The sequence below is a fragment of the Paenibacillus sp. FSL R5-0701 genome (assembly GCF_037973995.1).
Taxonomy (GTDB): Bacteria; Bacillota; Bacilli; order Paenibacillales; family Paenibacillaceae; genus Paenibacillus.
Map to the genome: position 1 here is coordinate 3,054,364 of NZ_CP150230.1, position 57,671 is coordinate 3,112,034.

At 45.0% G+C, this 57,671-nt stretch carries 41 protein-coding genes, 1 pseudogene and 1 other annotated feature (1 of these 43 running past the window's edge); of the genes and pseudogenes, 34 read left to right on the plus strand and 8 right to left on the minus strand.

Annotated elements, in window-relative coordinates:
- The 9 genes from MKZ13_RS13645 to MKZ13_RS13685 form a co-directional block, all read left to right on the plus strand.
- A protein-coding gene (locus MKZ13_RS13645; protein WP_339184672.1) for a DUF5107 domain-containing protein crosses the window boundary here: on the plus strand, window positions 1-297 show its end. It extends 3,042 nt beyond the left edge of the window; the window shows 297 of its 3,339 coding nt (coding positions 3,043-3,339); the start codon falls outside the window, past its left edge; it ends in the stop codon at window positions 295-297.
- A gap of 50 nt (window positions 298-347) precedes the next feature.
- On the plus strand, window positions 348-2,687 hold the full coding sequence (locus MKZ13_RS13650) for a beta-galactosidase (protein ID WP_339184674.1): 2,340 nt from the start codon (window positions 348-350) through the stop codon (window positions 2,685-2,687).
- Window positions 2,688-3,050: 363 nt separating this feature from the next.
- A complete protein-coding gene (locus tag MKZ13_RS13655; protein ID WP_339184677.1) occupies window positions 3,051-4,031 on the plus strand; it encodes a glycoside hydrolase family 5 protein in 981 nt (326 codons plus the stop codon).
- 179 nt (window positions 4,032-4,210) lie between these two features.
- Window positions 4,211-6,280 carry a bifunctional aldolase/short-chain dehydrogenase gene (locus MKZ13_RS13660; protein ID WP_339184679.1) on the plus strand — a complete coding sequence of 690 codons (2,070 nt, stop codon included), beginning with the start codon at window positions 4,211-4,213 and terminating at the stop codon, window positions 6,278-6,280.
- 19 nt (window positions 6,281-6,299) lie between these two features.
- The gene (rhaA, locus tag MKZ13_RS13665; RefSeq protein ID WP_339184681.1) at window positions 6,300-7,571 is read left to right on the plus strand and encodes an L-rhamnose isomerase; all 1,272 of its coding nucleotides are present in this window, start codon (window positions 6,300-6,302) and stop codon (window positions 7,569-7,571) included.
- A gap of 151 nt (window positions 7,572-7,722) precedes the next feature.
- Window positions 7,723-9,402, plus strand: coding sequence for a ribonuclease J (locus tag MKZ13_RS13670; protein WP_339184684.1), 1,680 nt, complete (start codon window positions 7,723-7,725; stop codon window positions 9,400-9,402).
- A gap of 243 nt (window positions 9,403-9,645) precedes the next feature.
- Complete coding sequence (locus MKZ13_RS13675; RefSeq protein ID WP_339184686.1) at window positions 9,646-10,629, plus strand: LacI family DNA-binding transcriptional regulator; 984 nt, start codon at window positions 9,646-9,648, stop codon at window positions 10,627-10,629.
- 347 nt (window positions 10,630-10,976) lie between these two features.
- Entirely contained in the window at window positions 10,977-12,452 is a 1,476-nt protein-coding gene (locus tag MKZ13_RS13680; RefSeq protein ID WP_339184688.1) for a sucrose-6-phosphate hydrolase, read from the plus strand.
- Between the two features lie 26 nt (window positions 12,453-12,478).
- Entirely contained in the window at window positions 12,479-14,461 is a 1,983-nt protein-coding gene (locus tag MKZ13_RS13685; RefSeq protein ID WP_339184690.1) for a sucrose-specific PTS transporter subunit IIBC, read from the plus strand.
- Between the two features lie 188 nt (window positions 14,462-14,649).
- Here MKZ13_RS13685 and MKZ13_RS13690 read toward each other — a convergent pair whose 3' ends face one another.
- The gene (locus MKZ13_RS13690) at window positions 14,650-15,549 is read right to left on the minus strand and encodes a manganese catalase family protein (RefSeq protein ID WP_307413163.1); all 900 of its coding nucleotides are present in this window, start codon (window positions 15,547-15,549) and stop codon (window positions 14,650-14,652) included.
- Window positions 15,550-15,680: 131 nt separating this feature from the next.
- Window positions 15,681-17,408 (minus strand): cellulase family glycosylhydrolase, encoded by a 1,728-nt coding sequence (locus MKZ13_RS13695; protein WP_339184694.1) that lies wholly within the window; start codon window positions 17,406-17,408, stop codon window positions 15,681-15,683.
- Window positions 17,409-17,730: 322 nt separating this feature from the next.
- Between MKZ13_RS13695 and MKZ13_RS13700 the strand changes: the two genes are divergently transcribed.
- The 5 genes from MKZ13_RS13700 to abc-f all read left to right on the plus strand — a co-directional run bounded on the left by MKZ13_RS13700 (window position 17,731) and on the right by abc-f (window position 25,745).
- Window positions 17,731-18,561 (plus strand): amidohydrolase family protein, encoded by an 831-nt coding sequence (locus tag MKZ13_RS13700; protein ID WP_339184696.1) that lies wholly within the window; start codon window positions 17,731-17,733, stop codon window positions 18,559-18,561.
- 428 nt (window positions 18,562-18,989) lie between these two features.
- The gene (locus tag MKZ13_RS13705; RefSeq protein WP_339184699.1) at window positions 18,990-20,432 is read left to right on the plus strand and encodes a 6-phospho-beta-glucosidase; all 1,443 of its coding nucleotides are present in this window, start codon (window positions 18,990-18,992) and stop codon (window positions 20,430-20,432) included.
- A gap of 424 nt (window positions 20,433-20,856) precedes the next feature.
- Window positions 20,857-21,687, plus strand: a complete 831-nt coding sequence (locus tag MKZ13_RS13710) for a PRD domain-containing protein (RefSeq protein ID WP_339184701.1) — start codon at window positions 20,857-20,859, stop codon at window positions 21,685-21,687.
- A gap of 211 nt (window positions 21,688-21,898) precedes the next feature.
- Window positions 21,899-23,788 carry a beta-glucoside-specific PTS transporter subunit IIABC gene (locus MKZ13_RS13715; RefSeq protein WP_339184703.1) on the plus strand — a complete coding sequence of 630 codons (1,890 nt, stop codon included), beginning with the start codon at window positions 21,899-21,901 and terminating at the stop codon, window positions 23,786-23,788.
- A 487-nt stretch (window positions 23,789-24,275) separates the two neighbouring features.
- The gene (gene abc-f, locus MKZ13_RS13720) at window positions 24,276-25,745 is read left to right on the plus strand and encodes an ABC-F type ribosomal protection protein (RefSeq protein ID WP_339184705.1); all 1,470 of its coding nucleotides are present in this window, start codon (window positions 24,276-24,278) and stop codon (window positions 25,743-25,745) included.
- A gap of 142 nt (window positions 25,746-25,887) precedes the next feature.
- Here abc-f and MKZ13_RS13725 read toward each other — a convergent pair whose 3' ends face one another.
- Window positions 25,888-26,478 carry a biotin transporter BioY gene (locus MKZ13_RS13725; protein ID WP_221819537.1) on the minus strand — a complete coding sequence of 197 codons (591 nt, stop codon included), beginning with the start codon at window positions 26,476-26,478 and terminating at the stop codon, window positions 25,888-25,890.
- A 112-nt stretch (window positions 26,479-26,590) separates the two neighbouring features.
- Here MKZ13_RS13725 and MKZ13_RS13730 point away from each other — a divergent pair, with 112 nt between their 5' ends.
- The 5 genes from MKZ13_RS13730 (at window position 26,591) to MKZ13_RS13750 (ending at window position 31,003) form a co-directional block, all read left to right on the plus strand.
- On the plus strand, window positions 26,591-27,445 hold the full coding sequence (locus tag MKZ13_RS13730; protein WP_339184707.1) for an ATP-binding cassette domain-containing protein: 855 nt from the start codon (window positions 26,591-26,593) through the stop codon (window positions 27,443-27,445).
- Entirely contained in the window at window positions 27,430-29,199 is a 1,770-nt protein-coding gene (locus MKZ13_RS13735) for an ATP-binding cassette domain-containing protein (protein WP_339184709.1), read from the plus strand. The genes MKZ13_RS13730 and MKZ13_RS13735 overlap by 16 nt, the downstream gene beginning before the upstream one ends.
- Before the next feature lie 140 nt (window positions 29,200-29,339).
- Window positions 29,340-29,639: a hypothetical protein gene (locus MKZ13_RS13740; protein ID WP_017688728.1), complete on the plus strand. Its 300-nt coding sequence runs from the start codon at window positions 29,340-29,342 to the stop codon at window positions 29,637-29,639.
- Between the two features lie 164 nt (window positions 29,640-29,803).
- Window positions 29,804-30,379 (plus strand): GNAT family protein, encoded by a 576-nt coding sequence (locus tag MKZ13_RS13745; RefSeq protein WP_237175580.1) that lies wholly within the window; start codon window positions 29,804-29,806, stop codon window positions 30,377-30,379.
- 45 nt (window positions 30,380-30,424) lie between these two features.
- Window positions 30,425-31,003: a GNAT family N-acetyltransferase gene (locus tag MKZ13_RS13750; RefSeq protein WP_339184713.1), complete on the plus strand. Its 579-nt coding sequence runs from the start codon at window positions 30,425-30,427 to the stop codon at window positions 31,001-31,003.
- 115 nt (window positions 31,004-31,118) lie between these two features.
- Here the strand turns inward: MKZ13_RS13750 and MKZ13_RS13755 are convergent, their stop codons facing one another.
- Entirely contained in the window at window positions 31,119-31,478 is a 360-nt protein-coding gene (locus MKZ13_RS13755) for a MerR family transcriptional regulator (RefSeq protein WP_076249478.1), read from the minus strand.
- Window positions 31,479-31,580: 102 nt separating this feature from the next.
- Here MKZ13_RS13755 and MKZ13_RS13760 point away from each other — a divergent pair, with 102 nt between their 5' ends.
- A complete protein-coding gene (locus MKZ13_RS13760) occupies window positions 31,581-32,291 on the plus strand; it encodes an SDR family NAD(P)-dependent oxidoreductase (RefSeq protein WP_339184716.1) in 711 nt (236 codons plus the stop codon).
- Between the two features lie 52 nt (window positions 32,292-32,343).
- Window positions 32,344-32,760, plus strand: coding sequence for a GNAT family N-acetyltransferase (locus tag MKZ13_RS13765; protein WP_339184718.1), 417 nt, complete (start codon window positions 32,344-32,346; stop codon window positions 32,758-32,760).
- Window positions 32,761-32,963: 203 nt separating this feature from the next.
- Here the strand turns inward: MKZ13_RS13765 and MKZ13_RS13770 are convergent, their stop codons facing one another.
- Both MKZ13_RS13770 and MKZ13_RS13775 read right to left on the minus strand, forming a co-directional pair.
- Window positions 32,964-34,481, minus strand: coding sequence for an ATP-binding protein (locus MKZ13_RS13770; protein WP_339184720.1), 1,518 nt, complete (start codon window positions 34,479-34,481; stop codon window positions 32,964-32,966).
- Window positions 34,481-35,164 carry a response regulator transcription factor gene (locus MKZ13_RS13775; protein ID WP_339184722.1) on the minus strand — a complete coding sequence of 228 codons (684 nt, stop codon included), beginning with the start codon at window positions 35,162-35,164 and terminating at the stop codon, window positions 34,481-34,483. Before MKZ13_RS13775 ends, MKZ13_RS13770 begins: the two co-directional genes overlap by 1 nt.
- Window positions 35,165-35,388: 224 nt before the next feature.
- Here MKZ13_RS13775 and MKZ13_RS13780 point away from each other — a divergent pair, with 224 nt between their 5' ends.
- The 7 genes and pseudogenes from MKZ13_RS13780 (at window position 35,389) to MKZ13_RS13810 (ending at window position 44,198) form a co-directional block, all read left to right on the plus strand.
- On the plus strand, window positions 35,389-37,542 hold the full coding sequence (locus MKZ13_RS13780; protein WP_339185391.1) for a glycosyltransferase family 39 protein: 2,154 nt from the start codon (window positions 35,389-35,391) through the stop codon (window positions 37,540-37,542).
- A 219-nt stretch (window positions 37,543-37,761) separates the two neighbouring features.
- Window positions 37,762-38,748, plus strand: a complete 987-nt coding sequence (locus MKZ13_RS13785; RefSeq protein ID WP_339184724.1) for a glycosyltransferase family 2 protein — start codon at window positions 37,762-37,764, stop codon at window positions 38,746-38,748.
- Complete coding sequence (locus MKZ13_RS13790) at window positions 38,741-39,136, plus strand: GtrA family protein (protein ID WP_339184727.1); 396 nt, start codon at window positions 38,741-38,743, stop codon at window positions 39,134-39,136. The genes MKZ13_RS13785 and MKZ13_RS13790 overlap by 8 nt, the downstream gene beginning before the upstream one ends.
- Before the next feature lie 17 nt (window positions 39,137-39,153).
- Entirely contained in the window at window positions 39,154-40,026 is an 873-nt protein-coding gene (gene galU, locus MKZ13_RS13795; protein ID WP_339184729.1) for a UTP--glucose-1-phosphate uridylyltransferase GalU, read from the plus strand.
- Between the two features lie 149 nt (window positions 40,027-40,175).
- Window positions 40,176-41,021, plus strand: a complete 846-nt coding sequence (locus MKZ13_RS13800) for a class I SAM-dependent methyltransferase (RefSeq protein WP_339184731.1) — start codon at window positions 40,176-40,178, stop codon at window positions 41,019-41,021.
- A gap of 190 nt (window positions 41,022-41,211) precedes the next feature.
- Window positions 41,212-41,489 (plus strand) — a binding site (T-box leader).
- Between the two features lie 173 nt (window positions 41,490-41,662).
- A complete protein-coding gene (asd, locus tag MKZ13_RS13805) occupies window positions 41,663-42,748 on the plus strand; it encodes an aspartate-semialdehyde dehydrogenase (RefSeq protein WP_307413134.1) in 1,086 nt (361 codons plus the stop codon).
- A gap of 233 nt (window positions 42,749-42,981) precedes the next feature.
- Window positions 42,982-44,198, plus strand: a pseudogene (locus tag MKZ13_RS13810) (IS3 family transposase).
- Window positions 44,199-44,268: 70 nt separating this feature from the next.
- Here MKZ13_RS13810 and MKZ13_RS13815 read toward each other — a convergent pair.
- A complete protein-coding gene (locus MKZ13_RS13815) occupies window positions 44,269-45,237 on the minus strand; it encodes a bile acid:sodium symporter family protein (protein WP_339184734.1) in 969 nt (322 codons plus the stop codon).
- Window positions 45,238-45,408: 171 nt separating this feature from the next.
- On the opposite strand from MKZ13_RS13815, the gene MKZ13_RS13820 reads away from it, so the two are divergent.
- The 5 genes from MKZ13_RS13820 to MKZ13_RS13840 all read left to right on the plus strand — a co-directional run bounded on the left by MKZ13_RS13820 (window position 45,409) and on the right by MKZ13_RS13840 (window position 53,654).
- The gene (locus tag MKZ13_RS13820; protein WP_339184736.1) at window positions 45,409-45,849 is read left to right on the plus strand and encodes a DUF6376 family protein; all 441 of its coding nucleotides are present in this window, start codon (window positions 45,409-45,411) and stop codon (window positions 45,847-45,849) included.
- A gap of 297 nt (window positions 45,850-46,146) precedes the next feature.
- The gene (locus MKZ13_RS13825; RefSeq protein WP_047842788.1) at window positions 46,147-46,902 is read left to right on the plus strand and encodes an SDR family NAD(P)-dependent oxidoreductase; all 756 of its coding nucleotides are present in this window, start codon (window positions 46,147-46,149) and stop codon (window positions 46,900-46,902) included.
- 487 nt (window positions 46,903-47,389) lie between these two features.
- Complete coding sequence (locus MKZ13_RS13830; protein WP_339184738.1) at window positions 47,390-48,187, plus strand: sulfite exporter TauE/SafE family protein; 798 nt, start codon at window positions 47,390-47,392, stop codon at window positions 48,185-48,187.
- Between the two features lie 187 nt (window positions 48,188-48,374).
- Complete coding sequence (locus MKZ13_RS13835) at window positions 48,375-50,756, plus strand: polyprenyl synthetase family protein (protein ID WP_339184740.1); 2,382 nt, start codon at window positions 48,375-48,377, stop codon at window positions 50,754-50,756.
- A 270-nt stretch (window positions 50,757-51,026) separates the two neighbouring features.
- Entirely contained in the window at window positions 51,027-53,654 is a 2,628-nt protein-coding gene (locus MKZ13_RS13840; RefSeq protein ID WP_221819521.1) for a PAS domain S-box protein, read from the plus strand.
- 77 nt (window positions 53,655-53,731) lie between these two features.
- Here the strand turns inward: MKZ13_RS13840 and MKZ13_RS13845 are convergent, their stop codons facing one another.
- Window positions 53,732-55,498 (minus strand): ABC transporter substrate-binding protein, encoded by a 1,767-nt coding sequence (locus MKZ13_RS13845; RefSeq protein WP_339184743.1) that lies wholly within the window; start codon window positions 55,496-55,498, stop codon window positions 53,732-53,734.
- 328 nt (window positions 55,499-55,826) lie between these two features.
- Here MKZ13_RS13845 and MKZ13_RS13850 point away from each other — a divergent pair, with 328 nt between their 5' ends.
- Window positions 55,827-57,062 (plus strand): MFS transporter, encoded by a 1,236-nt coding sequence (locus tag MKZ13_RS13850; protein ID WP_339184745.1) that lies wholly within the window; start codon window positions 55,827-55,829, stop codon window positions 57,060-57,062.
- The last annotated feature ends 609 nt before the right edge of the window (window positions 57,063-57,671 follow it).

Consider the following 57,671-nt stretch of genomic DNA (forward strand, 5'->3'; position numbering starts at 1 on the left):
CAGGGTCTGGCCTGGCAGAAACTTGGCAATGTGAAGGAAGCAAATCGACGCTTTAACAAACTCATTGACTATGCGGAAAGACATATGCATGATCACATCCGAATGGATTATTTTGCGGTATCTCTGCCCGATTTCCTAGTGTTTGACGACGATCTCAATCAGCGAAATGAAGAACATTGCCGATATATGCGGGCATTGGGTCTTCTGGGGCTGGGTCGGACGAGTGAAGCCAAACTTGAGTTGGAGCGGGTATTGGAGAAGAATCCCAATCATCAAGGGGCAATCATCCATCGATAATTGATAATCGTTCAACACATCCCATTTATAGCGAAGGAGTTATATAATCCATGAATGATAATATAGCAGGTAGCCAGATTCGCTTTATATTGGATGCGGAAGATAAAGAGATTCGTGCGGGTTGCATGACTGGCAGTGGCGGCAAAAGTCCACAAGGGGAATCGTATGATTTTACCAACTATTATATGACTCGTAATGCTAAACCCCATATTCCCGTGGTAGGTGAGTTTCATTTCTCCAGATTCGCTTACTTGCAGTGGGAAGAAGAATTACTGAAGATGAAGGCAGGCGGGGTGAACATTGTCGCTTCCTATGTTTTCTGGAATTTTCACGAGGAGCAGGAAGGCGAATTTAATTGGTCAGGAAATCTGAATTTACGGCACTTTGTGGATCTGTGTAGCAAACATGAGCTGCCGCTGATCGTGCGAATTGGTCCATTCTGTCATGGGGAAGTGCGTAATGGGGGGATGCCGGATTGGCTATTCAGTTATCCATTCGAAGTCAGGTCGAACGATGAAGGGTATCTGTATTACGCCAAGCGATTATATCGGGAGATTGCCCGTCAGCTCAACGGCTGTTTTTATCAGGAGGGTGGCCCTGTTATCGGGGTACAGTTGGAAAATGAGTACATGCACGCTGGCGCACCCATGGATGCATGGGGGTATACCCGCGAAAAATACATTACCTCCGGCCGGGATGGACGAGAACATCTGAAGATGCTTCGCCATATTGCCGAAGAAGTCGGTATGAAGCCGATGTTCTATACTGCCACGGCCTGGGGCAATGCTGCCGTGCCTGAAGAAGGAACGTTGCCGATGCTCGCGGGGTATGCGTACACACCATGGATTCCCAATCAGCCTCCAAGCCGGGAGTATTTGTTCCGGGATCTGCATATGAATCCTGTGGAAGAAGTGGATTATGACAGTCTGGAGTACCCTGCTGCGTATTGCGAGCTTGCTGGGGGCATGCAAGTCAGTTATCACGCTCGTCCGGTTGTTGATGCGGACAGTGTCGAGGCGATGACCATTGTGAAGCTTGCGAACGGCAGCAATCTGGTTGGGTATTATATGTATCACGGGGGGACCAATCCGATAGGCAAAAGTTCATATATGAACGAACAGGCATTGCCGAAAATGACGTATGACTATCAGGCCCCACTCGGGGAATTCGGACGTATTGGTGAATCGTATGACCGCATTCGTAGCTTGTCCATGTTCCTGGAAGCATACGGTGAGTTGCTTGCACCAATGGGCTGTGTTATACCGGATGGTCAACAATCTATAACCCCGGAGAACACGTTGGATCTGCGTTGGTCTGTTCGGCAACAAGATGGCTCGGGATTCCTGTTCATGAATAATTATCAGGATCATGTGGCGATGCCTGATCGTGATATCCAATTGGAGCTGCATACCAGCAAAGGGACTGCTTCTTATCCCAGAGAAGGAACGATGCGGCTGAAATCCGGCATGGCGGCCATTCTGCCTTTCCATATGAATCTGAATGGAATGAAGATCATTAGTGCTACCGTTCAGCCACTGACCCGATTTATGGTAAATCAGGAACTCACAGCTGTCTTTTATGCCCATGAAGGTATGGCGCCTGAGTATGTTATTGATACAGCATCTGTTACAAATGTGGATATGCCCGAAGGTACAGTATCAGAGCAGGGGAATGAAGTTGTGATACATCCGATTGCCGGCAAAGACCATCATCTGAGGATCACAACATCGGACGGTATGGCCATACGTATCATTACATTGACCCGTGAAGAGGCCTTGAATGCCTACCGTTTCCGTGTGGGCGGAGAAGAAAGGCTTGTAATTAGCAGCAGTCATCTGTATGTACAGAATGAGATGCTCCTATGTACATCCGTGGAGCAACCAGAGATGGAGGTATCCTTCTATCCGGCTCCAGAGCATGTTTCAGCTTCGAAATATGCTGTGTCATCACAGTCGAAGCCGGGAATATTCGTTACGTATACATTCCAAGTTTCGTCTTACGAGCCTGCTGTAGAGGTTGATTCTCCCAAAGAGTATGCAGCAACACTGAGATTGGACACAGCGTGGCCGGAACAAGTAGATGACGTGTGGGTTGAGATTGATTATGAAGGAGACGTTGCAACAGCACATATTCATCATCAGATGTTAACGGATCATATTCACTATGGACACAGCTGGATGCTTGGTTTGAAACAATCCCGTCATTTGCTGGCTGATCACGCGCTTCGTCTGTCTATAACTCCAATTCGAAAAGGGACGACTGAGAGTTATGTGAATCAGGCTTATGTGGAGCGGTTTGAGGGCGTGGAGATTGGAAAGTTTAATGAGATTCGGGTGAGATCACAGTACCGAGTTGGGTTAGTATTGTCGGGAGTTAGAGAAGACACTTAGTCTAAATCAGGAGTTAAACAACAGATAAACAAGACTTAAACAACAGTTAACTTTCGTTAATAATACAGAGGGTTCTTTCTCCGAACGATTGTGAGGGGAGAGAGCCCTTTTTGCTGTGTTATGTAAAAACAAATGATTCCTAATCATAGTAAAAAGATCTTGACTGGTAAGCGTTTTCAATTTATCATAACCTCATAACCTTAACGATAAAGTTTATTTAAACTAAATAACGTAACTATAATAAAGTTATTAGTTGTTTATTTGCTAACAAAAGAACTTCTATTACCAACGATTTTAGTTAACTTATTGCCTGGAGCAGGGTTAATTGAAATAAAAAAAACAAATACAGGAGGTTCCAAACGAATGGTTAATCTGAAAAATTGTACAATCTTCACGGTTATTGCTGCTCTCATGTTTATGGTATTAGGGAGTGTAGCCCCCAAAGCATCTGCTGCCACAGGTTTTTATGTAAGCGGTAACAAATTGTATGATTCCACAGGTAAAGCTTTTGTCATGAGAGGTGTTAATCACGGGCATTCCTGGTTCAAAAATGATTTGAATACCGCTATCCCTGCCATCGCCAAAACAGGTGCCAATACGGTACGCATTGTTCTTTCGAATGGTAGCCTGTACACCAAAGATGATCTGAATGCTGTTAAAAATATTATTAATGTGGTTAACCAAAATAAAATGATAGCTGTACTCGAGGTGCATGACGCCACAGGGAAAGATGACTATAATTCGTTGGATGCGGCGGTGAACTACTGGATTAGTATTAAGGAAGCTTTGATTGGCAAAGAAGATCGGGTCATCGTCAACATCGCCAATGAATGGTATGGAACGTGGAATGGAAGTGCATGGGCTGATGGGTACAAAAAAGCCATTCCGAAACTTCGAAATGCGGGAATTAAAAATACGCTAATTGTGGATGCAGCCGGATGGGGACAGTTCCCTCAATCCATCGTGGATTATGGACAAAGTGTATTTGCAGCCGATTCTCAGAAAAATACCGTCTTCTCCATTCATATGTATGAGTATGCTGGCAAAGATGCTGCAACGGTCAAAGCCAATATGGAGAATGTGCTGAACAAAGGATTGGCTCTGATCATTGGTGAATTCGGGGGATATCACACAAACGGTGATGTGGACGAGTATGCCATCATGAGATATGGTCAGGAAAAAGGGGTAGGTTGGCTTGCCTGGTCTTGGTACGGAAACAGCTCTGGTCTGAACTATCTGGACATGGCCACAGGTCCGAACGGAAGCTTAACGAGCTTTGGCAACACCGTAGTTAATGATACCTATGGTATTAAAAACACTTCTCAAAAAGCGGGGATTTTCTAATCCACCGATGAAACAGGAACACTTTGACGGTTACGTCAGGGTGTTTTTTTAATAAAATAGTTCAATCTATAATGACTTTTGAATATTTCCGTTTGGTTTTAAAATATTTTGTTTTCAAAATAAAACAAAGATGTTAAACTCGGATTAGGAATAAAACAAACATTATCGGAGGGAAACAAATGGTACAGAGTTTATGGAATGCATCGCAGGCATCTGAGAAAACAACAGGACTTGAGCAGTTGGTTTACCGATCCAATCTGATTGGATCTGATCGCAGTGTATGTAACATTTACGGTGGTAATACCTCTACCAAAACGACAGTGAAGGATTTTCGTGGTCGTGATGTAGAAGTAATGTATGTGAAAGGAAGCGGCTCTGATCTGGGTTCCATGGAAGCGAAGCATTTTACGGGACTTGGACTTGAAGACATTCGACCATTAATTGAACGTGAATCCATGTCGGATGAAGAGATGGTTGAGTATCTGGGACATTGCATGATTGATGCCAAGCACCCGCGCGCCTCTATCGAGACTCTTCTGCATGCGTTCCTTCCATATAAACATGTGGATCATACGCACCCGGATGCGATTATCAGCCTGTGTTGTGCGCATAACGGCAAGGAATTAGCGAGAGAGATCTACGGAGATCGTTTTGTATGGGTGCCTTATGTACGTCCAGGGTTTACATTATCTAAAATGATTGCTGAAAGCGTATTCTCGAATCCCAATGCCGAACTCGTACTAATGGAAAAACACGGACTTGTCACTTGGGGAGAAACATCCGAGGAATGTTACGCTCAGACGATCAAGATTATCAATGAAGCGGAAGCATTCATCGAAGCACGAGTGAACGAAGAAAGTTTGTTTGGTGGTGTGAAACACCCGGCACTCGCCGTTGATGTTCGTCGTCAGATCGTATCACGTGTGATGCCAACAATCCGTGGAGCGGTATCGGACAGCAAAAAAATGATTTTGTCCTTTGATGATCAAGAGGACGTACTTGCTTTTGTGGGCGGAGCAGATTCACCGGAATTGTCACAGGTGGGTGCAGCTTGCCCGGATCATCTGGTACATACCAAAGTGGTACCTCTGTTCATTGATTGGACACCGGATGCGGAAGATATTGAAGGGTTAAAAGCCAAGCTGGTAGAAGGTGTGGCTGCCTACAAAGAGCAATATCAGCAGTATTTTGAGAGCAACAAAAACGAAGGTGATGTCATGTTCGAAGCGGCACCACGCGTTATCCTCATTCCAGGTGTGGGCATGATCAACACAGGTAAGAGCTGGGCGCTTTCCCAAGTAAGCGGAGCGTTGTATCACAGAGCGATTGCCGTTATGCGTGGAGCTACTAGCCTGGGTCAATTCGTATCACTCAGTGCAAACGAATCTTACAATGTGGAGTACTGGCCGCTGGAATTGTACAAATTGTCACTGGCTCCGGCGGAAACCGAATTCTCTCGTAAAGTGGCGTTTATCACAGGTGGAGCAGGCGGAATCGGAAGTGAAACAGCACGTAGATTGGTATCTGAAGGCGCACATGTGGTGCTTGCTGATCTCAACCTGGAAGGCGCACAGAAGGTAGCACAGGAAATTAATGATCAGTACGGTGCAAATCGTGCTTATGCGCTGAAAATGGACGTCACCGATGAGGAAGCCGTTCAATCTGCGTATGCAGATGTTGCGGTGCAATATGGCGGAGTGGACATCATCGTGAACAATGCCGGATTGGCCACATCCAGCCCATTTGACGAAACATCCCTGAAAGAATGGAACCTGAACATGAATGTACTGGGCACAGGGTATTTCCTCGTGGCTCGTGAAGCATTCAAGCTGATGAAACAGCAGGGTATAGGTGGAAGCATGGTATTTATCGGGTCCAAGAACTCGGTGTATGCGGGTAAAAGTGCCTCGGCTTACAGCTCAGCGAAAGCGCTGGAAGCACATCTGGCACGTTGTATTGCAGCAGAAGGTGGAGAGTATGGCATTCGTGTCAACACGATTCTTCCAGATGCCATTCTACAGGGTTCAGCGATCTGGAACGGTTCCTGGAGAAACGAACGTGCAGCGGCATACGGGATTGAACCGGATCAATTGGAAGAGTATTATCGCAAACGGACGACATTGCTCGTAAATATCTATCCAAGAGATATTGCGGAAGGAATTGCATTTTTTGCTTCTTCGAAATCCGAAAAAACAACCGGTTGCATGATGACCATTGATGGCGGTGTACCGGCAGCATTTACACGTTAAAATAGGAGGGTTCTTGCGGATGGATAACCAAGTCAAGCAAGCGTATGAAGCAGCCAAGGTATTGTATGCCCAGCACGGAATTGATACAGATGAGGTGCTGAACAAACTCGCGGAGATCAAAGTATCCGTACACTGCTGGCAAGGCGATGATGTCAAAGGTTTTCTGAATAAAGATGGGGAGTTAACAGGGGGTATTTCCGTTACAGGTCAATACCCTGGGGCTGCGACCACACCAGCAGAACTTCGTAACGATCTCGAGCAAGCTTTTGCTCTGATTCCCGGCAAACATAAGGTTAATCTGCACGCGATTTACACGGATACCGACGAGCAGGTTGAACTGGATCAGATTGAGCCAAAGCATTATGAGAACTGGGTGAAGTGGGCCAAAGAACAAGGACTCGGTCTGGACTTCAACCCAACATGTTTTTCCCATGAAAAATCAAGTGACGGGTTCACGCTCAGTCATCCAGATCCTGAAATTCGCAAGTTCTGGATTGATCACTGCAAGGCATCCCGCCGGATTGGTGCTTATTTCGGGGAACAGCTTGGTCAGACTTGTGTAACCAACGTATGGGTACCGGACGGATTCAAGGATAATCCGGTTGACCGGTTGACACCACGCAAACGTCTCAAAGAATCGCTGGATGAAGTATTTGGCGAACCGCTTAATCCAGAGCACAACCTGGACGCGGTAGAGAGTAAGCTCTTTGGTCTGGGTTCGGAAGCATATGTGGTGGGTTCTCATGAATTCTATATGGGTTACGGTTTGCAAAATGATACGTTAATCTGCCTGGATGCGGGTCATTTCCATCCAACAGAGGTTATTTCCAATAAACTGTCTTCCTTGTCATTGTTTACAAGTGGCATTCTGCTTCACGTAAGCCGACCGATGCGCTGGGATAGTGACCATGTGGTAATCATGGACGATGAGCTGCTGGAAATTGCCCGTGAACTGGTTCGACATGATCTGCTTGCGACCACACATATTGGACTGGATTTCTTTGATGCAAGTATTAACCGTGTAGCTGCATGGGTTGTGGGTACTCGCAACACGATCAAAGCCCTTCTCCGAGCGATGCTCGAACCGGTGGATGCCTTGAAACAAGCCGAGTTGGAAGGGGATTACACGTTGCGCCTTGCCTTAACGGAAGAGTTCAAATCCTATCCGTTTGGCGCGATCTGGGACTACTATTGTGCTCAGCAAGGCGTTCCAGTTCGTGAAAAGTGGATCACCGATATCAAAACCTATGAACAAGACGTATTACTGCAGCGCGATAAATCATTGGTTTAACTGTATTTAAGTTTCGTATAAACCACTATGGAATGAATATCCCATGGTGGTTTTTTGGCATAATCACGCTGAAATGCATAACTTAGGCGATTGCTTCCATACTAGGAATATGGATCTGTATCGTATACGATTGCCACGCAGAGGAGGAATAATGGAGTTGAATCTATCCCACAACAAACTGTATATCGCTGCACTTGGCGGTGTGAATGAAATAGGGAAAAATATGTATTTCATCCAGTACAATCAGGACATCATCGTGATTGACTGTGGTTCGAAGTTTCCCGATGAGACATTGCCTGGTATTGATCTGATCATTCCGGATGTAGCGTATCTGCTGGACAATCTGGATAAAGTAAGGGGTCTTGTGGTTACTCACGGACATGAAGATCACATTGGTGGTATTCCCTATTTGTTAAAACAAATGAACATCCCGGTGTATGCATCCAGGCTCACTCGTGGGCTGATCGAACTAAAACTGAAGGAGCATGGGCTGCTGCGAAAGGCGGACCTGCATACGATCGATGCTCATTCCAGCATTACGCTGGGAGGAATCGAGGTTTCCTTTTTTGCAACGAGTCATAGTATACCGGATTGTCTTGGTATCTTTTTTCAGACCCCAGCAGGCAATGTTGTGCATACCGGAGATTTCAAATTTGATATGTCGCCTGTACATGGACCTTTCCCAGATCTGCACCGCATGGCCGAGATTGGCAAACAGGGTGTCCATATTTTGCTCTCCGAGAGTACCAATGCAGAAAGACCCGGATTTACACCTTCCGAGCGTGTTGTGGGAGACCACATTCTGGATGCCTTTATCCGTGCAAAACAAAAAGTATTTATCTCTACCTTTGCGTCGAATGTCAGCAGGGTACAGCAGATTGTGAATGCAGCATTCGAGACGGGTCGCAAACTGGCACTGTTGGGCAGAAGTATGGTGAATGTGGTATCGGTGGCCAGTGAATTGGGGTATTTGCAAGTTCCTGACGGATTGATAATTGAAGCTATCGATTCGGATCAGTTTCCACCAGAACAAGTTGTTGTATTATGCACTGGTAGCCAGGGAGAAGCGATGGCAGCCTTGTCACGTTTGGCATCCGGTAAACATCCTCACGTAAGAATTAACGCCGGGGACACGGTCATTATTGCTGCCGGTGCCATTCCGGGTAATGAACGGAATCTTGCACATGTAATTGATAACCTGTATGTTCTTGGAGCACGTGTGATATATGGTTCAAGTGGTGCAGCTGGGATGCATGTATCGGGACACGGCAGTCAGGAAGAACTCAAATTGATGCTTACCCTGATGAAACCGGATTATCTGATTCCGATCCACGGTGAATTTCGCATGTTGTATCAACACAGACTGCTTGCTGAATCCGTAGGCATAGAACGTGATCATGTGTTTATCGTGAATAATGGGGATATGGTCCAGTACAAAGACGGCATTGCTTCGCTGGGTCCAAAAATTGCATCAGGAAATAGTCTCGTAGACGGTCTGATCATGGGTGATGTCGGCAATATTGTACTTCGCGACCGCAGGCAACTGTCCTCCGATGGCATGCTGGTGATCGTAACCACATTGAGCAAAACGGAGAAACAAATGGTTGCCTCACCCGAAATCATCTCCAGAGGGTTTGTATTTGTTAAGGATTCGGAAGAATTCATGCATGAGATCCATGAGCTTGTTCTAAACCGGATGGATGAGTTGACCGGGGCTGGGGTGAATCAGTGGAATGTGATCAAAAGAAAGCTGAAAGACGAGATCGGTCACTATATTTACGCGCAAACAAAGAGAAGACCTATGATCTTGCCAATTATTATTGAGGTCTAAGTCAGCAGGGATAGGGATTATTCTTGCCCTAATGGTCTGTGCAAACGTGTATATGGAAGCTTAACAGCCTGATGAATGTGGATCATACTTCGGTATGAAGTCACATTGCCATCGGGCTTTTGCTATTACATCGGGAATGTACAATAGATGTACGATAAATGGAATTGAATCAAATTCGCCATGGGTTTGCGATTCGAAGTATAATAAAAGGTAAACCAGCTAATAGAAATAAGAGGAGTCTTTATGAATAAAACCATTTCTGATATCGCTCAGATGGCAGGTGTAGCGAAGAGCACGGTCTCTCGCTTCCTGAATGGCGGATCGGTTAGTGAGGATACACGCCAGAAGATTGAGCGCATTATCAAACAATACAATTATGTTCCCAACACATTTGCACAGAGTCTGAAGGCAAAGAAGACCAGTATTATTGGTACGGTTGTGCCACGTCTTGATTCTTTTGCAACATCACAGACATTGATCGGAATTGATGAAGAACTGCGGAGTAATCAGTATCAGATGCTTATCGCAAATACGAGCCAGGACATGCAGCGCGAGATTGATGCCATCTATGATTTTGCACGACAGAAGGTGTCGGGTATTATTTTGCTGGCTGCTGAAGTGACTGAAGCACATCTGAAAGCAGTGGAGGACATACGTATCCCCGTGTTGTTGGTGGGGCAGCAGCATGAGCAACTACATAGTCTGGTTCACAATGATGACCAGGCAGGTTATGAGATGGGCAGATATGTCGTCGAACAGGGTCATCGCAAGATCGTGTATATGGGGGTTAGTGAGAAGGATCGGGCGGTAGGGATCTATCGTAAACAAGGGTTCCAGCGTGCAATTGCCGAGTGTAGTGGCTGTGAAGTGAAGTATTATGAGACAAGCTTTAAGATGTCGGAAGCCATCGTTACCGCTGAAGCCATTTTGAAAGAAAACACACCAACGATCATTGTCGGGGCTACGGATAATATTGCACTGGGTGTGATGAAGATTGCGTTCTCCAATAAAATCCGCATACCGCAAGATTTGTCTGTTACCGGATTTGGCGGATATGATATTACGGAGATGATTCATCCCACGCTGACGACTGTGAAATATCATTATTTGCAGGCGGGCAAAGTAGCGGCGAATCACATTATTCGTCTGGTCAAAGGCGAGTCGGTGGAGGAACGAACAACACTGGACGTAGAACTAATTCCTCGAGAAAGCGTTGACAAATTATAAAAACATCCTTTATGATAATTCCATCGAACCGGTTCCACTATGAATATCCAATGCGGATATGCGAACACGGGCAGGCATTAATGCCATATGGAATTATTTTTTTGCTTTGAGTGGAACCGGTTCCTATATTTTGATTTTCGTATAAGTTATATAAGAAAAAAAACATTTACGAAGAGGGCAGAAAAAATTCGAAGAAACGTAGTGTTCGCCTTTATCACCGGATTTCACCCTTTAGAAAAGGGATCAGGAAATCTGGGGATAACAGCGATCGGAGGATTGTTCTGCCATCGTAGTCCAAGTGTGAAATTTCTTGGTCTAACTTATATAAGCAAGAATGGAGAACAGCTATGAAAATGACTAGAGAGCAACGCTACAGACGAATTGAGCAAGCAGAGCCTGGAGAGGTTGCGAAGCTTGAAGCACAGATCTCCGTATGTCCTTGGCGACAGAGTTATCACATTCAGCCGATAACAGGTCTGCTTAATGATCCTAACGGCTTTGCATATTATCAAGGCTATTATCATCTGTTTTATCAGTGGTTTCCACTTGGAACAGAACACGGCATGAAATACTGGTACCATACCCGCTCGAAGAATCTGGTGAACTGGGAAAATGTCGGGATTGGAATCGAACCGGGTGGCAGGTATGACTCACACGGAGCTTATTCCGGCAGTGCGATTGAAAAAGACGGCAAGTTGCACTTGCTATACACGGGCAATACGAGGGATGAGGCTTGGGTCAGACACCCGTATCAATGCTTGGCAGTTATGGATGAAAGCGGTTCAGTAACCAAACTGAATGATCCCGTGATCTCGTCTGTGCCAGCCGGATACACGGAACACTTCAGAGATCCCAAGGTGTGGCAACAAGGAGACACGTATTATGGTGTAATTGGTGCGCAGAGAACAGACGAGACGGGATGTACAGTGCTGTATCGCTCCATTGATCTGAACAACTGGGAGTTTCTTGGTGAAATTCGTACGCAATTAACCTCCTTTGGCTACATGTGGGAGTGCCCGGATTATATGGAGATAGACGGGAGAGGTGTGCTTGTCTTTTCCCCCCAAGGCATAGACGCTGCGGGAGATCATTATCAGAATATTTTTCAATCCGGTTATCTGATCGGTGAGCCGCTCAATCTCCAGACAAGAGAGTTCAAACATGGTGAATTTCAGGAGTTGGATCGTGGATTCGACTTCTATGCTCCGCAGACGATGTTGGCTCCAGACGGAAGACGTATTCTGGTTGGATGGATGGGACTTCCCGATCTGGAATATCCGACAGACGATAGTGGCTGGGCTCATTGCCTGACCATCCCTCGGCAATTGTCACTGAGAGACGGCAAGTTAATCCAACAACCTGTTGCAGAGATGGAGCAATTGCGCCAGCAGGAGGAAGGGACACATATTTGCGCAACAATTAACAATGAAAGCCGATCTTTCACTGGTTTTAATGGGATTGTCTATGAGCTGATATGTGAGATAAGCCATGTAGGTGCAGAGATTGTAGGCATCGAACTCCGGGCAAATGGAACTGAAAAAACGGTTCTTCTGTATGATCGGATTCAGCAGAAAGTTGTCTTGGATCGGACGATGTCTGGTACCGAGCTGGCAGAGCAGAATGGCGTTGTACGACAGTGCACACTTACTGCGGACGTGATTAAGTTCCATCTGTTCGTAGATGCATCTTCAGTCGAGATCTTTGTGAACGATGGTGAGGAGGTCTTTACCAGCCGCATTTTCCCAAGCCGGGACAGCGTGGACATTCGTTTTTTTGCACGCGGAGGCAAAGCTGATTTTGAAGCAACTCAATGGAATTATTAAGTATTACGTGAGAGGAATGAGATAACATGTCGGAGAATCAACGGATTGCCCAGGAAGTCATTCATGCCATCGGGGGCAAAGAGAATATCGCATCATTTGCACATTGTGCAACACGTCTTCGCATCATGGTGAAAGATAAAGAAAAGATTGATCAGAAAACGGTCGAGAACATCGAGAAGGTGAAAGGGGCTTTTTTCAACTCGGGTCAATATCAGATTATCTTTGGTACGGGAACAGTGAATCGAATCTTTGAAGAGGTTGAGAAGCTGGGCATTGAAGGAACATCTAAGGATGATGTGAAGAGTCAGGGGAAAAAAGAAGGAAATGCTTTTCAACGAGCGATCCGCACGTTTGGTGACGTATTCGTACCCATCATTCCCGTTCTGGTAGCTACAGGACTGTTCATGGGATTGCGCGGATTACTTACCCAGAATGAAATTCTGGCGTTATTCGGGGCAACACCTGATGATATCTCGGCCAATTTCCTGTTGTTCACTCAGATCCTGACGGATACGGCCTTTGCATTTCTGCCTGCGCTTGTAGCGTGGTCTGCGTTCCGTGTATTCGGCGGAAGTCCGGTACTAGGTATTGTACTGGGGCTAATGCTGGTCAATCCCGCATTACCCAATGCTTACGCGGTGGCAGATGGATCAGCACAGCCGCTGCATATGTTCGGTTTTATACCTGTCGTGGGTTATCAAGGATCGGTTCTGCCTGCGTTCTTTGTAGGTTTGATTGGAGCCAAGTTTGAAAAGGTATTAAGAAGACGGGTACCTGAGGCACTGGACTTAATTCTGACTCCTTTTATTACGTTGACAGTCATGATTACGCTTGGACTTTTCGCTATTGGTCCTGTATTCCATTCCCTAGAAGAGTGGGTGCTGCATGGAACAACAGCTGTATTGGATCTTCCGTTTGGCATCGCAGGTATTATCATTGGATTCTTCCATCAGATTATTGTCGTTACCGGAGTACATCACATCTTTAATTTCCTGGAGATTCAACTACTGGAGAAAACGGGATTTAACCCGTTCAACGCAATCATCACCTGTGCTATGGCAGCACAAGGAGCGGCTTGTCTTGCAGTCGGTCTGAAGACCAAAAATATGAAACTCAAAGCACTCGCGTTGCCTTCGTCTTTGTCCGCATTTTTGGGCATTACCGAGCCAGCCATCTTCGGAGTTAACTTGCGTTACATGAAACCATTTATTATGGGGCTGGTTGGTGGTGGTGTGGGTGGTTTCATCGCTTCTCTGTTCCATCTGCAAGGTACGGGCATGGCTGTAACGGTTATTCCCGGTACACTGCTCTATCTGAACAGCCAACTGCCGTTGTATATCTTGTCCAACGTGGTTGCCATGGCGATTGCATTTGCACTTACCTGGTTCTTCGGATATAAGGATCAACCGGTCGCAGAAGAAGCGGTGAGCCAAGAGAACAGTGGAGTAACATCAACTGAAGTTAAAGCAGAGCAATCTAATCCGCATATTAATTCAGTTACCGATACCGTTACAAGCAATCGTCCTAAGGTAGATTTTCTCGAAATAGCTTCACCAATGAACGGTACCGTCGTTGCTCTGGAGCAGGTTCCTGACCCGGCGTTCTCGGAAAAACACATGGGTGAGGGCATTGCCATCGAGCCATCAGAAGGAAAAGTGTACGCACCGTTTGATGGTGTCATCGCACATGTCATGAACAAGAGTAAACATGCGGTGATTCTGGAGCATGAGACGGGTGTACAGATGCTGGTTCATATCGGAATTAATACGGTTGGACTAAAAGGAAACGGTTTTACCGCACATGTGAATAGCGGAGATCGTGTAACTGCAGGACAATTGTTGATTGAATTTGACATGGATGTCATTCAGGCTGCGGGTCTGCCGGTGATTACACCTGTGTTGATCCCAAGTGGAAACGAAACGATAGCAACTGTTACAGCAACGTCATCTGGCCATGTTCAAGCCCATGGGGAAGTGGTACTTGTAGTGAATTTTACTGAGCCACAATAGAGGCGTGTAAAGTGGGAAGCGGGGAGAGATGTATCTCTCCCGTTTCCCTTTTTTTGTGTACAATCGTATGAAATTAAAGAAACAGATCATCGGTGATCTAAGTAATCCAAGTGAGTTAGCACGCAAGAGAGCACCATTTTACGATTATCCAATCGACGCGCTATGAAAAACAAACGTTAATCGTGATCCTACAGACCAGCGTGACGTTTCAGTCGCTCGGCAATCTGCATTAGATCTTCCGCGGATATCCCTGGCGCAAATTCTTCCGGCAGATCAGGCAGCTCAGGTACTGGCCCTCCATACCCCGGCAAGCCTGCAAAAGCCTCCAGTTTACCACCATCGGTTGGGTGTGTCCCTTTCCAGATCTGGGCAATGCCCTGATAATCCTTGTCGCTGAACGTGTACAACCTGCGGTGCTCACCCTTCGCTTCCCACTTACGTGTCGTTTCAAAAGCTTTGTTATCCAATTTTGGAATAGGGAACATCTTCGTTACATCCACACCCGTTGCAATTTCCAGTGCCTTGGCATACGCAAGAACATGCACACCGCCGCGTACAAGCAGATAACCTGTCATTTCTCGGGCTGTTTTGTTGTCGGTCATTTCGTAGACCCTCATTTTGTGAGTTCTTGCACCGCATTCAAGAAAGAAATTATGCAACAGATCAAAGATCAGATTGCCACTGCTCACGACATATGAACCATTCCAGGGTCTTCCCATGGAGTCATACGGGAGCGCTGTCTGGGCAGATTCGATAAAGTGTGACGTCATCCGTGCGTCTTTACCAACACGCAGTGGTGTGGAGTCCGGGGCACCTGGTGAAGTTGAACCTTCAAGCATGAGGTTAATCGTATTGGCGACAAGTTCGACATGGCCGAATTCTTCCGCGGTAATACTTGCAACAATGTCATAAAAAGGACGCAGCTTGGATCTGCCTCTGAAATTGAATGACTGAAACATATAGTTATTTAATGTTGACATTTCCCCGAACTTTCCACCAAGCAACTCCTGAACCGCACTAGCTCCATTAGGGTCCGGATTATTGGATATGGGTAGTTCGATGGCAAGACGGTCTACACGTTTAAACATGACATTTCCCCCTCAATCCTAGTTAGTGTAAAGGTATGAAGGGGCACTTGTACGTTATTCGGTCGTTTGTGAAACAAAAACAAAACGTTCTGCCAGAGCTTTAAGCTCTGAACAGAACGTTAGATGAGTTCTTATTTGGAAGCTACGCCAACAACGCTTGTTCCATTTTTCGTGATTTTGTACGTCAGCACATCTCCGTTCCAGAAATGGAACTTAAGCGTGACTTCGCCATCATTGGTTTCATTGAAGAAGTTAGGTTTCAGTTCAATCACATTACGTTCGTAATCTGGGCTAAATGTGTAGGAGAATTCTTTGAATGGAGTCCAGTTCTGTGGACCGGCGTTCTCTCCGTTTGCATATGTTGCTTCCATCGTTGCCAGCTGGTTCCCGTTAAACGTAGTCGGAATGGCAAATGCACTGGTTGTACCTGTTGCATCGTTCAACTTAGGTGTGTCATATTTAATGATATTAAAGTTCCAGTCAGCACCTTGGTTGAATCCAGCTGTGAGTGTAGCATTTACGCCTAAATCACCAGAGGCTGTCAATTTGGTTAACAGATTGGATTTTAACGTAAGTACATCTTTTTTGATCGTATAGTCTTTACCTCTTACAAGAGGGGTGGTGCCATTTTTCAACGAATTGAATTTGTTCCCATTCAGATTGAGCCTTACCTTTTTATCTTGAATGGCTTCATTTTGTTTAAGATATACGAGGTCCGTTTCGGCTGTGGATGAGCGACCTGTCCAGCTGGCTTTCATGGTATCAAATAATTCCTGATCAGACCAAGTAAAGCTTGTGCGACCGAAGTGTTGTCCGTTATCCCACAACATCGTGGTCATCTGTTTTTGACGCAGATATTGTCCAACAAATTCGAAGAATTTCAGTTTTTCGCCTTGCTCAATGACACCTGTGTGTTGGTCAAAACCAAGCAAGCCATACTCACCGACGATAACCGGAATGCCTTTCGCTGTGAAAGCATTGTATACCCGATCGAATGTGTCGGTAACGTCCTTTTGTACTTCCTCGTTATACTTGGTGTAACCTGCGATGTTCACACTGAATGGCCAGAACCCGTAGTAGTGAACGGTTGCAATAATATTGCTGTCATTCAATTTTTGAATGGTCTTATTCAGTTCATCCAGATCAGGCTGAGCGGAAGAGGTATGCATCGTTGGAAGCACAAGTGGACGTGTCTCGTTGTTTCCACCCGAAGTTCTTACGATCTTGTGAAAAGAAGTATTCAACTCGTCCAGCATGAGATATCCAATTGCTGCATCTGTTGTGCCGCCTTCGGAGAAACGTGGTTCGTTAACACTTTCGAACATGAGTTTATCGGATGCATCTTTGAATTTGTCCGCAATCTGAGTCCAAGCAGCGTTGTAACGTGCAAGCACGTTGTCATGGTCTTTCTCCATGTAACTGATCCAGCGCCAGGAATCATGGTGAAGATTGATCATGACGTAGAGATCCGCATCAAGGGCCCAGTCTACTACTTCTTGAACCCGATTCATGTAAGCGGAATCAATTGTGTAGTTGGGTGCGTCACCGATGTGGGCTTCCCAGGTCACAGGAATACGGATACTGTTGTAGCCCTCATCAGCGATCGACTGAATTAGTTCCTTCGTAATGCGCGGGTTGCCCCAGGCTGTCTCATCTTCACCAACGGCGTCCAGAGAGTTCCCCAGATTCCAGCCAGGCTCCATGGCGTTCACGTAGGTCTGCATTTTGCTTGGCGCGGCTGAGGTATTGGCCTGTTCGCTGTTGTCAGTTGCAGCTGAAGCCATAGCAGAGGAGAAGAGAGATAGAATCATGGCGGTCACGAGCGTAAGAGATAAGACTGATTTGCGGTTTTTTTTCATTAATATAGTCTCCTTTGAATAGAGAATGGTTGAACATGAATAGCGGTTAAGCAGGGTGGAAATAGAGCTCAACGCAAACAAAAGTTCACTTGTGTAATACTGGAATCACCACCGATTTATGTACTGAAAGCGTTTTCGTAATTTACTATATCATGATTTAATATTGGACAATACCTGCACAATTGGAATAAAAATCATGTAAAAATCAGTGATTTTGCCATATTAATAGATTGTGTAGTAAGCGTTTATTTCATTGGAAATGAAAATTATAAGGTTGCTTTTGAATGATAATTAGATTTAAATACCCTGGGAGGGATCTAATATGAAACTGGATGCACATCAACATTTCTGGGAATACAATGTCGCCGAGTACGGATGGATTGGCGAAGAGATGAAAGCTATTCGTAAATCTTTTCTTCCGGAAGATCTTGAACCTTTATTGCTCCAATCAGGACTGGATGGATGTATTGCGGTACAAGCCAGACAATCACTGACAGAAACCGAGTGGCTTCTGCAGCTGGCAGATCGGCATGAATGTATCAAAGGTGTTGTCGGATGGGTGGACCTTTGTTCGGATGAAGTTCGGAATCAGCTTGAACTGTTCGCGTCCAATCCATATCTGAAGGGCGTACGTCATGTTATACAGGATGAACCTGATCTGGATTATGTATTGAGAGAAGACTTTCAGCGCGGAATTTCATTGCTAAAAGAGTATGATTTGGCCTATGATCTGTTGGTATCCAAGGAGCAACTGCCTTATGCGGTGGAACTGGTTAAGACGTTTCCTGAACAGCGATTTGTACTTGATCATCTAGCCAAACCCGACATAAAATCAGGTATAATCTCACCCTGGAAAGAAGCGCTTGAGTCATTGGCCGCACAACCTAATGCGTACTGTAAACTTTCAGGGATGGTGACGGAAGCAGACTGGGCAAATTGGACTCCAAAGGATTTTACAGCCTATCTGAATATCGCCATAGAAGCCTTTGGTGCGGAAAGGTTAATGTTCGGGTCCGACTGGCCCGTGAGCAACGTTTCAGCTACGTATTCTGAAGTATACGGTCTTATTGTAAGTCACATTAATGCCCTACCTATATCAGATCAACAGATGATTCTTGGCGGCACATGTGCTGCGTTCTATCAAATATCGTAGTGGGCAATCCGAAGCTAAACCGGTTTCAAGAAGTTGACAACTGTTCTGATTCTTGCTAAAGTTTTATCCAATCCGCATAATCAAGATCTGGGAATGTTACCGATATGGGCATAACCTGAGCTGGCTTGTTTACACAATTTCGTGTATCCAGGCTGGTTCGGGTTTTTTCTATTTAAGTTGAACAACCGATTTTACACGAGACGACTGCGCGGCCAGAACAATCTTCCAATCGCTGTTATCCCCAGATTTTTTGATCCCCTTTTTAAAGGGGAAATCCGGTGATAAAGGCGAACGCTCCGCTTCTCCAGATTTTTTCTGTCCTCTCCGTTTATGTGTAATTGTGTAGTTCAACTTAAATATTTTGTCTTTTTAATGTTTCTTACGATTGGAGCGGATAGCTGAATTACATATTTGGAAGGAGAATGATGATGACGAATTTTAAGTTTCCTAAAGACTTTCTGTGGGGTGGAGCCATTGCTGCCAATCAGGCGGAGGGCGCGTATCTGGAAGATGGCAAAGGGCTGAGTATCGTTGACTTGCTTCCAACAGGAGAGAACCGCAGAAGCATTATGAAAGGCAATGTTCCGGCTTTTACGCCGCTTGCTACCGAGTTCTATCCTTCACATGAAGCGATCGACTTTTATCACCGTTACCCTGAAGACATTGCTCTATTTGCAGAAATGGGGTTCAAAGCACTGCGTGTCTCGATTGCTTGGGCACGGATTTTTCCGACAGGAGAAGACGCACAGCCAAATGAAGCGGGATTACAATTTTACGATAACCTGTTTGATGAATTGTTGAAAAACGGCATTGAACCTGTGGTTACATTGGCTCACTTCGATGTGCCTGTGCATCTGATTGAAAAGTATGGCAGCTGGAGAAGTCGTGAACTGGTAACTCTTTTCGAGACTTACGCTACAACGGTATTCACTCGCTACAAAGACAAGGTGAAATACTGGATGACATTTAATGAGATCAACATGTTGCTTCATCTTCCATTCCTTGGGGCGGGGCTGGCGTTTAATGAAGGGGATAACATCAAGGAAATTCAATATCAGGCTGCTCACCACCAACTGGTTGCAAGTGCATTGGCAGTCAAGGCATGTCATGAGATTATTCCGGGTGCCATGATTGGGTGTATGCTCGCCGCAGGAAGCTTCTATCCGTATACTTGTAATCCGGAAGATGTGTTCCAGGGCATGGAAAAAGATAGAGAGTCCTATTTCTTCATCGATGTGCAGTCACGTGGGGAATATCCGGGTTACGCCAAACGTTTTTTCAAAGATCACGAGTTGAACATCGTTATGCAGCCGGGTGATGCCGAAATCTTGAAAAATCATACCGTAGATTATATCGGGTTCAGCTATTATTCAAGTCGTACAACCAGCACCGATCCGGAAGTTATCAAAAATATGACCAGTGGTAATGTATTTGGTTCGGTAGCCAATCCATATCTGGCGAAGTCCGAATGGGGTTGGACGATTGATCCCAAAGGGATCCGTATTACCGCTAATCAACTGCATGACCGTTATCAGAAGCCGCTGTTTGTTGTTGAAAATGGATTTGGTGCCAATGATGTGGTTACACCGGAAGGTGAAGTGGATGATGCATACCGGATTGACTACTTGAAACGACATGTAGCTGAAATGGGTGAGGCTATTCAGGATGGAGTTAACATCATTGGTTACACCAGCTGGGGACCTATTGATATTGTAAGTGCATCCTCAGGTGAGATGAGAAAACGTTATGGCTACATTTACGTGGACCGTAATAATGAAGGTCAAGGTGAGCTGACACGGCTGAAGAAGAAGAGTTTTGAGTGGTACAAAAATGTGATCGAATCCAATGGAACAAACTTGGGTGACGCGTAGTTTATATTTTTCTGAATTAAAATGGTCTTGTACGGAAATAAAACATCGGAAGTTTCATCTATATAAATTGAACTAAACATTTACACAAAACGGAAAGGACAGAAAAAAGCTGGGGATAACAGCGATCGGAAGGTTGTTCTGTCATCGGAGTAGCTAGTGTAAATATTATCTAGTTCAATTTATATAACCATGGGACTTCCGATTGTTCCTGCATTGAAAGCGTTGACATATAGTCAGGTTCGCGCTATACTTGACGCAATTATATCGTTTCTGGGATTGTTACTACACGACGTAGGCAAAACCTAAGCACCAAAAAAAGCAGACCACCATGTCTTGTTTATTTTGTGATGCTTCAGGTTTTTTTTGTATGCCCAAAAGACGATGTATAACTGCCAAGAGAGTGGAACGTGACGGGGGGATTGAAGTGAAAATAGCAAAGGTTATCAACAATAACGTCATTAGCATCTATCAAGCGGATGGAGCAGAGCTTGTGGTGATGGGACGTGGGATTGCCTTTAAGAAAAAGCCGGGGGATAAAGTAGACGAGACCCGCATCCAGAAAGTATTTGCATTGAAAAACAAACAAACATCCGATAATTTCAAAATGCTGCTGCGTGAAGTTCCGATGGAACTGATTGAAATTGTGGAAGAGATCATCACGTATGCGCGTGAGAATCTGGGCCGAAAGCTGAATGAGAACATCTATGTATCCCTTACGGATCATATTAACTTCGCGATTGAACGCTACCGGGAAGGGGTGGAGATCAAGAACGCATTAATGTGGGAGATCAAGCAGTTGTACAAGCCCGAATTCGCACTGGGCATGAAGACGCTGGAACAGATCAACACCCGTATGAATATTGAGCTTCCACCAGATGAAGCCGCTTTTATTGCTCTTCATATTGTCAACGCAGAGATGAACGAAGAAGTTATTACAACGATGAATATTACGAAGTTTATCCAGCAGATTATTAATATAGCGAAATATCATTTCAAAATGGAATTTGATGAGGACTCTCTCAGTTATTTTCGCTTTATCACACATCTGAAGTTCTTCTCCCAGCGTGTGCTCAGTGGTACGCATTACGACAACAACTATGATCATTTCTATGACATGATTAAGGAGAAACATCCGGATGCCGCAGCGTGTACGGAGAAAATTGAGTTGTTTGTCAAAAAGGAATACAACCATGAGTTGACCAATGAAGAAAAATTGTATCTGACGGTTCATATCGAACGAGTAGTTAATCGATAATATTTAAATGTTGACAAAAATGGTTTAATTATAATAATATGTGATTAACAGGAATTGAATACGATTTAACTGGGATTGTTACTGGTTATGCAGGCAAAACCTAAGTCATGAGAAGGTCAGGACCATTGTGTCTCCTTGCTCAAGGCTTAGGTTTTTTGCGTGCAAAAAAATCGGTAAGAGGCCTGTTTGAGAAAAAGTGGGGGTGCAGATCATGAGTCAAGAGAAACTGGCCAAAGAGATTGTAGAACTGGTTGGCGGTGAGAAAAATGTGGAATCGCTGGTTCATTGTGCAACACGATTACGGTTTGTATTGAAGGACGATGCCAAGGCAGACAAAGCCAAACTTGAGAAAACAGAAGGCATCATCGCAGTCAAAGAAAATGGAGGACAATTCCAGGTGGTTGTTGGTAACAAGGTGCCTGAAGTCTATAGTGCCATTGGACAGATCAGTAACATTCTGGACGATTCGTCAGATAAAGAAAAACCTCGCAAAGCAGCCAAAGGACTCGGGGGTATTATCGATATCATATCCAGCATCTTTGCACCACTTCTGGGTGTTATGGCGGGAGCCGGTATTCTAAAAGGGTTATTGTTGATTGCGAGCAATATTGGATGGCTGGAAACGACAGAAACAACATATACGATCCTGTATGCAGCAGCAGATAGTCTCTTCTATTTCCTGCCTCTGTTGTTAGCGGTTACAACAGCACGTAAATTCCAGGGAAATATGTTTGTTGCGATGACGATTGCAGGAGCACTGATCTATCCGTCCATCGTCACGTTGAAATCAGAGGGAACAGCAACGGATTTCTTCGGTATCCCTGTCATCTTGATGAACTATTCATCTACAGTTATTCCTATCATTTTAGCTGTCATTGTCATGAGCAAGTTGGAAAAGTACTTTAATAAAACACTTCACGATAGTGTGAAAAACTTTGTTACACCATTATTTTTGCTAGTGATTATGGTACCACTGACCCTGTTGGTATTCGGGCCATTTGGTGTCTACGTTGGTAATGCAATTGCAGCCGGACTCGTTGCCGCATTTGGATTCAGTCCATTGCTCGCTGGAGCCGTTATGGGTGCAAGCTGGCAGCTGCTCGTTATCTTCGGAATACACTGGGGCCTGATTCCGGTATTTATCAACAACGTTGCCGTGTATGGACAGGATGGCGTTAAACCCGCTGCGACAGCTTCGATCTTTGCTCAAACGGGCGCTGCTTTTGGGGTTATGTTGAAAACCAAGAACAAAAAACTGAAAACGCTGGCGGGATCATCCACGTTGACGGCTTTGTTCGGTATTACGGAACCGGCCATCTATGGGGTAACATTACCACTGAAACGTCCATTCATTGCAGGAGTTATCGGTGGTGCAGTTGGTGGAGCTATCATTGGTCAAGCGGGCACATTGGCATTTGCATCTGGCGCACCGGGACTACTGACCTTGCCAATCTTCTACGGACCAGGTGGACAAGGTTTCCCTGGATTGATTCTGGGTATCGTAGTATCGTTTGTTGTTTCGGCTGTACTGACGTACATTATGGGCTTCAAAGATCCGGTTGAAGAAGAAACAAAAACCGAACCTAGTGCATCTGCCGAGCAATCTGTTCGTGCAACGAATGCTTCGGACGAAATTGTATTTAGCCCAATCGAAGGAACAATTGTGGAATTGTCGGAAGTTCCAGATCCGGCCTTTGCATCGGGAGCCATGGGTAAAGGGATTGCGATTGAGCCTTCTGTGGGCAGAGTCGTAGCACCTTTTGATGGTACAGTTACCGTTGCATTCAAGAAAAAACATGCCTTGGCTGTAGTATCAGACACCGGTGCTGAAATATTGGTTCACGTGGGAGTTGATACCGTTAAATTGGACGGACAGCATTTTGTTTCCCATATCAAGGAAGGGGACAGGGTCCAAGCGGGAGATCTGTTGCTTGAGTTCGATATTGCACAGATTAAGGCTGCTGGTTATCATACGGTGACACCTATTATTGTAACCAACTCAGCCAACTACGAAGAAGTGATTCCGCAGGCTATAGGTCAGGTTCATAGCCAGGAGCTTCTATTAAAATTAAGTAGCGGTAATAGCCAGGAACAAAAGTAGATTGATGTACTAATCCGATGGTGTCGTGTTTTCATGGTTCCGTTGACATGGTGGAATTGGAAAATTATAATTAGAATTGTACATCTATACATGATAATGAAAGGTGGATTATTGAACATGACACATGCAATGAGACTGCGTTTCCTTCCTTTGAATCGGTAATTGAATACGTTCAAAGGCTCTGACTATTGGTTCAGAGTAAACGGGATCAGTCTGTCATTTTCAATCATCCTGACCTTAAAATAAGTGTTATACTCGCTTTCCCGTTTACGTTGAATCACAGGCCGTGGCCTGTGATTCTTTGTTTTTCTTCTGATTATCTTAATCAGGTAAATAATTAGGTAAAGGCGCTCACTACAGACTACTGGAGGTAACCGCTATGATGACGTTACTGTTCTATTGATACGAGCTGGCACGATCAGCTCGTATCGATAGAAGCGTGCTTCGCTATCGATACGAAATAAATCTTATTTCGGAGGTAGCGAATATGGAAAAGATATGTTTTGAATTAGAACAGGTTGAGATGACCTATATGGATAAAGTAATACTGAACATTGAGCGACTGGCTGTGCATCAACTGGATCGCATTGGTGTAGTAGGTGGAAATGGTCAGGGTAAAAGTACGTTATTGAAACTCATTGCGGGACAGATTCAGCCAACCGCTGGAAAGGTAAAACGTCATGCTGAGTTTGGTTATTTGGAACAAGTGGAACCACCCCAGTCTAACGAAAGTATTGAAGTTGACGGGGCTTTACTGAGTAAATTAGCCATACCTCAACACGACCAAGCATGGAGTGGCGGAGAACAGACCCGTTTAAAACTGGCTCAAATGTTCACCCATTATCATGAAGTACTGTTACTGGATGAACCAACAACACATCTGGATCAAGAGGGCATTACATTTTTGCTGGATGATTTGCGTTATTACTATGGGGCGCTTGTGCTGATCAGTCATGATCGTGCGGTTCTGGATGAACTGGTGACCACGATCTGGGAAATCCATCAAGGTGAGGTTCACGTATATTCTGGCAACTATAGTGATTATCAGGCACAGAAAAGGCTGGAGCGTGAACAACAAAACCAGGCCCATGAGCAGTTTTCCAAGGAGAAAAGGCGATTGGAGCTGGCCGCTCGGGAAAAGATGAAGAAAGCCGAGAAAATAACGCAGGCCGGAAGCATGTCCAAAAAAGAATCCAAGGCAAAAACAAACCGTATGGTTGAAACAAAATCCAAAGGCACCAGTCAAAAAGCGGTGCACCGCGCAGCTAAAGCGATTGAACAGCGAATGCAACAACTTCACGAGGTAAAAGCGGTGCAAGAGGATCGTCCTATGATCTTCCGTCAGCCAAAGACACTGGAGCTGCACAACCGATATCCAATTATGGCAGATCGCCTTACACTTGAAGTGGAAGGTAACGTATTGCTGGAGGATGTAAGTTTTCAGGTTCCATTAAAACAAAAAATAGCGATAACCGGAGCCAATGGCAGCGGGAAAAGTACATTGCTTAACCATGTTTTCCATGCTGGAGATCACATCACAATGTCTCCAAAAGCAAAGCTCGGTTATTTTCAGCAAATGAGCTATCGATTCACAACAAAAGAGACCGTATTACAATTTCTGAAAAATCGTTCAGATTATGAGGAATCAGAGCTCAGAAGTGCGTTGTATGCGATGCAGTTTACAGGTAATGATTTGCTCAAGAATGTTGGGACATTAAGTGGAGGAGAGGCGATTCGTCTTCAATTATGTCACTTGTTTCTTGGACAATATAACATTCTATTGTTGGATGAGCCGACGAATTTCCTTGATATGCATGCACTGGAAGCGTTGGAGCGTTTTATCAAGACCTACGAAGGGACAATTCTGTATGTATCTCATGATCAGAGGTTTATTGAAAATACAGCCGATCAACAATTTCAGATTGCAGAGCGTCAATTAATTCAGGTGAATATATAAGCTGAACTAAAGAAGGTTTACACGGATCACTCTGATGACAGAACAACCTTAGAGGAAGAGAAGTAACGAAAACCGCCAAAGTGATTTTGGCGGTTTCGTCGTTTTCAAAGATAGGCAGATCAGTTACCTTATGTAGCTTCTATTAAGAATCCGCTTTTATAACCGTGGAATGCAGGTTACCTGTGAGGCGTTGAGGTGGGAAAACCATGCGCACGGGCGCAATGATGATGGCAGCAAATACAGCCTTGATCAGATCCCCAATTATGTAAGGATAAAACCCTTGAATCATGGCCTCAGGTATGTCCATTTTGTAAGCATAGGCAAGCCAAGGGACCCCCGAGACATACACGAGCAGTGAACCAAATAGTTCAAATACAACAAAAGCGAGTATGAATCCTGTGACACCTTTGATGTTGATTCGTGCAAGCAACAATCCAATCAATAATGCGGAGAACGGCCACATCATCACATATCCTCCGGTAGGTCCAAGAAGTACTGCAAGTCCTCCGGTCCCGTGCAGCAAGGGGAATCCAAGAGCGGTGAGCAGAACAACCATCGTGACACTTAGAAAACCGTAGAGTGGACCAAGTAATCCTCCGGCCAGCATGACAGCCAAAGTTTGTAATGTTATTGGTACTGGGGAGAAGCCAATGGGAATGCTTATGTAACCAAAAAGTACTAAAATTGCGGCCATAAGTGCGCTGAATACAATGCCTCGCAAAGATAATTTCATGTTTGAACAATCCTCTCCATTTTGGTAATATGATTGTTAACCAATTATATAAATGTGGTTAACGATTAGGATCGTACCACATAACAATAGAAAGGGAAAGGACTAATTTACGATGCAAGGCAACCTGCCTATAATTACATTAGAAGATGTTCGAGTGCATTATGCTTCCGAAGGTAGTCAGGTGAGGAAAGCACTGGACGGGGTTTCACTTACGCTGCACCAAGGAGAATGGATTAGTATTGTAGGAGCGAATGGCAGTGGGAAAAGCACACTTGCTGGACTACTGATCGGATTCATTCCGCTATCGGGAGGGGTACGGAATATCTCGGATGAACTTACTGTTCGGGGTGTACTGCAGCAACCGGATGCACAGGTACTAGGCGATACGATTGAAGAGGAGTTTCATTTTGCGCTGTCACCATTAATGGAATCTGTAGAAGAGCAATTGGAGCGCAGGCAGGATGCATTACATACCGTAGGACTTCAATATCCCCCGGAGAAGGCGGTCTCACAATTATCCGGGGGACAGAAGCAACTGCTTAATATTGCTGTAGCGCTCGCAGCCAAACCGGATATATTGATTCTGGATGAGCCAACAGCCATGCTTGATCCAGGAGCAAGAGACCGTATCGAGGCCATCGTTCAGAAGATTACCCAGCGGGGGACAACGGTGATCTGGATTACACACCATCTGGAGGAAGCAACCCTGTGTGATCGAATCATTGCTATGGAGAGGGGACGTTGTGTGTACAACGGGACGCCGGAGTCCTTTTTCTATGAAACAGAGTTGAATGAGAAGGCTACTCGGGAAAATGTACAGCTATCTCCCTGTGAACGGTTAGGGTTGGACCCTCCTTTTACTGTAAAAACTGCGTTATTGCTCAAGCAAAAAGGTATGATGCCAGAAGCCATGCCACTGCGACCTGAGCAACTGGCCAAGGAGGTCGCACGTTGGAGATCAAGCTAACCAATATACGCATAGAAGCATCGGAATCGGGCAAACGTGCACTGCTTGAAGATGTGAGTGTACAGTTGAACAGTGGGGAAATCACCTTGCTGCTGGGCTGCACGGGTTCAGGAAAAACGACTTTACTACAGACGTTGGCTGGTCTGAGACCGCCCGATGCAGGAAGTATCACATTAGATGGCACACCTTTCTGGAAAGAAGGAAAAGTGCCGCAGTCGATTTTATTGCAAATGGGACTATTGTTTCAATTTCCGGAACAACAACTGTTTGCCCGAAGTATTCAGCGTGAATTCACATATTCTCTGCGTCCTTATCGACTTTCAGAGAAACAGCAACAAGAGCAGATCACAAAAGCACTGAACCAATGGGACCCGCCAGTGTCCTCGGAGTTGGATCGACGTTTTCATCTGGACAGGTCGCCATTTGCTCTAAGTGGGGGAGAGAAGCGCAGGTTAGGTCTTGCTCTCGGAAGTGTGACCAATCCGCACTGGCTTCTGCTGGATGAGCCAAGCGCAGGGTTGGAAGCCCAAAGTGTTGGGCTTTTGCTGGATGTATTGGAGCAACATCGTCTGGAAGGTGGTGGTGGCGTGGTAGCTACCCATGATCTGGATACATTTTTGCCTTGTGCGGATCGAGTATTGTTGTTGCAGGAAGGCCGTCTAATCGCCGATCTTACGCCGAGAGAACTTCACAAAAGGCCTGAACTGCTGGAGCAGACAGGGATTGGACTGCCACCATCGATGAGACTGGCACAGCAGTTAAGAGCAGCGGGTCTTGAGCTGCCATTGACCGCAATGACGCCAGAAGAGATGGCTGAATGCATTGTTCAGTCTACGTTAGTTGAGGTGGGGATTCAGGACGGATCGAAAGAAGCATCAGGGACGGTAACGATGGAAGTCAAGAGCGATGCAATGAAGTATGAAAAAGAAGCACAGATAGCGTCGTCCATTAAAACGGAGGATGATCCGAAGCTTTTTCCGAACACCTTGACTCATTCAGGCGGATTATATGGCGTCATGGACCCGCGTCTGAAATGGATTTTGTATATTTTGCTGGTCACCGCAGCTATGCTTCAACAGCGATGGCTGGGATTGACATTAACACTGGTGCCGGTAGTAGCAGCACTTGCCGTGCTCCCGCGTCAGACTTTGGCTGGATGTATGAAGTTAATGAAGCCATTATTATTCTTTTTCATCATATCAACGGCGTTATCTGGGACAACTCTCTCAACAGAAGGAGGAGGTTTGCACTTTGGCTTTTCTCTGATGCAGGCGGAAGGCACTTTGCTGAATGTGTATCGTTTGTTTATCGTCACAATGGCAAGCCTTTGGTTTTCGTTGACGACACCTTATGGGCGAATGGTAGAGGGGCTTAACTGGGTACTCGGTATCGGTAAAAAGATCAGGTTGCCCGTAGCTTCGTTTGCTCTAGCTGTAGCGTTAATCTTTCGATTTATCCCGATGATCTGGAGTGAGTGGCAGCGATTCTCACTGATCGTACGGGCACGTGGAAAGGCAGCTTTAAAACCAAATACCGTTCGAATTCGTGACCTGGGTCCGATGGTGATTCCCTTGTTAATGGCACTGTTCCAACGTGCGGAGGATATGACCATTGCGATGGAAATGCGTAAAGTTAGAGAGCACTCTATGCTCGGAGGACGTTCATCATTATTGGCATGGTCCAAACGTGATACCTGGATTAGCATGGCTGGCCTCATTGTTTTTGTACTATTAATATGGATTCGCCAATTGTGATGGCGATAATGATCGTGATGGATCCGGTAATGGATCAAAACCTAAACGCAGTGTTTTCCAAAGATCATGCATAAATGCGTTTGTCCTCGCTCACAATAAGTTGACGTTGATCATATGAAGTGGATCAGGAGGGATAAACGATGAAAGATAAGTTTTTGCGTGAAGAACGGCAAGAATATACCGATGTGTCTACGGTGGAGTCGCAGCGAAACGATATCACACTCGAAGAATTCCCGGAGGGTCCTTACGGTTCATCTCTGTTATCCGAGTCTCTCGGGAAAAGTTCTCCGTGGCGGGTGGATCAGAGGTCTGCACATCGTTTTGATTATGAAAATCATGAGCTTCATGAGGGAGAAGTACGGGATTATCCAGGTCAGGATGTTTTTGACGAAACGGTTCCGGATAACGTGTCCAAACCTCAATATACGGAAGAATCGTAGTGAGATTTTGATATGAAATAGAGCGTAGCCTCCGACAGGTTTTGTCCTGTTCGGGGGTTATTTTCGTTGTGTTTAATGAAAACAAATCTCCTCCAATTCCACATTATGGGTTATCATGTTTGTAGCTCGAAGTAAATTTGGTGGTATATGCGGGGGGACTTGGAATGAGAGAGATCGATTATAGTCAATATTTCTGGCAGGATGATAAGATCAGATTACGTGCTTTGCGTGAAGAAGATTGGGAGGATCATTATTATAACCGCTTTGATACACCTGCCCGTCGGTTATTGGAGTGTGCAGTAGAGTTGCCGCCAACCCATGTTGAAGCGAAGAGTTTCACGGAAAACTTCTCTGATTTTTCTTTAGCCAAAGGACGGATCATGTTTACAATTGTAAATATGGATGGTGAAAATGTCGGAGGTGTGAATCTGAACAGCATTGATGAGAGAAACGGTACCTTTAGCATTGGCATTCAAATTGACAGGGATCATCGAGGAAAAGGATACGGAACCAGAGCCGTTCGAATCTTGCTAAAGTATGCCTTCTTCGAGCGCAGGCTCAATAAATTTAATGATTATGTACTCGAGGGAAATGAACCTTCCGCAGCAATGATGAGAAAACTTGGATGTGTTCAGGAAGGTGTGCGTCGCCAAGTGATCTATACGGATGGAAAATACCAGGATCTGATCCTCTTTGGATTAACCAAAGACGAGTTTATGGAAAAAGAGGGGCTTGTTTGAAGTGAAGGCTAATAAGCTGAAATTAAGAGTGTAGTAGGAGGAATTATGAACCAAGCCATACACGATGAATTAATCATCGATTGCAAGGATATTTATTTACGTGAGTATCGACTCGAGGATTTGAAGAAACTGCAAGAAATTACGTGGCAACCTGAGGTGTATGAATTCTTACCGGGATGGAACGCTACGATTGAAGACAGGAGCCTGTGGCTCACCGAATATGAAATCCCTGAGAATCAGCGTTTTAAACAAGCTGTGATGGCGGGAGGGAATATCGGAGAGTTATATTTACGAATGGCTATTGTACTCAAAGAAAATGATGAGTTAATAGGATGGTGCTGCTCAGGGATCAAGGACGAACTGCCAGCACCCAATCGGGAGATTATGTACGGTATTTCGAAACACTTCAGGAACCGTGGCTATACAACGCAGGCAGTAAACGGAATGTCGGAGTATTTATTTGAACATACAAACGTGGAAGTGTTAAATGCCATCGCTTTGACTACCAATCAAGCATCCAATAAGGTGATACAGAAATGTAATTTTGAACGGTTAAATTTGATCGAGATCGAGGATGAAAAGTATAACCATTACCACCTGCGTAAGCAACAAGGCCAATTTTAATAGAACGTAGTCCCATAATGAAGGGCTATAAAATGAAAGTTTCGGATCAGGTTGGACAGTTATTGCTTTGGCTGCCTGATCTTTTTTGTATTTATTTTATTGGACAAGGCTTATATTAATAATTCTCTCCACGATAATAGCGCTCCAGTTTGTTGTCCAAATGAACAAGCTGCGCTTTTTTCTCCTCAATATCATTCAGCAACTTTTGTTTTTGATCCTCAATCAGTTTGGTTCTTTCCTTCAACGTGGAGGTTCCTTCATTGACCTGATCATAATACTTTTTGATGTCTTCCACACTCATCCCAGTTTCGCGAAGACATTTGATAAAAACCAGCCAGTTCAGATCATCCTCCAAATAAAGACGGTTGTTCTGCTCATTTCGTGCAGCAGGTTTCAGCAGTCCCTTTCTTTCATAAAAGCGGATCGCTCCAATGGAGATTTCAACTTTTTTCGCTACTTCTCCAATCGTTAACATGTTAATCCCTCTTTTTATAAAAATAATTTGACCTACACTAAGTGTAGCATAGTAACTTATACATTGTTAAATATAAATCAAATTATGGAAAGAAGGATTCGCATGAAAAAGACTGTTTTTGTAACCGGAGCAAATAAAGGAATTGGATATGAAATCGTAAAGCAGTTGGGTGAAGCCGGTTGGAAAGTTATCCTTGGCACACGTAGTGTCGAACGGGGGGGAAGAGCTGTTTCCGAGTTAACTTCCAGGGGGTTAGATGTAGAATTTGTACAGATCGACATGTGCGACTTGAAGAGCATTGAGCAGGCAGCCGATACGATTCAGAAGACTTATCCATCAATAAACCTTCTGATCAATAACGCGGGTATGCCGGGTGCTTTCTCTCATTCCTTCACGGATACAAAAGAGGAAGATCTGCGGAACGCCTTTGAAGTGAACTTTTTCGGCACCTTCCGTTTGAATCAGCGATTGTTCCCGTTAATCAAAGATAATGAAGGCACAATCATTAATGTATCAACCGACATGGCTTCTCTGGACCATATGCAAAATGCAGAATTTACTTTAAACGCCTTCGACTATAATTCATCCAAAACGGCCAACAGTGCCATGACACTTTCGATGGCTTATGAAGTCAAAAACAGCAGGGCGCAAGTCTTCGCGGTAACGCCCGGATTCACATCAACAGATCTTAATGGCAATGCCGAAGGCGGTAAATCAAAAGAAGCCGGCGCTGCGATTATTGTGCGCTATGCGACGGATGGTAAACGCCATAATGGGGAGTTCCTAGATGAGAATGGCGTATACCCTTGGTAATCCCGTTCATACCGGATGATCTTGTCCCCCGGATGCAGTGACTATTCATGAAATGAAAGTCAAAGCATTTATGCCCTTGTTGGAAAAATATCAGGATTTTGCAACAAGCCCCGCCAATGAAACCGTAGAAAGAATTATTACTCAACTCAATCAATCTTTTTCAGATTATTTTATAATTCATCATTTTGAGGTTACTGTTGGTGGAATTAGAGTCGTGGAAAAAGATGATCAAATCTATAGTGTTAGCCCAATTTTTATACTGCCAGAACATCAAGGAAAAGGAATTGCACAAAAAGTCTTTACAATGGTTGAGCAGATATATGATGATGCAAAGTCATGGAAATTGGGTACCATCTTACAAGAGAAAGGGAACTGTTATTTGTATGAGAAGATAGGCTACAAAAAAACGGGTGCAACAAAAGCAATTAACGACAAAATGACAATGGTATTTTATGAAAAGCATTTATAAGTTTCAAAATCTTTGTATATGATGCCTCAGATTCGTTAGCCAGCTGAAACCCATTGGGCTTCCACTATACTAATCGGATACAAAAAAAGAATCCCCCATTCGTTTCAATACCGAAATGAGTGGGGGATTTGTCATGCAATCAAGAGCGGGAACAAGATGATAGAAAAATGTCTGGATAGCTTTAACTAGAATCGACGCTCAGCTTAGACATCAGCCTTATACAGCGGCAGCAATATCATAAATTCCGTTCGCAATCCTACCTGACTTCGTACAGTAACTTTCCCACCATGCGACTCCACAATCGAGCGGGTAATGGCGAGACCGAGACCTGCGCCACCTTGTTTGCGCGAACGAGAACTGCTTGTGCGGTAAAATCGTTCAAAGATATGGGGCAGATGTTCAGGTTCAATGCCTGTGCCATTATCCTTCACTGATAATTCAGCTTTATGGTGCGTGGCATACAACGTTATGGAGATGGCTCCATGCTCAGGATCGGTATGCTGCACCGCGTTATGGAACAGATTCAGCACAACCTGCTTCAGCTTGTACGGGTCAGCCAGTACATATACCTCAGCCGTCAGATCGAGATGAATGGACCTCCGCTGAGCCATCATGGCAAGTTGTGGTTGCATTTCGAGCAGCAAACTGTTCAGCTGAATGACCTCCCGCTCCTGGTTAGGAGCCTGATCCAGCTTGGTTAATAACAGCAAATCTTCAACCAGCTTGTTAATTCGTACGGATTCACCGTGCATGCTGTCCAGTGCCTTATACAATTGATCTTGATTGGTCGCTGCACCCCGTTGTAGAACTTCAATGAAGCCGTGAATGGAGGTGAGTGGGGTACGAAGCTCATGAGAAGCATCAGACAAGAAACGCTGCATCTGCTCTTTCGATTCCCGCTCCGCTTCAAACGAGTTCTCCAGCCTTTCAAGCATGCCATTGAATGAAACTGCAAGCTGATCCACTTCTTCTTGTCCCTGAACGACGGGAAGGCGATCTGCGAGACTTCCTGCATCGATCTGCTGTACTTTATTCACCATGTTGGACAGGGGAACCAGCGTCCGGCGTAATACCTTAGTGTATAGAATAAGACCGGCTACCATGGCCAACAGCGATAACATGAGGAAGATTAGAAGCTGTTTAATAATCAAGTCTCTCAGTGGCTTTGTAGCCGTGCCCATCTGCACCATTGGTAAACCACGATTGCGTGGACCGGGTGAAGCAAATACAATCAATTGCTCATTCCCTTGGCTATCCGTGACGATCCGGTAGGGAATGTGTTTTTGTTCTTTCAACTCATCTGTAATGTCCTGATATTCAGGGGTTGATAGTTGAGGGGCTTTCAGACCGTCTTCTCCAAAAACATCCTCGAACGTACCTTGGTTATCAAACAGGGCCAGTGAACGGTCAGGAATAAACAACACCCGATTACCAGACCCGTTTCCTGCCTGTCCACCAAAAGGATTGTTGGAAGAGCCGCTACGTGACTGGATTCCGAGCCAAACCGGGGGCATGGACATGAGCTGTTCTTCCATGGTTTTTGCCTGATTCCGGTAGAGAAAGCTTTCCATGATCCAGAATTGCAGGATACCGATTAACAATAACAGCCCGGCAAGCACGAACAGGGAACGAGAGAGCAATTGAGATCGTAATGAACGAGGCCATATCCATTGGTGCAGACGTCTTAAACGAAGTTTATTTTTCTTAGGTAGCGAGTTCATCAGAGATCCAACCTGTACCCGACACCTCGAAGTGTGCGAATGAGTTTATGCTGTTTATCCCCGAGTTTGTCGCGCAAGGAGCGAACGTATACCTCCACAATATTTTCTTCCCCGCCAAAATCATACCCCCACACCCGGCTTAGAATGGTTGCTTTACTCAGTACAATCCCATGATTAAGCACAATGAATTTTAACAGTTCGTATTCGGTAGGAGATAGCTCCAGGACCTGATTCTGATAGGTGATTTCTTTGCGCTGATCATCAATTCGGAAGGGACCGTGGGTGACGGCTCCTATTAATAAAGGAAATTGATTACGCAGTCTGGCCTGAATCCGGGCGAGCAGCTCATCAAAGGCAAAGGGTTTGATCATGTAATCGTCAGCACCTAACCAAAGGCCCTTAACCCGATTCTCGACTTCGTCCTTCGCTGTCAGCATAATTACGCCAACCTCGGCACCGGTCTTGCGCAGACGCTCGACCACTTCGAATCCATCCATCTCTGGCATCATGACATCCAGAATAGCCATATGTGGCTTGAATTCAAGCACCAACTCAAGCGCAGCCGCTCCATCGGGTGCGGTGCGCACATCAAAGCCCTCATTGCTTAATCCAAGCTCTAGAAATTGTAAAATATGCGGTTCATCATCAGCCAATAGTATTTTAATTCCGCTGCTAAGCTTCATAATGTGCTTCTCTCCTTGCCTGATCCATCTAGATTTCTCCCTCACTTCGGAGGGACTGTATGTAGTATTATCGCTTGCCAAACTGAAATTTAGCTGAAAGGATTGTGAATTATCCTCAGACAACATTCAGCGGGCACTCATCCCAGTTTTATTTTGGCATGTCACAATACTAGACATGAAGAACTTTGAAGGAGTGATTAACTTTGAATAACACCAAAAGAAGGATGGATCTTGTCCTTCTGCCGATTGTATTACTGGCGGCATTTCTGAACGGGTACGGCATCTGGAACGATCCATATGCCAATTCCTATTATACGACTGCCGTTGGGAGTATGCTGAGCAACTTCCATAACTTTTTCTATGCTTCACTAGACTCAGCAGGCTCGGTCACTGTAGATAAACCACCAGTTGTCTTCTGGATTCAGACCGCCTTTGCCTATGTCTTTGGATTGCACGGATGGAGCGTTATTTTGCCGCAAGTATTAGCGGGAATCGGTTCGGTGCTCCTGAGCTATTTCATGGTGAAACCTACATATGGTCTTGCTGCAGCACGAATCTCGGCAATTGCGATGGCAACTGTGCCTGTTGTGGCAGCAGTCAGCCGGACCAACAATATTGATAGCATGCTGGTATTCACGCTGTTGTTAGGTTCATGGTTTTTGTTCAAAGGCAGCAAACAAGGCAGTACTTGGCGCATTCTGGTTGCTTTTGGGTTAATAGGCGTAGCCTTTAATATGAAAATGCTTCAAGCCTACATGATTCTCCCGGCTTTTTACTTGCTTTATCTGCTTGCATTTCAGGCGAAATGGAGAAGGAAGATCATCCTGCTGATCGGCAGCACAGCGGTTCTGGCGGTCGTTTCCTTATCCTGGGCGGTCACTGTGGATTCTATACCCGAAGACGAGCGGCCTTATATCGGAAGCAGTGAAACAAACTCGGTCATGGAACTCGCCTTTGGATACAATGGTCTGGCTCGCCTAACGGGTCAGCAGAATACTGCAGGTAACGCAGGTATGCCAAATGGTATGGGACAGGGAAATAATCGGGAAAATCGAGGAGACTCGATTTCAGGACCTAATCAGACAGGCAGTGGTGTTCCTGGCGCTGGGCAAGATGTCAATGCACCGGATAACGATAATATTAATGGTTCGAACGGCTTGAACGCCATGGGCGGCATGAATGGGCCGAATGGCAATTTCCCGAACGGGCAGATGCCGAATGATATGGAAATGCCAAATGGAAGAAATTTCGGCGGAGGCATGGGCGGAATGTTTGGTACAGGGGAGAAAGGTCCTCTGCGTCTGTTCCAGACTGAACTGTCAGGTCAAGCCAGCTGGCTTCTGCCCGTTGTATTGCTTGGATGCATTGCCATGTTTGCAGGGTTAAGACGGAGAAATATTACGAACAAACACAAGGAAGCCTTGTTCTGGCTGGCATGGTTGATTCCCGTTGCTGCCTTTTTCAGTGTGGCAGGTTTCTTCCATCAGTATTATCTGATTATGCTTGCACCTCCAATTGCGGCACTGACTGGCGCAGGATTTGTAGCGATGTGGAAGTCATATCGTGATCGCAATGGCTGGCAGGCATGGTTGCTTCCGGTGTCCGTGTTGCTGACGACTCTGTTCGGCTGGTATATCATGCAGGTGTATAACGATACGATTGGTGCAGGCTGGTCTATTAGTGAATTGATCGCAGGCATTCTGGTCACGATCATCCTAATCGTTATGCTTCATTGCACACATCGATGGAAACAGAGCTTCATTATCGCCGGATTCATGGTGATGCTGATCGGTCCAATCTACTGGGCATTCACCCCAATTACTTATGGTGGCAACAGCATGATTCCTGCAGCAGGACCTACTGGTTCCAATGGTATGTTTGGTGGAGCAGGAATGGGTATGCCGATGGGTAACGGTGCAGGAGACACAGAAATGCCTACAATGGGTGGCCGTGGCGGAATGGGCAACCGTAACGAAGAAGTGGATACAGCTACACTGAATTATCTGAAAGAGCACAATACAGGCGAAACGTATCTCTTCGCCACAACAGATTATAATCAGGCAGCACCTTATATTATCGACGAGAAAGCATCGGTAATTACACTTGGAGGTTTCTCCGGGTCAGACCCGGTGTACACAACAGAGGAACTTGAGCAACTCGTCAAGAGCGGGCAAGTGAAATACTTCATGGTTGGTGGCATGGGTGGCCGCGGAGGGAACTCGGAAATTAGCGATTGGATCAAAGAGCACGGAACCGAGATTCCAACGTCAGAATGGCAGACAGGCACCGACAGCGGATCTACGGATAACGGAGACACCGGAAACAGAGCTGGATTTGGATTCGGCGGACAGACGACCTTGTACGAAGTGAAATTGTAGCTATATAAATTGAACTTATCATTTACACGATAACGGAGAGGACAGAAAAAAACCTGAAAAAGCGAAGCGTTCGCCTTTATCCCCGGATTTTCCCTTTATAAAGGGAATCAAAAAATCTGGGGATAACAGCGATTGGAGGGTTGTTCTGTCATCGAAGTGTGCAGTTTGTATAGAGTGAAAATCTCGGACGAAGTCCATTGGAAAAGGGAGGGGACAAACATGGCTCACGCGTACCGATATAGCATTATTATTCCCATGTATAACGAAGAAGCGGTGATCGAGGAGACATATCGGCGTCTGAAGAAGGTCATGGGCAGCACAGGAGAGAGTTATGAACTGTTGTTTGTCAATGATGGCAGCATGGATCGAAGTGCTCTAATGATCCGTGACTACGCCCGTTGGGACGAGAGTGTGAAACTGATTGATTTTGCCCGTAACTTCGGACATCAGATTGCGATAACAGCGGGCATGGATTATGCAGTGGGGGATGCGGTCGTTATTATTGATGCGGATCTGCAGGACCCTCCCGAACTGATACTGGATATGATCGCCAAATGGAAAGAGGGCTATGAAGTCGTATATGCCCGTCGCACCAGACGAAGCGGTGAAACTCGCTTCAAGAAATGGTCGGCAAGTCTGTTCTACCGTGTACTGCGTGCGTCGACGGATACGGATATTCCAGTGGACACCGGAGATTTTCGCCTGATTGACCGCAAAGTATGTGATGAGATGAAACGTCTTCCGGAGAAAAACCGGTTTGTGCGCGGGTTGGTCAGTTGGGTCGGATTTCGTCAGACTGCGATTGAATATGAACGCGATGAACGTCTGGCAGGCGAAACAAAATATCCGCTGAAACGCATGCTGAAGCTGAGCCTGGATGGTATTACTTCATTTTCGTATAAACCGCTCAAGCTCGCAGGTTATGTAGGGGCGATCCTGTCGGTTGGCGGATTTATCTATATGTTAACGGTTATTGGTTCGGCCATCTTTACGGATTCAACGATTAAGGGATGGCCATCCATTGTGAGTATCATGCTGATGTTTAACGGTTTCATCCTGATCATGCTGGGCATTCTGGGCGAGTACGTGGGCCGCATCTATGATGAGACCAAGGCGCGTCCACTATACATTGTGAGAGATGTGGTTCATGCCGAGGGCCAGCAAGCACAATCCCGATTGACAGCCCGAGTTGCTCATCATGACTAAGCGTCTGGTGACACTCTTCAAGTTCGGTATTGTGGGTGTTGCAAATACGTCAGTGGATGCGGCGGTGTTTGCTTTGCTTGCAGTGGTTGGTGTACCGGTTCTGATGGCTCAAGTAATCTCATACAGCTGCGGTGTTGCGAACAGTTATTGGCTGAACGGCAGGTGGACTTTTCGAGATGCGGCACGAAGGGGTGGCGATAGAGCGAAACTTATTCGTTTTCTAATCACCAATCTTATCGTTCTCGCGTTATCCGCCCTCATTCTGATGACTTTGCACGATGTGTTGGGTTGGAGTCTCGTGATGAGCAAGATCCTGGCGACCTTGATGGGGATGATTCTGAACTATATGGCCAGCAGATATTGGGTGTTTCGTACAACGAACATATGAAAGGAGTCTATGATGATATGCGAATTAAAAAAGCAGTTATTCCGGCAGCGGGTCTCGGAACCCGTTTCCTGCCAGCGACGAAAGCACAGCCCAAAGAGATGTTACCGATTGTAGACAAACCGGCCATCCAATACATTGTTGAAGAAGCAGTGCAATCAGGCATTGAGAATATCCTCATTGTGACCGGACGCAACAAAAAATCCATAGAGGACCATTTTGATAAATCGGTTGAACTTGAACACTCTTTATATGCCAAGGGCAAACAGTCTTTACTGGAAGAGGTGCAGGCTATCAGCGAGATGGCAAATATTCATTTTATTCGTCAAAAAGAACCGCTGGGACTGGGGCATGCCATTGGGTGTGCACGGCAATTTGTAGGGGATGAAGCCTTCGCTGTACTGCTCGGAGATGACATTGTGGTGTCTGATCCACCTGCACTTGCACAGATGGTCCATCTCTATGAAAAGACAGGCAACCAGATCATTGGTGTTCGTCAGGTAGAAGCGGCAAATGTGAGCAAATATGGCATCATTGATTCGAATGGTGCAGAGGACCGGGTTCACCGGGTCACCAATCTGGTCGAAAAACCTTCTCTTGCAGAAGCGCCATCCCGAACAGCTGTAATGGGACGATACATTCTGAAACCTTCCATCTTTCCTATTCTAGATCAGATCGAGAGAGGGGCTGGAGGGGAATATCAGTTAACGGATGCTTTGAAAGAAGTAAGTCAGGTGGAGGAACTGTTGGCCCTTGAACTGGAGGGGCGTCGCTACGATATAGGCGATCAATTCGGATATATTCAGGCGATCTTGGAGATCGGACTGATGCGCAAGGAATTACAGCCCATGCTGACACCCTATCTTCAGAAGCTTGCAACCGAGTGGGCATAGGAATTGATATATAGTAGAGGTTTAGATCTACTGTAGGACGAGGTCTCCTCCGTACCGTGGTTCTGTCATAGGCTCTAGTGTTGTACAATTATTCCAGTAACGCTACAATTAGCAATAAGTTCAAGTTGCTCTTTGAGGAGTGAGGAATCATGAATGAATCTATCATCAGGGACCTTATTAAGTATATGGACGTGGAGGACAACGCCGCCACTCAGTACATTCAGACCGAGCATCGGATGAAACTGGGACTCTTTTGGGGAATACAGGAAGGCAGCCGGGTTCTGGAAATCGGTTGTGGTCAGGGAGATACAACGGCCGTGCTTGCACATCTGGTGGGGGAGCACGGGCACGTTCATGGTGTAGATATTGCACCAGAGGATTATGGTGCACCGCTGACCGTAGGCGAAGCGGCAGCCAAGCTGCGGAGATCTCCGTTGGGTGATCGGATTCGAATGGATTATGACTACGACATTCTAAGTGATCAGGCTCAATTTGCCGAGAATGAGTTTGATGTGATCGTACTTTCCCATTGTTCTTGGTACTTGAGATCGTTTGACGAACTCGCCCAGATTCTTAGCAAGGTTAGGACGTGGGGGCATCAGTTATGTTTCGCAGAATGGGATGCACGAGTTACAGATGTGAGCCAGCTCTCACATTGGTTATCCGTTCTTATTCAGTCTCAGGTCGAATGTTACAAAGAGAACAGCTTCTCCAATGTGCGGACGCTCTTTACATCGGAGGACATCCAAGAGCTTGTCTCTGCGGCAGGCTGGACGATTAAGGAAGAGACTTCGATCCATTCTCCTGAGCTGCAGGACGGTCGCTGGGAAACCGAAATGACACTAGCAGAAGCGCCTGTGGAATTGAAACTGCTTCCTATCCCGGACAAAGTAAAAACACTTCTTCTTTCTGAACTAAAATTGCTTAGGACACATCATGCCTCGGGGCCTGGGAGCCCACTGGGAACGTATGCGATGGTTGCCAAAAAGCAGTAAAGAAATAGCTATTTGTAGTATGTTATAATAAAAATGTCTATCGACGTACTTTTCACAGAAGACAGACCGTTTAGCTGAAGTTTTTCTTGCGATAATTGAATGGTTCAGCTCCACTGGAAACATATAAATTCCATGATCTAAAAAAATGTGTTTACTTCATCACGGTAATTTTGATATTATAATCGCAATATCAAATGCGACGAAGAGACGAGTAGATAAAAATCATTCTTTCAAAGAGAGCTCCGGCAGCTGAAAAGGAGTAAAGAACTTTTTATTGAATAAAGACTCAGAGCAGCACATCGGAACTTAGCATTTAAGGGATGGTGTGACAGGAGCTCCTGTTACAGAGCTAGAGTATGAACGGTCTACAGCTCGCAACATGGTTGTAAACCTTTACTTGAAGAGGCGGATATGGTGACATATTGGCGAATCTGGGTGGTACCACGAGAGTTCAATCTCGTCCCTGAGACTATTGTCTTGGGGATGGGATTTTTTTGGTTTTTCCGGGCTGTGACTACACGCTTTGGAATTGCCTGAATAGTGTTAATTAGGAAGTTAATTTCATAATACGTTGTTTTTAGTGAGTTATGAAATTGATTTGAAGAGAAGAATCACTTAAACCGAAAGGAAATGATGATTGAATGTCAGCAAAATTGAAAGTTGGTATCGTCGGAGGAACAGGAATGGTGGGTCAGCGTTTTGTGGACCTGCTTGATCAACATCCATGGTTTGAAGTAACAGCTATTTCTGCAAGCGCCAATTCGGCAGGTAAAACATATGAAGAATCCGTACAAGGCAGATGGAAACTCGCAGCTCCTATTCCGGAAGCTGTGAAGAAAATCGTTGTTCAGGATGCTTCCCAAGTTGAGGCTTTTGCCAGCCAGGTTGATTTTATTTTCTGCGCGGTTGATATGAAAAAGAATGAGATTCAAGCGCTCGAAGAAGCTTACGCTAGAACAGGAACCCCTGTCGTGTCCAACAACTCCGCTCATCGCTGGACAGCAGATGTACCCATGGTAATCCCTGAGATTAACCCGGGACATCTGGACGTGATTGAAGCTCAACGCAAACGTCTGGGTACAAAAACCGGATTCATTGCTGTAAAACCAAACTGCTCGATTCAGAGCTATGTGCCTGCACTGCACGCCTTGCGTGAGTTCAACCCGACTCAGGTTGTTGCTTCCACGTATCAAGCAATCTCGGGAGCAGGTAAAAACTTTACGGACTGGCCAGATATGCTTGATAATGTCATTCCATACATCGGTGGCGAAGAAGAGAAGAGTGAGCAGGAACCACTGCGGATCTGGGGCAGCATCGAAAATAATGAGATCGTCAAAGCATCGGCTCCATTAATTACAACCCAATGTATTCGTGTTCCGGTAACGGATGGACATCTTGCGACCGTGTTTGTAAACTTCGAGAAAAAACCAAGTAAAGACGAAATTCTGGAACGTTGGTTGCAGTTCAAAGGCCGTCCGCAGGAACTGGCTCTGCCAAGTGCACCAAAACAATTCATTACGTATTTTGAAGAAGAGAACAGACCACAGACAAAACTGGATCGTGACATCGAACGCGGAATGGGTGTCTCCACAGGCCGACTGCGCGAAGACTCACTCTATGATTACAAATTCGTGGGATTGTCCCACAACACGCTCCGTGGAGCGGCAGGTGGCGCGGTTCTGATCGCTGAACTGCTTAAAGCTGAAGGATATATTCAACCGAAATAAGCATAAAGGCATCATGAGCAACAGATTTCTGAAAAGAATGATTAGATCAAAACCATCACTCCTTGATGGTTTTTTTCTATTGTGGGCAGGAACCAGAAATGGGCAAGATTAGATTACAGAGATTACAGAGACTTCGGTAGAGATTACAGTAGAGGTTATAGTGACGAAAAACGCCGACAATCATGTGGTATTATCCCCTTTAAGTAGACACTTGAAAAAGCCTTCATGTTATCATGAGGGTTCAAGTGACACTTGGAGGGGATATTTTTACGCCAAAAAAAGGACAAACATTTCAGACGTATACCGAAGAATTTAAATTGAATGCGGTTAGATCCTATGTCGAAGGGTCTTCAAGTTATAAAGTGGTAGCTGAACGCGAAGGAATTCGAAACTGTTCACAACTGAAGGTGTGGGTGAAAAAGTGGAAAAACGGGGAATCGTTCGATGAGCGAAAAAACAATGTTCCGAATCCAATGAAAGGACGTCCCCGTACTGCCTTTAGCAGTGTAGAAGAAGAACGTGACTACCTTCAAGCACAGGTGGATTATTTAAAAAAGCGGTATCCAAATCTAGTAAAGGAGAAGCGCTGAGCCAACGGGAGAACTACGATATCATAGACGAATTGCGCTGCTCGCATAGCATTACACGCCTATTATCGATTACAGGAATACCCCGTTCCAGTTATTACAAATGGCGAGCAACACAGCCGCAGCGAGACGCAAGACAAGACCGTGATCGTGAGATCAAAGAACACATGATGGCTATTCATTTTGCAAACCGAGAGTTTGGTTATCCTCGCATGACAACGGCGCTCTGGGAGGCTGGTCTGAACGTTAATCACAAGAAAGTATGGCGAATCATGCGGGAACTATCGATCCAATCGGTCATTCGTAAGAAGCGGAAGAAGTCCAGCTATACGCCATCTGTGATTTATCCGAATCGCCTGAAGCGCAAATTTCATGCCACAGCCCCCCAGCAAAAAATGGTGACGGATATTACTTATATTTCGGATGGAAACACATTCGTTTATCTGTCTGTCATTCAAGACTTGTTCAACAACGAAATTGTAGCTTGGCAATTATCTAAACGGAACGATGTTCAGCTCGTATTGGATACGGTGGAACAATGGACACAAAAAAGAGACGTTTCGGAAGCCGTGCTCCATTCGGATCAAGGCTTCCAATACACGTCTCAGGCGTACAACACACGATTAGAAGCATTCGGCGTGAAGGGCAGCCACTCTCGCAAAGCAACCTGCCTGGATAACGCATGCATCGAATCCTTCTTTTCGCATCTCAAGACAGAGAAGCTGTACCTTAACCAGTGTAATTCAGAAGCAGAGATTCGACAAGCCGTGGAAGATTACATGTACCATTACAACTACCGACGATTTCAAGCCAAACTCAAACAGCGCGCACCGATTGAATATCGATGGGCGCTGGCAGCATAGCTTTTTTCATCTGTCTACTTGACAGGGGTATGACCACATGTCGGCGTTTTTTTAACATTCCAGTATTTTGTTAGGCCGCAGATGTCTTATCCGACTTTTGCAGAAGCTGAGAGCGACGACCGAGCAGATAACCTGTTAATGAAGCAAGCATCTGTTGAAATACCATGCCAAGCACAACCGGGACAGCAACTGGTGGCGGAAAATACGAAACAGCGAGTACTGCACCTGCGCTGATATTACGCATCCCTCCATTGAACACCAGTGCGACCTGATCAGCCTCATTCCAGCCCAACAATCGGGCGATGAAGTAACTTAGTGCATAACCGACTGATGCCAGGAAAATAATGATGACCGCAAGTCCAGCCAACTTCCAGTTGAAATCAGCCAAGTAAGGTGCAACGACAGATCCGTTAATCGCGACGACTGATGCCATGAACAATTTGGATAATGGATTCAACCTCGGTCCCCAGACCGGGACAATGGCGCCTTTGGTCCACTCATTCAGCAGCATACCGAGAAGGGATGGTACAACAATCATCCAAAACAGACTGCTCATCATGGCTGCCGTGTCCAGTGTAACACTGGTGCCGATTAGCAGGGATAACACGCCGGGTACTACGAAAGGAGCAAGCATGGTATCAATCAGGATGATGGAAAGCGTAAGTGCGATATTGCCCCGATAGATGCTGACCCAGATGAAGCTGCTGATTCCTGTCGGAATCACGGCTGCCAGAACCAGGCCCGTTATGGTATACGCATCTGTAGGGAAAACCAAATGACCCATACCAAGAGCAATTAGAGGCATCGCCAAATGCAAAATAAACAGACATACAAACAGGGGGAACGGCTTCTTCAGCACGTTCACAAAATCCCGTATCCCCAGACTGATACTTCCAGCGAACGTCATGAACGCAAAAAGCCAAGGAGATAAAAAGGTATAAGAAGAAAGAAAACTCCCGCATAACACGCCAATAATAATACTGATTGGGGTAATCAGTGGCATGATGCGGTTCAAGCGTTGGTTCAAGGCTTGAAGCATAATCATGACATCCCTTTACCGTGTGATTTTACTATTATACATCTTAATAACGTTGGCTGCAGACCCATTTGCAATGAAGCAGTCTGAACAGGTATCATGGACTTGGAACAAGGATTCCGATCAGGAGAAGGGGAGATGATCATGTTCATAAGAAAAAGAAAGCACACATTAATGATGACAGGCCTTATTGCATCAAGTATTCTACTGATTTCAGCCTGTTCTGTCGTGGAACAAGCCAATCAAAGTTTAAATTATGTGAGTGGGGCTACTGATTATATAGAACAGGTATCAAACGCCGGGGCTGATCTGCAAGAGCTCGCATCGAGTGCGGTGAATAATCCGGAGATTACAACGCAGATTCAGGAGAAAATCGATCTGATCCAAGCAGAAGCAAGTGAATTTTCTCAGTTGACTGCTCCTGCAATAGGAGAGAGCATTCATGAAAATCTGGTTAGTTACAATACTCAATTAACAGAAGTTGTAGACAATTTCGAGAATACAATAGCAGAGCAAGGTTTTACGGCAGAAAATTGGGAGAAGACGGGCATTCCTGAACTGATCACCAACATCAATAATTTGAAAGATCCGCTTAGCGGACTTCAGGGTGAATAAGTTGAATTAATTTTCAATATTTTATAAGGGCGAGATATCGGAATGATTGAATTACCGTTATGCTCGCTTGTTTTATTTTCCGAAAACGGATGCATATTTAATATCACAGGAGCTAGACTATATCATGTAAATAGGAGATGTATATGACATTTATCTCGTATTTATGTGAAGATGGTCTATGGTTTTGACAAGGTTGGGACAGAGGTGTATGATAAGTATATAAGTTAATAAAGTATAGTTACTTACTATAAGTTTTTAAATGTGCCTAAATATATTTTGCCAAAGGAGAACGGTGTCATGACTCAACACAATGGAAAAGTAATCATTATTACAGGTGGAGCAAGTGGTATTGGTAAAGAGACAGCACTTCAACTTTCGGATCAAGGTGCGACTATTGTTGTCGCTGACTATAATGAAGACGGAGCGAAGAAGCTTGCGGCAGAGATTGAAGCAGCAGGCGGAACAGCGGGCGCGTACAAAGTGGATGTATCCAAAGGGGACGAGATTAAAGCCCTGATCGACTGGACCGTAGAGCAATATGGTACGTTAAGCGGTATTTTTAATAACGCAGGTATTGGACTTGTGAAGCCATTTCTGGAGATGGACCCGGAATCTTATCACAGAGTCATTGATGTAGATCAGCACAGTGTATACTACGGTATGTATTATGGCGCGAAAAAAATGGTTGAATTAAATGTACAAGGTACTATTGTAAATACAGCTTCGATCTATGGAAGTGTTGCTGCAGTAGGCAGCTTCAACTACAACGCTGCCAAGGCTGCGGTTGTTATGATGTCCAAATCCGGTGCACTTGAACTTGCTGAGCATGGAATTCGTGTAGTTGGTGTAGCACCTGGTTTTATCGAAACACCAATTCTGGGTGATGACCAAGCCATGAAGGATGCGCTTGCTACTCAACATATGCGTGGAGAGCTCATTCAACCGGAGAAAGTAGCCAGTGTGGTTACCTTCCTGTTCAGTGATGCAGCCAGCGCAGTGAACGGGACAACCGTAGCCGTGGATGATGGATTCCTCAGCTTCAAAACCAAATAAATAACCTTCTAAAGTTAAGAAAACTCATCTCAAAAAAACAGAAAAAAACGGTGCAGAACGATTTATTCGTTTTGCACCGTTTTTGTATTTTCACTATAAAGTAATCGTAGCATGTGAGAGGGAAATAAGTTTGTCGAATTATCCCGAAAATTCAGAGATCGTGATACAATTAACAAGGCTATAGCTTTTTATCATTTTGTGGTGTCATATACAATTCGAACGCCAAGAGAGCCATAACTCTCTTCTTTGTAATGACATTGAGAACAGGTTTTGGTCGAACATAACGCATCGTTATGAACTTGTAATTTTTCGTTGCACTGTGGACATTTATTTTCAAAAAGAGTCTTCAACACGTTAAACATGCTTAATCACTCATTTCGGATTAATTTACTTGGTTTTTATTATAACGGATAATATTCGCTGTGTACAGCACTTTTGAGTGGTATCGAAATGAGATTTATATTGCACGAAAGGAAGCGCATAACCGATGGATCTTCTGCTTTTTGTCATCATGTTTATACTGGGTCTGGTCGGTTCATTCTTCTCCGGTTTGTTGGGTATTGGTGGGGCCATTATCAATTATCCGCTGCTGTTATATGTTCCATCCTGGATGGGATTGGAGCCGTTCTCAGCACATCAGGTATCGTCGATTAGTATGTTTCAAGTGTTTTTCGCTTCACTTGCCGGTGTGATTGCATTCCGCAGAAAAGTACGAACGGGTAGAAGTGGTGGGGCGATCGTTCACCGCGGTTTGGTGCTATACATGGGCTCCAGCATTCTTGCTGGCAGTCTGATCGGCGGGTTCATATCCGGTCATCTGGACGGAAGGGTTATTAATCTGATCTATGGCATTCTGGCGATCATGGCGATTGTGCTTATGCTGATTCCCGGAAAGGGAAAGCTTGATACCTCAGCTCCACTGGTGTTTAACCGATGGATTGCAGCAGGCACTGCTTTTGCAGTAGGTATTGTATCAGGAATTGTTGGTGCGGGTGGTGCCTTTATCCTTATTCCTATCATGCTGACGATTCTCAACATCCCCGTACGAACGACGATTGCTTCTTCACTGGCGATTGTATTTATCTCCGCAATCGGCGGCGTTATAGGGAAAATTACGGGTGAAGACATTCCGATGGAACCCATCATCTATACGGTGATCGGCAGTTTGCTCGGGGCATCCCTTGGTTCACGGGTTAGTTCGATGATCAATGTGAGGGTACTTCGATATGCATTAATCGTACTTATCGCCATTACAGCGGTCAAAGTCTGGTCATCCATTCTGTAAAACCACGTATATGGGAATGAACAGTGACGATTTCGTAACCAAACGGTTGGATCGCCGTATAAAGGTTATGAACATGAGCTGAAGCGTTGGATACACGATCAAATGAGTTCAGTTTTCGTCCATGGAGCACCTCATCTCCTTTCATGGATACATGTTTAACATTAATAGAAGTTGAGGTATCCACCCTATGAATAACGTACTTACAGAACAGGCTGATGCAGGATATCGGCTAGCTGAGCAGAAAGCATCTCAGTATTTCACTTCTCTTAGGCAGCAACTTATGAATAATACGTATACGACAGCACTTACCCAAGATATTCATGTATGGCAAAAAAAACATATTCATCGTTTTGCCTGGCTTTCTTTTTTATCACCTAGCAAAAGAAAACCGGATCCCCGGGATGTTCATAGATATATCCACTGGCTGAATACTACAGGAAAGCTGGATGATTACCTGGATCGGAGTATCTCCTATATTTATATGCGGGATCTGGGGCAAGCCCTTGATTCTCCGGGTACGCAGGCCCGAATTCAGGACGTTGTCCAGAATACCAAAAAATACTTTATGGGCTCCGCTACTGGGCGCAAAGGACAGCCTGATTATATCAGTCTGGCTGCGTTGTACCGCTGGGGACAGAAGGAGCACATTGAAACGGCTGTCATCTGGGTGATGAACAAATTAAAGAATGTAGCATCCAACATCCCGAAGGAGCTGGATGCAGAGCAGGCGCAGCGGAAGCTCATCAAGATCATTCTCGGCGTGGTCCTTCATGTGGACGATGAGATGAATGAGCAGACACCACCTGAAGAACGTGCCCGGAGATTTGATGCGGCGATTCGACTTGGTTATTCGTACGGTTTGACGTATCCATTTGTGGATGATCTGCTGGATTCTCAAGCTTTGACTGTTCAGGAAAAAGAACAATATTCCCTGATGATACGCGATGCACTTCTTACCGGGGTCGTCCCTGATCTGGTGGAGTGGAAAGGCAGCAATCTTGAAGTAATTGAATATGTACATTCCGAGCTTCGGGAAGCATTTGAGTACATCAAGAACTACCAGCATCCAGAGAAACAGCGCACGTTTTTAGAGCAATCCTATGTGTTCTTTCAGTCTCAGGAGATCGATCGCAACAAGAAATTAGCCAATGCGAATTATAGCAATGAAGAATTGTACATTCCGATTATTATCAAATCTTCTTCTTCCCGATTAATCGTCCGGTCTGTTCTCAGTGCGCCGGAGGATGAGGGATTTGATCTGCGGACGTTCTATTACGGAATATATAATCAGTTGGCAGATGATTTTGCCGATATGTTTGACGATATGGAAGAAGGGGCAGTAACTCCATATACGTACTATTTGAAGTATCGAGATTTGCGTCCCGACTTGATCAATCCTTATGAATTGTACTGGGCAGTCATCTCACATCTAATCCATGATGTTTACAACTCGGATGCCAAGACCCGTGAGGTTATACTGGATCGTGCCATCAACGGGCTGAAGCGTTGTAAAGAACGGTTGGGGCAGCAAAAATATGATGAAGTGATGACGATCTTTGCCTCTGGGCAGCCTGAATTCAATCAACTGGTTCAACAGATGGTGCGAAAAGCGGATGACGTTGATTTCCTCGATAAATTGTTACGGGATCAGGTCGTGCTTCAATTGAGAAATGACAAGCAGGAGAAAGAGGAGTTCAAGCAGACCATTCGAACGGTTCGCGAACAGATTAATGTGGAGTTGCAGATAGCCAAGCCAGGTGGACTTCATGAGATGAAAGAAACGCTGATCGATGCGGCCAATTACAGCTTGCAGGGCGACGGAAAAAGACTACGTCCGATATTAACTTGGGTTATGGGTGTGCGCGAGTATGGTTTACCTGAAGCCTCCATCGTTCCACTGCTTAGGTCGCTGGAGTACATGCATACTGCTTCCCTGATCTTTGATGATCTGCCCACCCAGGATAATGCTTCGACAAGGCGTGGACGATCCACGCTGCATCAGGTACACAATAGCGCCACAGCGGAGCTCACGGGTCTGTTTCTCATTCAGAAGGCAATTGGTGAGCAATCCTCATTGAATCGCTTTGATGCGGCCACCGTGCTCACGCTCATTCAATATTCAGCTGAAAAAGCAGAGGATATGTGTATGGGGCAGGCGATGGATCTGAACTCCAAAGGCAAGGCATTGACGCTGGAGCAGTTGAATATGATCTGTTTTTACAAAACTGGCATTGCCTTCGAAGCTGCCCTGGTTATGCCAGCGATACTTGCCCAAGTGAAGGAACCGGAGATGGCTGCGCTGAAAAAGTTCGCTTATCATGCAGGGATCGCCTTCCAGATCAAGGACGACTTGCTGGATTTCGAGGGAAATCACCTCATTCTTGGGAAACCTTCAGGTCAGGATGAGCGGAACAACAATTCAACCTTTGTGTCTATTCTGGGTGATGAAGGCGCGAAGAAAGCGATGTGGGAGCATTATTGTCTTGCTACAGATGCATTGAACGAGATGCCGAAACCTATTCCCTTCCTGAGACATTTATTGGATTATCTTATTGGTCGCGAGCGCTAACCTGTTTTACTAACGATTCCATGTTGCATATGACTTATTATGATATATAATGACAAAGGTCGGGATTCCATTGGATGGATTCCAGGCCTTGTTTGACTTTGTAGACACCAAACTTTTGAAAATATATGTTTCAATAACTCAATTTTTGGGTACTAAGCTGGTATTGTGGTTTTAAAACAAACCGATCCTTTGTGGAACAACTTCCTTCCAATTAAAATTAACTTTCGACTATTTATAACATGAGTTTATATGCCAAAAGGAGAGTTTACAATGCAGGTTCAAAAGGTCGACCATCACGAATTGTTCGAGCAGATATACAACCAAGCACCTATTGGAATTGCACTCGTTGCTCCGACAGGAGAATGGAGAAAAGTGAATCCCGCATTTTGCTGTATGCTGGGTTATACGTATGAGGAATTAACGAAGCTCACCTACCAGGATATTACGCATCCGGATGATTCACCACAAGATGTGATCTATAATTGCGAGCTATTCGAAGGTAAATCGAAAGAGTATCAATATGAAAAGCGTTATATCCATAAAAATGGTAACATCTTATGGATTTCGTTGCATGTTTCATTAGTTCGTAGCGAAATTACGGATGAACCTCTTTACTTCATTTGCCATATTGTTGACATAACTGACCGCAAAATGTCTGAACAAAAACTTCTGCATAGTGAAGAGATGTTCAAACTTATTACAGATCATGCTCAGGAGATCATCTATATTGCAGATCAGGAGGGCGTTTGTCGATTCTGCTCTCCCTCAGTCCAACGTTTGTTGGGTTATTCGCCAGAAGAAGTAATTGGTCAAAATAATGATGCATATTTTCACCCACAAGATGTGGAACGGATCTCACAGATGGACTTGACTAAAGGAAATCTGTTGAATATCAGGGTCCGTCATAAAGAGGGACATTATCTGTGGTTCGAGACCACATACAAGGTCTTTGGTGATGCTGAGCATGGACAGCAGATTCTTTCGATTGGACGAGATGTATCCGAACGAAAAAAACATAAAGACATCAGTGCAGAGGCTGAACGCATCGCTTTAATTGGCAGTTGGGAGTGGGATATGGTCAAAGACCAGATCGCGCTTTCCGATCAGATTTTTGAGATTTTTGAGCTTGAGCGCACCCGTAAATCATACTGTGCAAATGATGTTTTTAAAGTTATGAATGCTGCAGACATAGCTTCTTTACAAGAACAAATGGAATGGGTAAAACAAGGAAAACCGCTTGATTTTGAATACAAGCACAGTAGCTCTGATGGAAGTGAGAAGTATCTTCACTTACGCGGGCTGATCACGCTCGATGAATATCAGCAACCAGTTCAGCTGAACGGAACACTACAGGATATCACTGAACGTAAACGTATTGAATTTAAATTGCAGGAATCTGTGGAGCGATACACTTCACTTAAGAAATATAATCATGACGCCATTATCTCGTTTAACATGGATGGTAATATTATGAATGCGAATCCAGTAGCGGTGAAACTGACGGGTTGTCCCGTGGCTGAAATGATCGATACAAGCATAAGCAGATTTATTGGGGCGAGTAATCTCGGTCTGATCCTGCGCAGTAATAATGAGTTGGCCGAAAAGGAAATCAATGCTGTTCGTCATACGGATGGAACCGAGACAGAAGTCTTGGCTACGCTTGCTCCGATCATTATTAATAACTCTAATGTCGGGTACTACTTGATTGCAAAGGATATTACGGAGCAGAAGAAGCTGCTAGTTGCCAAAGAGACAGCCGAGAGAATGAATAAGGCCAAGAGTGAGTTTCTTGCGATGATGAGTCATGAAATTCGTACACCAATGAACGGTGTAATTGGGATGACGGATTTGCTTCTGGATACCCCTGGTCTTAGCGGGGAACAGAAGGAATATATCGAAATCATCCAGAAGAGCGGAGATTCCTTACTCGCCATCATTAATGATATTCTTGATTTTTCCAAAATTGAGTCAGGCAAAACCGATCTGGTAGATGATCCTTTTGATCTCGCAGAAATCGTCACAGAGACCGTGCAAATCGTAAAACCACTGGCTCGCGAAAAGAAGTTGGATGTTCGTATGTGCGTAGATGACGCCATTCCGACTCCTGTGTATGGTGATGCTTACCGTCTTAAACAGGTACTTACCAATATCATTGGCAACGCGGTTAAGTTCACTTCAGAGGGCGGCGTTGAAATTGACGTTGGCATTAAGGAGAAGTGTGGCAATACCGTACAGCTTTATTTTAAAGTGAAGGATTCGGGTATTGGGATTCCGGTTGAGAGAAAACAACAATTATTTGAGCCATTCTACCAACTGGAGAATTTCATGACTCGCAAACCTCAGGGCACGGGTCTTGGCCTTGCCATTAGCAAAAAATTGGTGGAGCTTATGCAGGGAGATATCTGGATCGAGGAATCGGATGAACCGGGTACAATATTTGTATTTACTGCACGCTTTAAATTAACGAACGGTGAAGAGGGCAACAGGTTAGATCAACAACAGAAAAAGAACAGAACATCCGCTTTGCGGATTTTAATTGCAGAAGACAATGAAGTGAACCAACTCGTCCTTAGCAGAATAATCGAGAAAAAAGGACATGTTGTGGATCATGTCGTGGACGGTGTTGAGGCGGTTGAGGCGGTCAAACACAATGCATACGATATTGTCTTCATGGATGTGCATATGCCAAGACTGGATGGATTCGAAGCGACAAAAATGATTAAAGAATTAAAGTCCTCTGAGGATTGTCCATATATTATTGCGGTGACTGCAAATGCCGTAAGAGGAGACATGGAAAACTGCTTGAAGGCAGGCATGGATGCGTATGTCAGCAAACCGATAAAAATTGAGTCCATTATGCAAGCATTGGAGACCTATTACATCAAAAATAACCTCTGAGCGCGCTAAAATGGATTCATGAGCAAAAAGCTGCTAGCTTATATAAATAGGCTAGCAGCTTTTTTATGCACAAATCTCTAAGGATTTTTGATCCACAATTTGGAGATGTCCAGATAACCGAATTCTGCTACCTGCATGCCGAAGATGCTCTGATCCAGTTCGGCCTGCTTGTTCATGTGACAGCCATGCAAGATCCAGCAGTGATCACGTAGCAAGGTTTCAGCTTCATCCAGCAGCGCAGTACGGTCTGCCCGATGAAGCGTTGCGAAATGATCCAGTTTGTCATCCAATTGAGACTGGAATACAGGAGACATACACATATGAAAATGGTTGGACAGGTTTTTGAAAAAGTGAATCATGCCGTACTGCCAATCTTCCTCCAGGATCTCTTCAGCGAGGATCAATTGCGCGTTTGTGGTTTCCTCTGAGTTGAAATAATCCACAACGGCCTGCATGCTGATGTTCAGACCGATGGACTCTGCCCGACACTGGAACCACTCCGCAACGTCTGCATCCTTATTATGTTTATACGATAATGTTACCGTCTCACCCTGGTACCCACAGTTATGCAGCAATTCACGAGCATGCTCAAGAGAGGCAACGGTCCAGTCTTGGGCTGCACTTTTCCACGGCAGAAAGCTGCTGGCCGGTGTGATCCGATTCCCGCCGAGATCTCGGACAAGCGCGACCGCATCATAGACGATACGCAGGGCTTGTCGAAATGAGGGATGATGATGGATGCCTTCCTTGTGAAAATTGAACAGCATATACTGACAACCCAGCGCCGGATAATTGATACTGTTCGTCTGATCACAGCCTGTTGCGAGACTCAATCGATCTGTCCCCGGTAGCTCATAATAGCGATCATTCGGACTCAGGTCAGGCACAAACCAGAAATGGACTTGATCCAGATGTGGCCGGATGCCGTAGTAAGCATCAAAAGCAGTAAGCTCCAGCACATCCTCATTCAGCTCAGAGATCAGAAAAGGACCGGTACCAATTAATGTATTGGTTACATTGTAATCATAGGGCAGGATTGTCATCCGAATACAACTGAACAGATGCAAGAAGAATCGATTAGGACGATGGAGAACAAACTTGATGCAGTAATCACCAGCTACTTCTGCACGTTCGATATCCCGATATAACCAGATGGACGGACTATGTACATCAATCAATCGTTGCAACGTCGCTTGCACATCCCGGGACGTCATGACACGGCCGTTGTGGAAACGCACACCTTTTCGGAGATAGAAGGTCCATAAGCGATGGTCCTCGCTGCACTCCCACATGTGAGCCAGTGCTGGCAGGAATGATTCCGTCTTGGCATCATAAGTGATCAACGTATTACAGACCTGGCTTAATAGGTAGGTTTCAAATGCAGTATACACAAAGGCTGGGTCCAAATCACCTAACTGGCGTGACCTCATGATGCGCAGAATATCCTGACCAGAGGCAGTTTCATCGTGGCTATGAAATCCCATCTGTTGATGGAGGGAAAGCATGAGCTGTTCTCGCAATGTATCATCCACCTGAACAGTTCCAATGAGTTCAATGGCATCTTTCATTTTGCCTTTACCTAAAAGTTCGGTAAAACTCGCTTCCAGCGCTTCATTCATGCTACGCAGCATCGTTAACGCCGAATGATGTCCACGACCACGCCCGGGCTGCCAATGGATAAAGCCTTGTTCCTCCAATTTTCTAAGAATGAATTTCACATTACGAGGGGTGCAGCACAAGGCAGCGGACAGGCTATCAATCGTTACCGCTACAGGTTCATGAAGTTTGAATGAAAGTTGTTCGGCACCTGCGAGCCTTATAAAGTGTGTATGTAGGGTATCCATGGCCATGACTCCTCTATTAAAGGTGAAAAGTGTGATCATATGTTTACACTTTTCTTTCCCCCTTTTATCCTTACAATTATACATTAGAAGATGTAGTTCAAAAAGTCCGCTTTTGATTACGAAAGATGCCTAAAGGCATCATCAGCATCGAATATGGAATTCAGCCGAAATGTCCGTTGCTCACGTAGTTTTCCCTACGCTCCGCTACTCCATTTCTAGCTTCATCCCATCTTCTCGGTACTGAAAACCGGACTTTTTGAACACTCATTAGAAGAGGCTGTTAAATCACCCCGCATTGAAGCATCTAGAAAGAATAGGAGAAGTTCGCATGAAGCAATATTTAAGACAAATTCACCCCTTGGCATGGACAATTATTATCGGAACCATGTTTGGACGTCTTGTAACGTCAATGAGTATCCCGTTTCTATCCATCTATCTGACACGTGTGCTAGATGCTACACCGACCCAGACCGGTATTACTGTGGCCGTTAGCTCGCTGGCAGGTGTCATGGTCAGCTTTTATGGAGGTTATATTTCGGACCGGATCGGTCGCAAAATTGTGATGTTAATCTCGGTATTTAGCTGGGCAGGTGTGTTTTTCATTTTTTCAGCAGCAGAGCATCTATGGGTGTTCTTTGTTGCCAATACGTTAAACGGATTATGCCGTGCAGTATTTGAGCCCACCTCCAGAGCACTGTTATCGGATATTACTTCTCCGGAGAACAAATTGCTGGTGTTCAACCTCAGATATGCTGCAATTAATCTCGGCGTGGTCTTTGGGCCAATTATCGGATTTCAGCTGGGATCATCTGAATCGACGTTTCCGTTTGTGATCTCCGGCTTGGTATACATAGCCTATGGACTTGTATTATTTCTGCAATTCAAGCTACAGCATGCCAATCTGCCGGAGCGTCACCAGGCTACCGCCCCACGTTTGCGTGAAGCACTCATGACCACTGGTCGCGACCGGGTATTTCTGCCGGTATTAATCGGTACCACATTTTGTGTGCTGGGTTACGGGCATTTCAGTTCCACGTTGGCACAGTACTTGGCAAGGAGTCCGATCTTTGAGAATGGAAGTCAGATGTTCTCGTACATGCTTTCCCTGAATGCCGTGACGGTACTGATTATTCAGTATCCTCTTGTGCGAACCTTCCGAAACTTCCCACCGCTTGTCCCTCTGATTGTGGGTAACCTGCTGGTGGCAACCAGTCTGATGATGGTTGGAATCGCTGAAGGTGTACTCATGATGATGATGAGTGTCATACTATTTACCATTGGGGAAGTGTTGTTGTTCACCATGATGGATATGCTCATTGACCGGATTGCGAAGCCGGAATGGAAAGGGACGTATTTCGGTACCATCGGATTCAATAATATCGGTAGTGTCATTGCTCCTGTCATGGGAGGGGTGTTATTAAGTCAATTTGGAGCGGAGAATGGGCTCGCTGTCTTTCTACCGATTGCTCTGACGACTGCCCTGGGAGTACCTTTTCTTCTGATCGCACATAGACGTCTTGTTGTTAGAGAGAAGCAAACCGAGTCCACATCAGTAAGTATGTAGCGAGAATAGAAAAGATTAATGACATGAATTAAATAACAATTCAGTTAAAATTATCTTGACGGATGTTAGTCCAGCGAATACAATAAACAACAAATATGTGAAACGGGTGGGATGATGATTATGTTTATGCCTATACAGATTTCGAATCGATAACTGAATACGCATGAGCATAGTGACATTAATCCAATTTTTTTGCATGATCGCGTTGGGACAGTCATGTTTGTGCACCTCTGTCGTGGACGCTCATCATTATTGCGATGCAGAGGAGATACGGGAAATGCTTTGCATTTCATTCGATCTCTTTTGGCTACAAGCTGTAGATGAACATTAGTTCATCTATGGCTTTTTTGCATGCATTCCACCCAATTCGTTCACATGGAAAGGAGCGTTTGGAGCGTTATTTTATAAAAAACTAACTTGTTAAAAAGGAGAATGTACAATGGTCAATATATGTTCTACATATCAATTATGGGCGGGAAATCCCGATTTTAATGTCATTATGTATGACTCATCCTAGTGGGGGTAACTGCGATCGAAAGGTTATTCTGTCATCATAGTTACAGTGTAATGTTCTTTATTTCATTTGATATAAATAAACCGATAAAGAGG

Bases quoted from the DNA above. Each gene is read 5' to 3' on its own strand.
- MKZ13_RS13775 (WP_339184722.1), bottom strand. From the start codon at position 35,164: ATGAAGCTTAGCAGCGGAATTAAAATACTATTGGCTGATGATGAACCG.
- MKZ13_RS13845 (WP_339184743.1), bottom strand. From the start codon at position 55,498: ATGGATACCCTACATACACACTTTATAAGGCTCGCAGGTGCCGAACAA.
- MKZ13_RS13745 (WP_237175580.1), top strand. From the start codon at position 29,804: ATGAGAGAGATCGATTATAGTCAATATTTCTGGCAGGATGATAAGATC.
- MKZ13_RS13815 (WP_339184734.1), bottom strand. From the start codon at position 45,237: ATGCTTCAAGCCTTGAACCAACGCTTGAACCGCATCATGCCACTGATT.
- MKZ13_RS13690 (WP_307413163.1), bottom strand. From the start codon at position 15,549: ATGTTTAAACGTGTAGACCGTCTTGCCATCGAACTACCCATATCCAAT.
- MKZ13_RS13825 (WP_047842788.1), top strand. From the start codon at position 46,147: ATGACTCAACACAATGGAAAAGTAATCATTATTACAGGTGGAGCAAGT.
- asd (WP_307413134.1), top strand. From the start codon at position 41,663: ATGTCAGCAAAATTGAAAGTTGGTATCGTCGGAGGAACAGGAATGGTG.
- MKZ13_RS13650 (WP_339184674.1), top strand. From the start codon at position 348: ATGAATGATAATATAGCAGGTAGCCAGATTCGCTTTATATTGGATGCG.
- MKZ13_RS13695 (WP_339184694.1), bottom strand. From the start codon at position 17,408: ATGAAAAAAAACCGCAAATCAGTCTTATCTCTTACGCTCGTGACCGCC.
- MKZ13_RS13820 (WP_339184736.1), top strand. From the start codon at position 45,409: ATGATGACAGGCCTTATTGCATCAAGTATTCTACTGATTTCAGCCTGT.
- MKZ13_RS13835 (WP_339184740.1), top strand. From the start codon at position 48,375: ATGAATAACGTACTTACAGAACAGGCTGATGCAGGATATCGGCTAGCT.
- MKZ13_RS13675 (WP_339184686.1), top strand. From the start codon at position 9,646: ATGAATAAAACCATTTCTGATATCGCTCAGATGGCAGGTGTAGCGAAG.
- MKZ13_RS13830 (WP_339184738.1), top strand. From the start codon at position 47,390: ATGGATCTTCTGCTTTTTGTCATCATGTTTATACTGGGTCTGGTCGGT.
- MKZ13_RS13685 (WP_339184690.1), top strand. From the start codon at position 12,479: ATGTCGGAGAATCAACGGATTGCCCAGGAAGTCATTCATGCCATCGGG.
- MKZ13_RS13785 (WP_339184724.1), top strand. From the start codon at position 37,762: ATGGCTCACGCGTACCGATATAGCATTATTATTCCCATGTATAACGAA.
- MKZ13_RS13850 (WP_339184745.1), top strand. From the start codon at position 55,827: ATGAAGCAATATTTAAGACAAATTCACCCCTTGGCATGGACAATTATT.
- MKZ13_RS13790 (WP_339184727.1), top strand. From the start codon at position 38,741: ATGACTAAGCGTCTGGTGACACTCTTCAAGTTCGGTATTGTGGGTGTT.
- MKZ13_RS13705 (WP_339184699.1), top strand. From the start codon at position 18,990: ATGACGAATTTTAAGTTTCCTAAAGACTTTCTGTGGGGTGGAGCCATT.
- MKZ13_RS13740 (WP_017688728.1), top strand. From the start codon at position 29,340: ATGAAAGATAAGTTTTTGCGTGAAGAACGGCAAGAATATACCGATGTG.
- MKZ13_RS13670 (WP_339184684.1), top strand. From the start codon at position 7,723: ATGGAGTTGAATCTATCCCACAACAAACTGTATATCGCTGCACTTGGC.
- MKZ13_RS13660 (WP_339184679.1), top strand. From the start codon at position 4,211: ATGGTACAGAGTTTATGGAATGCATCGCAGGCATCTGAGAAAACAACA.
- MKZ13_RS13840 (WP_221819521.1), top strand. From the start codon at position 51,027: ATGCAGGTTCAAAAGGTCGACCATCACGAATTGTTCGAGCAGATATAC.
- MKZ13_RS13780 (WP_339185391.1), top strand. From the start codon at position 35,389: ATGGATCTTGTCCTTCTGCCGATTGTATTACTGGCGGCATTTCTGAAC.
- MKZ13_RS13725 (WP_221819537.1), bottom strand. From the start codon at position 26,478: ATGAAATTATCTTTGCGAGGCATTGTATTCAGCGCACTTATGGCCGCA.
- MKZ13_RS13730 (WP_339184707.1), top strand. From the start codon at position 26,591: ATGCAAGGCAACCTGCCTATAATTACATTAGAAGATGTTCGAGTGCAT.
- MKZ13_RS13655 (WP_339184677.1), top strand. From the start codon at position 3,051: ATGGTTAATCTGAAAAATTGTACAATCTTCACGGTTATTGCTGCTCTC.
- rhaA (WP_339184681.1), top strand. From the start codon at position 6,300: ATGGATAACCAAGTCAAGCAAGCGTATGAAGCAGCCAAGGTATTGTAT.
- MKZ13_RS13760 (WP_339184716.1), top strand. From the start codon at position 31,581: ATGAAAAAGACTGTTTTTGTAACCGGAGCAAATAAAGGAATTGGATAT.
- MKZ13_RS13770 (WP_339184720.1), bottom strand. From the start codon at position 34,481: ATGAACTCGCTACCTAAGAAAAATAAACTTCGTTTAAGACGTCTGCAC.
- abc-f (WP_339184705.1), top strand. From the start codon at position 24,276: ATGGAAAAGATATGTTTTGAATTAGAACAGGTTGAGATGACCTATATG.
- MKZ13_RS13715 (WP_339184703.1), top strand. From the start codon at position 21,899: ATGAGTCAAGAGAAACTGGCCAAAGAGATTGTAGAACTGGTTGGCGGT.
- MKZ13_RS13700 (WP_339184696.1), top strand. From the start codon at position 17,731: ATGAAACTGGATGCACATCAACATTTCTGGGAATACAATGTCGCCGAG.
- MKZ13_RS13680 (WP_339184688.1), top strand. From the start codon at position 10,977: ATGAAAATGACTAGAGAGCAACGCTACAGACGAATTGAGCAAGCAGAG.
- MKZ13_RS13765 (WP_339184718.1), top strand. From the start codon at position 32,344: ATGAAAGTCAAAGCATTTATGCCCTTGTTGGAAAAATATCAGGATTTT.
- MKZ13_RS13755 (WP_076249478.1), bottom strand. From the start codon at position 31,478: ATGTTAACGATTGGAGAAGTAGCGAAAAAAGTTGAAATCTCCATTGGA.
- MKZ13_RS13750 (WP_339184713.1), top strand. From the start codon at position 30,425: ATGAACCAAGCCATACACGATGAATTAATCATCGATTGCAAGGATATT.
- MKZ13_RS13800 (WP_339184731.1), top strand. From the start codon at position 40,176: ATGAATGAATCTATCATCAGGGACCTTATTAAGTATATGGACGTGGAG.
- galU (WP_339184729.1), top strand. From the start codon at position 39,154: ATGCGAATTAAAAAAGCAGTTATTCCGGCAGCGGGTCTCGGAACCCGT.